Origin of the sequence: Aggregatilinea sp., from assembly GCF_036822615.1 — a bacterium.
Taxonomy (GTDB): domain Bacteria; phylum Chloroflexota; class Anaerolineae; order Aggregatilineales; family Aggregatilineaceae; genus Aggregatilinea.
The window spans coordinates 1-57,671 of sequence record NZ_DAISHJ010000015.1 but is presented as its reverse complement, the minus strand read 5'-3'; the positions used below and the strand labels follow the sequence as shown (position 1 = coordinate 57,671).

The following is a 57,671-nucleotide window of genomic DNA, read 5'->3' as shown; positions in this document are numbered from 1 at the left end:
ATGCAGCGCATGTTGGGCAACAGCCTGTTCGTCGCCATCGCGGGCGCGGGCGGGCAGGTGCTGGTGTCTGCAATGGCGGCGTACGCCTTCGCGCGGATCGAGTGGCGTGGGCGCGAGATCGTCTTTCTGCTCTATCTGGGCACGATGATGGTCCCCAGCCAGGTGACGCTGATCCCGCTGTTCATCCTCATCCGGCAGTTGGGATGGGTGAACAGCTACCAGGGCCTGATCCTGCCCGGCCTGTTCAGCGCGTTCGGCACGTTTTTGCTGCGGCAGGCGTTCCTGAGCCTGCCCCGCGACCTGGAAGAAGCCGCCTTCATTGACGGCGCGAACCACCTCACCATTTTCTGGCGCATCATCCTGCCGCTCACGCGCCCCGCGTTGGCGACGCTGGCGGTGTTGAGCTTCATGCAGTACTGGAACGCGTATCTCTGGCCCCTGTTCGTGGCGCGTCAGGAAATCTTCATGACGCTGCCGGTCGGGCTGGCAAAGTTACAAGGAGGTCCCAGGGCACTGACGCAGTGGAACGTCGTCATGGCAGGCGCCGTCGTGACCGTGCTGCCGATCTTGATCGCCTATCTGTTCGCGCAGAAGTGGTTCGTCCGCAGCGTGACGCTGAGCGGCATCAAGGGCTGATCCGGTCGCGCCCGTCCCGTAAGGTACAGCACGTCTCAAGAGTTCGCAGCATGTCAAACAAATTAGAAAACAGGAGAAATGCAATGCTTCGTAAAGGTTTAGTGACTCTGCTCGTCGTGGTGATGCTGGCCGCGCTCGTGCCCGCGTCCGCACTGGCGCAGGATTCGGTAACCATCCGCTACTATAACTTCTCGTCCGACCCGGATCACGTCGAAGATCTGCAAACGATCATCGACGCGTTCGAGGCCGAAAACCCGAACATCACCATCGAAGTGTCCAGCGCGCCGTTCGCGGATTACTTCACCCTGCTGGAAGCCGATCTGGTCGGCGGCGACGCGCCGGACGTGTTCGAGCTGAACTTCGAGAACTTCGTCAGCTACGCGGCCAACGACGTGCTGTTGGACCTGTCGCCCTACGTCAGCACCGACGCGCCGTACTATCCCCGCGCTCTGGAAGCCTTCCAGGTCGATGGCGCGCAGTACGCCCTGCCCGAGTCGTTCTCGACCGTGCTGTTGTTCTACAACAAGGACCTGTTCGACCAGGCCGGGATCGACTATCCGACCGCCGAATGGACCTGGGACGACGCCATGGCCGCCGCGCAGTCTATCCGCGCGCTGGGCGACGACGTGTGGGGCATCTACTCCCCGATCCAGTTCTGGGAATTCTACAAGAAGGCCGCCCAGAACAACTGCGCGTTCTTCAACGCGGACATGACCGAATCGACCATCAACTCGCCGGAATGCGTCACGGCGCTGGAGACGATGGTCAGCTTCGTGAACGAAGACGTCATGCCGGACCAGACCGAACTGGCGGGTGTCGCCAACGAAGAGCTGTTCCTGCAGGGCAAGCTGGGCATGGACGTGATCGGCATCTGGCAGTTCGCCGCCTTCGCGGACGCGCCCTTCGCGTGGGACATCCAGCTTGAGCCGGGCGCGGCGCAGAAGGCGCATCACTTCTTCGCCAACGGCGTGGCCGTCTCCGCCGACAGCGAGCACCCCGAAGAAGCCGCCGCCTGGGCGCAGTTCCTGACCTCCAGCGAGATCGCTGCGACCGTCCGCATCGATGCGGGGTGGGAACTGCCCGCCATCGACGCGCCGGAATACGTCGCAGCCTACCTTGAGCAGACTCCGCCCGATAACCGCGAAGCCGTCTTCCAGGCCCTCGAAAGCCCGGTAACGCCGCCCGTCATCGAGCGCCAGACCGAAATGCAGGACGATCTCAATCAGCTTCTGACCGCTGCCGAAATGGGCGAGCTTGATCCGCAGAGCGCCCTCGACATGGCGAAGGAACAGATCGACGGTCTGCTTCAGTAATCTCCCGTAACCGATGCGGCGGCGGGGCGCGTGCCCTGCCGCCGCCCGCCTGCCTCCACTAATCCCGTGACGAAACCATGAACCTCATTCAATCCAGCATCGAGATCATCCGCGCGGGGCAGGCCCCCAGCGGCGCATACGTCGCCTCTCCCACGTTTTCGCAGTACGGCTACGCCTGGCTGCGCGACGGCGCATGGGTCGCCTATGGCATGGACTGCGCCGGGCTGCACGACTCCAGCCGCGCCTTTTACGTCTGGGCCGGGCGCACGCTGGTCAAGCACGAAGATCGCCTGAACGCCCTGCTCGATAAGCTCGCGCAAGGCGAAACGCCCGACGAGACCGACTATCTGCCGACGCGCTTCACGCTCGACGGCGATCTGGGCATGGACTTCTGGTGGGATTTCCAGCTCGACGGCTACGGCACGTGGCTGTGGGGGCTGGCCGAGCATGTCAAGCTGACGGGCGACACGGCGCTGTGGGACGCATCGGTCCCCGCGATCCGGCTGACGGTGCGCTACCTAGCCGCGCTGTGGAGCAGCCCCAACTACGACTGCTGGGAAGAAGCCCGCGACCAGATCCACACCAGCACCCTGGCCGCGATCTACGGCGGTCTGATCGCCGTGCGCGCTGTGGACTCCGCACTCGTGCCGGACGGCCTGCTGGAGCAGATCCGCACCTACACGCTGGAACACTGCCTCGCACCGGAAGGCTATTTACAGAAGACGCACGAGAATCCCGCCGTGGACGCCAGCCTGCTGTGGACCGCCGTGCCCTACGGGCTGGTAGACGCCCGCGACCCGATCTTCGCGCGCACGCTGGCGAAAATCGAGCGCGATCTGCTGGTGCCCGGCGGCGGCGTGTACCGCTATGCGGCGGACACGTACTACGGTGGCGGCGAGTGGATTCTGCTGACGGCGTGGCTGGCGTGGATGTACGTCGAGCTGGGCCGGATCGACGAGGCGCGCGGCCTGATGCGCTGGATCGAGGCGCAGGCGAATGAGGCGGGCGAGCTGCCGGAACAGGTAGCCGATCACATGCGCGACGCAAGTTATTACCCCGAGTGGGAAGCGAAGTGGGGATCACCCGCCAGCCCGCTGTTATGGTCCCACGCGATGGTTCTGGTCGTTCATTCACTTTTGGATAAACACACATGATCGAGATCTTTCATCTCCCCTCCGGCCAGGAACATCCCTACGAACAGGGGCCGGAAGAACGAGTCCCGCGCCAGCCGCTGGCCGGGGAAGCCTTTACCGTGGGCATCGTGACGCGCCCGCCCGGCGCGGTCGAAGGGCTGCAGGTGTTCGCCTGCGTGGACGACGACCCGGCGCAGCCTATCGACGCTGTGAAACAACCGCACTGGCAGCAGGAACGCGAAGAAGGCGCGGGCGCGGAATTTTTGGAGCGCATGGTGCGCGTCGAGCAGGACGTATGGCAGGCGGCGCTGACCGCGCCCGCCCAGGGCCACACGCTGACGTATTGGGCCGAGGCCGCCGGAGCCAGCACACCGCGCTTTGCGCTGGTCGGCGAGGCGTGGACTGCCGATCCCGATCCTGTGCTGGCGCTCCAGCAGATCGAAGACGGCGCGATCACGGTGCGGGCCGCGCGGGGCGGTGACACCCGGCAAACACCCGACGATCCGCGCCTGCCCCGGCTGCTCGGCGTCGAGTGGCTGACGGACGGGCAGCGCGCGCGCCGCGTGCGCCTGAGCTTCGCCGCCGCGACGGACGAGGGCTTTTACGGCCTGGGCGAACGCTTCAACGCGCTCGATCAGCGCGGCGAGGTGCTCGACGTGCGCTGCTACGAGCAGTACAAAAGCCAGGGCAAGCGCACCTATATGCCGATCCCGTTCCTGCTGTCCTCGGCAGGGTACGGCGTCTACGTGCAAAGCAGCCGCTGGATGCAGTTCGATCTGGCCGCGTCCGCGCCGGACTGCTGGACGGTGGAAGCCGACCTGGGCACAGACGAAAGGCTCGACCTAACGTGGTACACGGGCGACGATCCGGTCGCCATCACGGGACAGTTCGCCCGCGCGACCGGCCCCGCCGCGCTGCCGCCGCTATGGACGTTCGGGCTGTGGATGAGCGGCAACGAGTGGAATACACAGGCGCGCGTGATGGACGTGGCACAGGAATCGCTGGCGCATGACATCCAGCCGAGCGTGCTGGTGATTGAGGCGTGGAGCGACGAGACCACGTTTTACATCTGGAACGACGCACAGTACGAGGCCATCCCCGGCGACCGGGCGTTCCGCTACGAGGACTTCACCTTCCCGGCGGAAGGGAAATGGCCGGATCCAAAAGCGATGACCGACTGGCTGCACGCGCACGGCATCCGGCTGGTGCTGTGGCAGATCCCGGTGATCAAAGCGCCGGAAGGCCCGCACGCGCAGCACGATGCCGATCGCGCGCACTTCGAGGCGTCCGGCTTCGGCGTGCGCGAACCGGATGGCAGCCTGTACCGCGTCAAGCCGTTCTGGTTCCGCAACGGCTACCTGTGGGACCCGACCAATGCCGCCGCGAACGAGTGGTGGCTGAACAAACGCGCCTACCTGCTGGAAGACATGGGCGTGGACGGCTTCAAGACCGACGGCGGCGAGCATTTGTGGGGCGAATCGGTGATCTTCTCGGACGGGCGCAGCGGCGCGGAAGTCTGGAACGAATACCCGCAGCGCTACATCGAGGCGTACTACAACTTCACCATCAAAAAACGCGGCGGCGACGCGCTGACCTTCAGCCGCGCCGGGTTCACCGGGTCGCAGCGCAGCCCAACGCACTGGGCCGGGGACGAAAACTCGACCTGGGACGCCTACCGCCACTCGATCCTGGCGGGGCTGTCGGCGGGAATCTCCGGCATCCCGTTCTGGGGCTGGGATCTCGGCGGCTTCAGCGGCGAACCGCCCGGCGCGGAGCTGTATCTGCGCGGCGCGGCGATGGCCGCCTTCTGCCCGATCATGCAGTACCATTCGGAGTTCAACCAGCACCGCGCCCCGCGCGACCGCACGCCGTGGAACATCCAGACGCTCAGCGGCAACGAGCGCGTGATCCCGGCCTTCCGGTTCTTCGTCAATGCGCGGCACAACCTGATGCCGTACATCTGGCAGGAAGCGCAGCACGCCGCCGCAACCGGCGAGCCGATGATGCGCGCGCTGGCGCTCACCGAGCGAGATGCGTCGCCCTACGCGTACTTCTTCGGGCGCGACCTGCTGGTGTTCCCGGTCACGGAGCCGGGCGCGGAGACGTTACGCGTCACGCTGCCCGCCGGGGACTGGTTCGACCTGTGGACCGGCAAACGGGCTGCGGGCGGGCGGGCGTTCGACGTCCCTGCGCCACTGGAACGCATCCCGGTCTACGTGCGCGCCGGGGCGGAGATCCCGGTGCGGCTGGGGCCGTCGGGCGTGCTGGGCGAGCGCGTCGATCTTTCCGCCGAGCCGACGGGGGCGCTGCGCTTCGGCTAACCTCTTAAGAGTAGTCCCGCGCCGGATGAGTCACACGGGATCATCCGGCGCATCCCCTCCACCAAAGGACCTAGTCAAAAATCCTCCAATCGGCGGACGCCGCCGCGTCGACGCGCGCCTACAATGGCGGGTAGATTGGCGTATTGTCACCTTAACACTCTACCCAAACAGGACAAATCTCATGTTCAAGTTCGTACGCCGCACCACGTTTGCCGCCGTGTTTCTGGCGCTGCTGGTCGCTACCGCCGCGTTCGCACAAGGGCCGCTGCAAGAGGAAACTCTGGGCGATCCGGTCGGCGGCGGCATGATGGTCATTTACAACGATCTCGCCGTCGCGCCGGACGGGACGCCCGTCGTCGCGTATTCGGACGGCGGCAGCATTTACGTCGAGCAGTGGGACGGATCCGCGTGGGTGCGCCTGGGCGACGCCGCCGCGCCTGCCGACGCGATGTTCTCGCGCCTCGCGGTGGGCGAGGATGGCGCAGTCGTGATCACCTACCTGACCACCAGCGACGACGGCAGCACCGCGCTGTTGAACGCCGCCCAGTGGGACGGCACGGCCTGGACGCCGCTCGGGGACGCGATCAACCTGTACGCCAGCGGCACGTTCAATTACGACGAGAGCCTGATCGTCATGGCAGACGGCCCGGTCGTCGCGTGGCGCGAAGCCAGCGAGTTCATGCAGCCGGATCAGTTGTACGTGCGCCAGTGGGACGGATCCGCGTGGCAGCCGCTCGGCACGGACGCGGGTCTGAACGTCGATCCGGCGGCGGACGCGGGCGTTTCGACGCTGGCCGCCCTACCGAACGGCAGGATCGCGCTGGCCTGGGACGAAGGCGGCATGACCCACGTGCGGCTGTGGGATGGCTCCGCGTGGACCGATCTGCCGGATGCACCCGCCCCCATGAGCGACACCAGCCTGCTGCGCCTGACGGCGACCGCTGAGGGTGATCTCGTGCTGCTGCGCGCGGGGTACGACCTGCCAGAAGCGTTCAAGCTGGCGGCGGACGTGGACGGCGACGCATGGATGCCGATGGACGGCCTCGACGCACTGCCGGGGCTGGCGGACGCGGGCTACGTGGACGACGCGGCCCTGGCAGTCGATGAAAACGGCGACCCGCTGCTGGCATGGTCCAACGGCGGCAGCGGCGCGGCGGGATATGCGCGCTGGACCGGATCGGCGTGGGAGCCGGTGGGCGACGCGATCAGTTTCACGCCGCTGCCGGTGAGCTTCATCGCTTCGGTCGCGCTGACACCGGACGGCGCGCTGGACGTGGCCCGGCTGAACGAAATGTTCGGGCTTCAGGTGACACAGTACACGCCGCAGAGCTAGCCTCGTTCCTGGGCGGCGTGACCGTACGCCTCCCGGCACCCCCACTGCCGGGAGGCTTTTTTGTCTCGATCCGGCGGTGGGCAGTTCGCACATTGTCAGGGGTCCGGTTCGCCCGTTATACTGGTGCGCGGCAGCACCGGAGCGCTGCCTTCGCTTTCGCCCCCAACAAGGACCGGCTGCTGTGGCTACACCCGCTGCGTTTATCTTCGACATGGACGGCGTCCTGGTGGACACCATCGACCTGCACTACCGCGCCTGGAAGCAGGTGGCGGACGCCGCCGGAATGCCCTTCACGCCCGAAGACATGGATCGTATGCGCGGCCACCACCGCCGCGACTACTTGCGCTACATCGTGCAAGAGCGGGAGCTTTCGGCGGACGAGGTGCGGCACTATTTTGCCGTGAAAGATGCCGCGCTGGACGACGACCTAAACCACATGAGCACGGCGGATATTCTGCCGGGCGTGGTGGCGCTGCTCGACGAAGCGCAGGCCGCCGGGATCCGGCTGGCGGTGGCGTCGTCCAGCACGAAGGCCGAGATGATTCTGCGCAGCACCGGCCTCTACGAGCGCTTCGGCGCGGTGGCGGACGGCTACACCGTCGCGCGGCTCAAGCCCGCGCCCGATATTTTCGTGTGGGCGGCGGGCGCGCTGCATACCCCGCTGGAAGGCGCGGTCGTGTTCGAAGACAGCGCCGCCGGGGTCGAAGCGGCGCAGGTGGGCGGCATGTTCGCGGTGGGCCTCGGATCGCCCGATCTCGTCGGCGCGGCGGACCTCGTGCTACCGGATCTGTCCGGCGCAACGCTGGATGTCATCGTGCAGGCGTTCGCCGCGCGGTGACGGTCGGTCGCGGGAATGTGAGCGGGAAACACAAAAACCGGGCCATCCGGTTCTCGTAGAAACCCCACCCCCGACCCTAGAAAAGACAAACGCGACCTCACCCCGGCCCCTCTCCAATCTGGGTTGGAGAGGGGAGACAAGCAACGCGTAATGGGGTTTTGTAGGAAAACAAAAACGCCCCGGCGAGTACATCACCGGGGCGTTTGAATTCACCTGGAAAGCCGCTGGGTCAGGCTAACGGGGGATGATCAGGGTCTGGCCGGCGTAAATCACATACGGCGGCTGGATGTTGTTGGCCTGCGCCAACTGCCACCAGATCAACCCGTAGCGCGCGGCGATGGACACCAGATAGTCGCCCTGCTGCACGACGTAGGTCGTGCCGGTCGTGGGCGGCGGGGTCGTGCCCACACCGGGGATCACCAACGTCTGGCCCGCATACACCCAGGACGTCGCCGCGATGTTGTTGGCCTGCGCCAGCGCGGCCTGACTTACACCGAAGCGCTGCGCGATGCTGTAGAGCGTATCGCCCCACTGCACAACGTAGGTCTGGGACACAGGAACCGGGGTCGGGATCGGCGGGATCGGCGTCGGGCCGGTCGTGCCACCGCTCATCACGGGCAAAATCGTGAACGGCACGTTCGCCCAGAAGGCGTTCACCGGGGCCCAGCCCAGAAAAGCCTGCCCGGAGCCAACCAGCAGCCAGGTCGTCGCGCCGTCGCGCCCCACCAGACAGACGACGTTGCCCCGCTGAAGCGTGCCGACGGTCTGCGTATTCCAGGCCGGACCCGCATGCAAAATGAGCATGTCCTCCATGACGATCTGAATCGGGCAGGAGGGTGTGCCCTGCGCCTGGGCCCGCGGCAGTGATGGAACAGCGATTGCGCTCACCAACGTCGCCATAACGAGCAGGGCGGCGATCCATGTTCGAGTCCTGGTAGTTCGATCTATCCTCATTTTCCCCTCCCGCATGAACGGGTTTTACAACGGCTCACTGTAATCTTAACTTGATTTATACAGCAATCTAGTGTCAGCGGCAAGTGGCGCTCGGGTGCCTATCACCACACGGCAGCCCTCCGCAACGGGAACGCCGGGCGGTGAGTACCCGATCGGGCGCGAACCCGTTAAACTCACGCTGCGTATAACCTGATAGGAAAGGGCCGCGCAAACCTACAAAGTGGGCAGGGAATGGCGACGATACTTTTAGTTGACGACGAGACGAATCTGGCCGACGTGATCCGCCGCGAGCTGCAAGCCGCCGGGCATACCGTGCACCATGCCGCTGATGGCGAAGCGGCGCTGGCGCTGCACGACGCGCTGCACCCCGACGTCATGATCCTCGACTGGATGCTGCCGCGTCTGGACGGGCTGGGCGTGCTGCGCCAGATCCGCCAGCACGCCGCGACACCGGTCCTGATGCTGACCGCGCGCAGCGAAGAGATCGACCGCGTGATGGGCCTGGAAGTCGGCGCTGACGACTATCTGACCAAACCGTTCAGCATGCGCGAGCTGCTGGCCCGCGTGCACGCCATGCTGCGCCGCGTGGAATTGATCCAGCAAACGCTCCAGGCGGATCGCAGCACGAGCACCGCCCTGTTGATCCGGGGGCCGCTGGTGCTGGACGCGGAAGCCCACCGCGCCGACCTGGACGGCGAACTGCTCGACCTCAGCCCCACCGAGTTCGCGCTGCTGCACCTGCTGCTGCGCAACCCGGGGCGGGCTTTCAGCCGCGCGTACCTGCTCGACACCGTATGGGGCGAGGATTACATCAGCGGCGACCGTTCCGTCGATAATGCCGTGCTGCGCCTGCGCAAAAAGCTGGGGCCAGTCGGTGAGGAGATCGAAACCGTATGGGGCGTTGGCTACCGGCTGCGCGCCGGATAATCGCGCGGCTGTCCTTCGGCAACTGGACGCTGCGGGTCTCCCTGCCGCGCGCCCTGATCGAGGCGCTGGCGCTCAGCACCGCGATGATGGCGATCCTGCTGCTGACCACCACGCATTTTTCCCTCTCGGACCGGCAAAACGGGCTGTTCATCGTGATGCTGACCGGCATCTCGTGGTACGCCATCCGCCTGCGGCGCGCGCAGGGGCGCTGGTGGCGGCAGATTCTCTTCGAGCTGATCGGAGGGCTGGCCGTCAGTCTGGGCATGGGCGTGCTGATTCTGGAGATTGGCAACCTGCTGATCCAGTCCGTCCTGAAAACCCTCGACGATGCGGGACTGGTCGCCATCGTCCGGGCGACAATGGTTCTGGTTCTGGCGCTGATCACCAACAACCGCGATGCCACCTACGATGCGCTGGCCCCGGAAACGTATTCCGCGGTGATCATTTCCGGGGTCATTGCCCACATCACCGCGCGCACCTTGATACGGATCTGGCTGTTCTGGGGCCGCCTGCGCCGCCGCCACCTGCTGTGGTCGCTGACCCATTCGCACGTACTGCTGGTCGTCTTACCCACGGCAGCTTTTTCGATCGTGCTTATCACCAGCGAATGGTCCAGGCTTTCCACCAGCAACACCGAGGGCGAGTCCCTCGTGTCGCTGGTCCTCAACCTCGTCCCGCTCATCCTCGTTTACGGCGTGCTGCTCGGCCTGCTGCTGGTGCTGGTGGTGCCGCCATCGATCTTTCTGGCATACCTCGCGGCGCGGCGCACCACCCGCCGCTTGAAGGTGCTCATGGGCGGCGCGGCGGCGCTTAGCGCGGGCGACACGAGCATCCGCATCCCGGTGCAGGGCGAGGACGAGGTCGCTGCGCTGCAAAGCAACTTCAACACGATGGCTGAAGACCTGGACCACACCATGCACGCGCTGCAATCGGAGCGGGACGCGGTGGCGCGGCTGCTGCGCAACCGGCGCGAGCTGGTCGCCAGCGTCTCGCACGAGCTGCGCACCCCGGTCGCCACGCTGCGCGGCACACTGGAGCCGCTGCTGGATCGGGCCGGGGATGACATCCCCGCCGATGTGCGGCGCGATCTGGCGGTGATCGATCACGAAACGGCCCGCTTGCAGCACCTGATCGATGACCTGTTTGCGCTTTCGCGGGCAGAACTGGGCCAGCTCGAGCTGCACCCCAAGACGGTCGATGCGAGCGCCGTCATCCGCCGGACCGTCGAGATGGCGGCTCCGCTGCTCTGGAAAACGACCAAAGTCGAGCTGATCGCGGATCTGCCGGATCACCTGCCTCCGATCCTGGCCGACGAAACTCGCCTGGAGCAGATCTTTCATAACCTGCTGCGCAACGGCGCACGCCATACGCCGCCGGGCGGCATCGTGGCCGTGTCGGCGGTAGCGGATGGGGACTGCATCATCGTGCAGGTAAAGGATACCGGCGAGGGCATCGGGCCTGCGGACCTGCCGCACATCTGGGAACGCTTCTACCGGGGCGATACCGCCCGCCTGCGCGACGGCAGCGGCGCGGGGCTGGGGTTGGCGCTGGTCAAGGAGCTGGCGGAAGCGATGAGCGGCACGGTCGAGGCGGAGAGCGTGCTCGGCCAGGGCAGCACGTTCACGGTACGGCTGCCGAAGGCGGCGGCGAAGTAACCGGAACGCGATAAATCACTGCACGCTCTCCGTTACCTTCTTCATTTTCCTGCGACAAAGTTGCGACATCTTCACCATCGTCGTGCGACAGGCAGCGTTTAGCATGGAACTGTCGTCCGGGCGCGTCCAGACTGCTGCGGCATGCCCCGGACCCATTTCAGCCTAAGGAGTACACTGCCATGCCAAACGCTACCCCTTCAACGTCCTACGCTGTCGAAGCGCGCGATTTACACCGCGCTTTGCCGCTGGGCGGCGAACGGATTGAGATTCTGAACGGCGTCTCGTTCGCCATCGCGCACGGCGAATGGATCGCCCTGACCGGGCCGTCGGGTTCCGGTAAATCGACGCTGCTGGGCGTCCTGGCCGGGATCGACACAGTAGATGGCGGTGCGGTCTGCATCGACGGCGTGGACATCACCACCATGAGCGAGCGCAATCTGGCCCGCTTCCGCAACGAGAAGATCGGCATCGTCTTCCAGTCGTTCAACCTGATCCCGACGCTCACCGCGCGCGAAAACGTCGAAGTGCCGCTGTACGTCAGCGACCGCGCGGGCAGCATCGCGCAGCGCGCCAAAGAAATGCTGGACCTCGTGGGTTTGAGCGACCGCATGAATCACCGCCCGCACCAGCTTTCCGGCGGGCAGCAGCAGCGCGTCGCCATCGCGCGCGCGCTCGTCACCCACCCCACGATCCTGCTGGCCGACGAGCCGACCGGTAATCTCGACACCAAGACCGGCACGCAGGTGCTGGAGCTGTTCGCCGGGCTGCGGCGCGACCTGGGCGTGACGGTCATCGTCGCCACGCATGACGGGCAGGTCGCTGCGCGCGCCGACCGCCTGCTGTATCTGGTGGACGGGCGCTTGCAGCAGCCGGGCAACGGCCACGTCACGGAACCGCTGCGCGAACCGGTCCGCATGCACGGAGGCCGCTAATGGGCATCGCGTTTTACCTGACCTATGCCGTGCGCTCGCTGCGGCGCAGCGGGCAGCGCACCCTGCTGGCGATCCTTGCCGTCGCGTTCGGCGTGATGTCGCTCGTGGCGATGCAGATTTTGACCAGCAACATCTTCACCATCATCATCCGCGATCCGCGCGTGGACCTGGGCGGCGACCTGGAAGTCTATCAGGACTCAGCGCTCACCGACGTTGACATCGCCCAGCTCGACACGCTGCGCGAATCGGGCCGCATCAGCGATTACACCCTGTCTTCGGTTACGTACGAGCTGGTGCTCAAGACCGGTACCGAGACGACCTTCGTGGGATCGGCGTTCGGCGTCGAGCCGGACAAGTACCCCATGGTCGGCTCGCTGAAGCTCAGCGCGCCGGAGAATGCCACGCTGTCCGAGGCGCTCTCGCGCCCGCGCACGATTGCGATCACCATCGATCTCGCGGAAAGGCTGAATCTGCACGCCGGGGATATCGTGCTGGTCACCAACACGATGGGCGGCACGCCCCAGCGGATGACGATCGGCGGCATCATCAGCGCCACGCCCGATCACATGGGTGGGCGCGTGTTTTACACGCTGGAAACGGCCAGCCTGCTGGCGAACAATGCCCGTATCGTGACCGGCGCGTCGCTGCTGGTTCCGGACGATCCTGACGGGCTGACGGCGGAGCTGAGAAACGCCGGGTGGGGCGTCACCACGCCGGACGATATCCGCGTCGATCAGAAGTCCGTGCGCGACGTCTTCAACTTCATGCTGAAGGGCGCGGGCATGTTGGGCCTGCTGGTGGGCGGCATCGGCGTCGCCAACACGATGCAGGTGCTGCTCGCCCGCCGCACGACGGAGATCGCCATCCTCAAGACGATGGGCTACCGCCCGCGCCACCTGATGCTGCTGTTTGGCCTCGAAACGCTCCTCATCGGGCTGGTTGGCAGCGTGATCGGCGTGATCGCGGCGATCGGCTTCTCGATTCCGCTCACCAACGCGATCGAGAACACCGGATCGGTGCTGCTGGGCTGGGCGGTCGATGTTCCGCTGCTGTTGAGCGGCATCTTGACCGGCACGGCGACCGCGTTGATCTTCGGCGTTTATGCCATCATGCGCGCCAGCGGCGTGCGGCCTTCGCTGCTGCTGCGCCAGATGCCCGCCTTCTCTACGTGGAAGCGCCGCCTGCAAGCCGTGGGCGTCTATGCGTTGCTGGCGCTGCCGTTTGGCGTGCTGAGCACGCTGATCATGGGATCAGTCATCCAGGGCGCGGGTGTGGTGCTGGTGGCGCTGGCGGGACTGATCGTGTTGGGGCTGGTGCTGGGCGGCGCGCTGTTCATCTCCGTGCGCCTGCCTGCCCCGCGCATCTGGCTGCTGACGCTGGCGCGTAACAACCTCAAGCGCCAGGGCGGACGCCTGCTCTTTGCGTTGATCGCGCTGTTCGTGGGCGTGTTTGCCATCGGCTTTTCAGCCGGTACGATCCTCAGCGCGCGCGAGGAATTCGACGTGCGGCAGGGATCGCTGGAAGGCGAAAATCTGGTCGTCTTCAGCGATGCGGCGCAAGAAGCGGATCTGCGCGGCGAGATCGAAGGCCAGAAGGGCGTCAAAAGCTGGTTCACGGTCTATCAGGCAGAACTCACGTCGATCCAGGCGCAAACCGGCGATACGTGGCGGACGCTCGACGTGCCGCGCGTAGAGGGGCGCACTGACATCGCCAGCGAGCCGGGCCTGTCCGTGAGCGGCGAGCCGTGGGGCACGCGCGCAGACGCGATCTACCTGCCGCACACCTATGAGTATCAGGATCTGCCCACCGGCACACTGATCCAGGTCACGGGCACGTCCGGCACGCAGGTCAATCTGGTGCTGGCCGGACTCTACGACTATGAGAGCAACATGATCTCGCACGGGCACTCGGCGCTGGTCTCGCAGGACGCGGCAAAAACGCTCGGCGGCAGCGCGGTCAGCCTGATCACGGTTGCGGAACTCGATACGAGCCGCCTGACGGCGTTCGGGGATCACCTGCAAGAAGCGCTGCCCGACGCGATGGTCATCACCGCCGCGGACATCCGCGCCGTGATCCAGCAGATGCTCACCAACCTGTTCGTCTTCGCTATCACCGTCGCCGGGCTGGCGCTGGTCGCAGGGGCGATCCTCATCGCCAACTCGGTCGGCCTCTCGATGATCGAGCGGCGGCGCGAGATCGGCGTGTTCAAGGCGGTCGGGTACAGCAGCAACCACGTGCTGCGCGCCTTCCTGTTGGAACACACCCTGCTGGGCGTGCTCGCCAGCGGACTCGGCATGCTCGCGGTAGAAATTGCCGCCCGCATTCTGGATGGAGCGGAAGGCGTCGATATTTCGCTCGATCCGCTGCCCGCGCTGGCGATCATGGGCATCGCCACCGGCATCGCCGTCGCCAGCGCGCTGGCGGTCGCGTGGCGGCCCACACGGGTGCGCCCGCTGGTCGTCCTGCGCGACGAATAAGCGCGAAGACCATCACCCCCCGAATTACATGACTCAGCGGCCAGGCAGTCCCCCACCTGGCCGCTGTATTGCCGCCTCTTGCCCCGATCGCAGATCCTACTTCGAGGCGTCGCTCGACGCCGTGACCGCGGGCGCGGAGGAAACGCGCGGCTGCGCTTTGGGCACACCGCCCGGCCACCACGTCCAGCGCCCGAACAGCGCCGCCAGCGCCGGATCGAGGACCGTGCGCACGACGAACGTATCCACCAGCACACCGAACGCCACCGCGAACCCGATCTCGGCCAGGAACTTGATCTCGCCCGCCATCAGGCCGCCGAACGTGCCCGCCAGGATCATGCCCGCCGAGGTGATGATCGCGCCGGTCGTGGCGACCGCGACGTGCACACCCTCGTGAATGCCGTGGTTGCCCACTTCCTCCTTGATGCGCCCGAACAGAAAGATGCTGTAGTCGATGCCGAGCGCCACCAGGAAGACGAACATCATGAAGGGCACGAAAAACGACAGCTTGGGCGTGTCGAAGAACACATCGAACACGAGGCTCGTGACGCCCAACGTAAACGTGTAGCTGAGCACGACCGTACAGATCAGATAGAGCGGCGCGACGGCGCTGCGCAGCATGATCAGCAGCACGATGAAGATGCCGACCAGGACGAATCCGAAAGCCTGAACGAGATCGCGCTGGATGGTGTCGCGGATGTCCGCAATCACGACCGCCGTACCGCTGACGCCCGTCGGTCCATCACTTTCATAGCGGTCCAGCACGTCACGGATTCTGCCGATGGTCTCGAACGAGCGCTCCGTGCCCGGCTCGTCTGCCAGCGTCACGGACATCTGGAAGGCGCGGCCATCGCGCGCCAGATAGGCCGCCGCCACCTGCCCGAACTGCTCGAACAGCGGGCCGCCCTCGCTGAGCAGCATGGTCGGGTTATCGAGCGCCCCCAACCGCGCTGCCAGGGACGCCGCCGCCGCGTTCATCTCATCCTGGCTGGCCGCGATCGAGTCCGCGCCGCCGCCCAGAACCGTCTGCAGCTGCGCCAAGTCGGGATCGTCCGCGACGTCGGGGAAGTGCGCCGCCAGCCGGTCCAGGTAATCGAGCGTCCCCGCGATCGTGCCGTCGATCTGCTGCACGTCGCCGCTTTGCAGCGCCTGTCCCACCATGCCCAGCGCGATCTGAAGCTGCGTATCGACGCGCAGCACGTTCTGGTACTGGTCGCTGTGCAGGCCGAGCGGATTGTTCAGGCTGAACACGTCATCCACGCCGTCGATCTGCGCCAGATCGTGCGAGAGATTCACCATCTGGGCCGCCATCGCCTCGGGCGAGCGATCCGCCGCCACGACGGTCAGCGGGTAAAGCAGGCCGCCGCCAAAGTTGTCTTCGAGCAGGTGATAGCCCTGCACAGATTCGAGATCGTCCGGGTAATCCTCCATGAACTCGTACGTCACGTCGCGCGTCAGACCGTAGAGGCCAAGGGGGACCATGATCGCCACGATCACGAGGATGGTCACCAGCGAGTGCGAACTCACCTGCCGCGAGGTGAAATCGTACCAGCGCCCGTGGGCACGGTGCTGCGCCTTGTTCGGCCAGAAGGCGCGCTCGCCCAGCAGCGAGAGCAGGGCAGGTGTCAGCGTCAGCCCTGCCAGCAGCCCCACCACGACGCCGACGGCAAGCATCGGGCCGGTGTTGGCGAACACGCTCATCTCGGAAAACGCCATCGCCGTGAACCCGACGACGATCGTCGCGGCGCTGCTGGAAATCGTCTCTCCGACCCGGTACACTGTATCTTTTGTAGCGGCAGTGACGTCGTGCGTCTCGGCCATTTCCTCGCGGAAGCGGCTGATCAGGAACAGGCAGTAATCCGTGCCCGCGCCGTACATCACCACGATCAGAAACACGCTCATCTGGCTGATGATGGTGATCGCCCCCGCGTCACCGAGGAAGCCGAGCAGCCCTGTCGCCACCAGCAGCGCCAGCGTCACGGTGAACAACGGGATCAACGGGCTGACAGGCGAGCGGTAGATCGCCAGCAGGAAGATGATGATCAACGCGACGGTGATTATCAACGTCTGGTCGAGCGTCTCAAACGTTACCTCGTCGCTCTCGACGTTGATTTTCGCCTGACCGGTATGGTACACGGCGACCCCGTCCCGAGGCGGATTGGCATCGATCCAGTCATCGACGGATTTCACGGTATCGATGGTGGCCTTGTCCGCGTCGGAGGTGGTCAGCCCGAACAGGATCAGGGCATAACGCGCGTCGTCCGACACCAGCCGCGCGGCGATCGCCGGATCGAGCGTGGGCGAACTCGCATCGAGGACGTTATCCGGCGCGGCATCGCTGTTCAGCCAGGCCGTCAGCGTATCCATATACTGCCAGGCCGGGGTCCCGGCGGCGATCCCGTTGGCCGCGCCGCTGTCTACGAGGATGATGCCGCTGCTGGGCGAAAAGTTTTCGGGGAAGGCTTCCTGGTATAGCTGCTCCGCCTGCGCGAAAGGCGCATTATCGGGCAGAAAATCGCGCTGATCGGACGTGCCCACGTCCTCCAAACTAGGTGCGACAACCGACAAAGTCACAGCCAACGCGATCCAGGTCAGGATGATCGGAACGCGATATTGAGTTGCAATGCGGCCAAGGATTCGGAACATGACCACCTCCTGAGATGCAAAAACACAGGCGCTGTGCTATTATGAGTATATGCTCATTTTTTGAGCATCAACTCATTTTATGGCGGTTACGATATGAAAGTCAACCCCCTAAAAATTAGGGGCGTGTCGTTGAAATTACTTTTTAGCAGTACCTAAATAGTATTTTAAAACACACAAAAACACAAGCCATCTGGGAGGTTGCGCTCATGGATTCGAAATCGCTCACGCGCCAGGAACGGCGCGCGGCTAAACGTAAAGCGGAAATTCTGGAAGCCGCGGCGAAAGTCTTCGCGGAAAAAGGGTTTCATCGTGCAACGACGAAAGAGATCGCCGAGGCGGCGGACGTGGCCGAAGGCACGATCTACAACTACTTCGAGAGCAAGGACGATCTGCTGTTGAGCCTGATCGACCGGCTAGCCGATCTGCGGGGGCGGCTAGAACTCTATGACCGGATGCTGGACGTCGATGCACGGCAGGCGTTTGTCACCCTGATCAGCCAGCGATTCTCGATCCTTCAGGAACAGCAGGCGTTTTTGCACGCCGTCTTACCGGAGATCCTCAGCACGCCCGATCTGCGCGAGCGGTATCGCCAGCAGATCATGATCCCGGCCATGCGCGACCTGGAAGAACACTTCCAACTGCGCGCAGAACGCGGACAGATCGACGTGGCCAATGTGCCGATCCTGGTGAGTTTGCTGGGCGCGCTAGGGTTGGGGCTGGAAGTCATGGCGCTGCTGGGCGACGAAAACATCCAAACGTTGTGGGCCAATCCCGACCGGCTTACGGAAGAGATCGCAAAGCTGATCTTCAGCGGACTCCTACCGCTGCCGGACCGTCGCGGGCAGGAATCGGGCTAGCGCGTTAGCACTTGCAGCCCCCCTTCCCCCACGCAGCCCTGTTGCGCGGGAACCCCGGGAAATAACGCGCGGTGCAAGCCCCGCCCCTACGGATCTCCAGATAACGAGTGAGGCGGGAACCTGTTTTCTCGCTCTAAAAGCGCATAACACGCTTTGGCGTTCGATTCCACTTGCCCCCTTACCTACAAACTTACAATATAGGGCGAAATGATTAAACTCCTAACAATTCATTTCGACATATTTATTTCCGTTTTATTTTAAAACCATTTTCCTCTGATAAACTGGCATTATCATACGAAAGATCTCGGTTGAAAGACGGACCTCTGTACGAGCTGCACTTTCCTTACAACATACGCCGAGCGCCATCATCCGCTTTATTGGGATAGCACCTTTCTTTGTCGCCCGTTCCTTCGTTAAGGCGTAGTGCCGAAAGTGTCAGGCGCATGACCCAACCGAACCGCCTTCAGAACACCCAGGGGCAAACCACCGCAAGCAACCAAACGCGCATTCTCATCATCGCCGTTGACGTCGCAGAGCGCGCACGCCTGTTAGAGCATCTCCAAAAGCTGGAAGGTTCAACCCTGCACGTCGATGCCGCCGACTCTATCCGCGCGGCGCGAACGCTGACGGCGGGAAAGCCAGTCGCCGCCGTCATACTCTCTCTGGACATCCTGACGGAAGCGGTACGCACGGTGATCGTTCAAACGCGGCTCACCTGGCCGGATGCCGCACTGGTCGTGCTGAGCGCCACAAACGACGAAGCCGCCGGACTGCTGGCGATCGCACTGGGCGCGGACGAAGTGCTTTCCAGGCAGGACGTCACCTTCGCCAAGCTGCGTCATGCGCTGGTGACCAGCATGGCCCGCTGCCGCTACCATGCCGCGCGGACGGATCTTCTCGCGGCCCACGCCCTGCCCACGCCAACCGCCTCGGGGGAATCCGCGCCAACCGACCTGACACTGGAGCCGCCCGCGATCCCCTTACACGAAACCGGTCTGTTCGCCCCGGTACAGGTGGAAGCATCCCCGGAAACCCACACGCCCGCACCGGACAGCGCCGACGATATGGGCGCACCGGCGGTCCAACCGGCGCAAAACACACCGGCTGGCGCAATTGATTACCACCAGATTATCGAATCCTCGCCGGACGTCATTTTCCGCGCGCGGATCGACAGCGACATCCACATCGAATACGTAAACTCCGCCGTCACCACGCTCACCGGGTTCACGCCTGAGGAGTGGATCGAAAACCCGCACCTGCTCTTTCAGCGCACACTGCCGGACGATCGCATCAAGATCACGGCGGCCATCCTGAGCGGGGACGCCACGGCGTTCGACTCGTTCCGCGTGCAACGCAAAGACGGGGCGATCATCTGGATGACACAGCGCCTGCGCATCCTCACCGAGCCCGGCGTGTCGCCCGTGCTGCTCGAAGGCACGCTGCGCGACAACACCGAACACATCCTTGCAAAAGAACAGGAGCAGGAACAGCGCGTGCTGGCGGAAGCCCTGCGCGACGCAAACGTGCTGCTGTCCAGCACGTTCGACCTGGACATCATCTTCGACCGGCTGCTGGCTAACGTGCAGCGGGTGGTGCCCCTCGACTCGGCCAACATCATGCTGATCGAGGGCGGGATCGCGCGCGTCGTGCGCAGCATCCAGCGCAACGAAGACAGCTCCACCGACACGCTGGCGGGCATCTCCTTCGAGATCGACCAGCTTCCCCATATGTATAAGGCCATCACCACCCGCCAGACCCAGTACATCGGGGATACTCGAACCGATCCCGGATGGGTGCTCCGGCCCAACCTCGATTGGATCCGGTCGCACATGATCGTCCCGATCTGCGCCGGGGAAGACGTAATCGGGCTGCTGAACGTGGACAGCGCCACGCCGGGCATTTTCGACAGCGTGCACGCCGAGCGTTTGCAGGCGTTCGCCGATCAGGTTGCCATCGCGGCCAGAAATGCGACTCTCTATAACGCCGAGCGTGAGGGGCACCTTCTGGTTGAAGCGCTGCGCGAGATTGCGACAAAGCTCAACAGCACGCTCGATTTGAACGAAGTGCTACACTCCATCCTGGAACTGCTGGAAAAGATCACGCCCTACGACACGGCCAACATCATGCTGCTTGAAGGCGATCACGCCAGGATCGTTCATGGACGCGGCTACGCCCCCGAAATTCATTCCAGACTCTCTGATGTGTCACTGGCTGTGACAGGGAAAACGACCCTGGCCGAGATGATGCGCACGAGCACACCAATGCTCATCGCGGACACCACCGAGATACCGGAATGGGAAGATGTGCCGGTCGAGTTCAGCCGCGTGCGCTCGTACCTGAGCACGCCGATCCAGGTCAACGGCGAAACGCTCGGGTTCATCAACCTGGACGGCTATACGCCCAACTTTTTCAACGAACGACAGATCGAGCCGCTGCAGATCTTCGCTGAAGAAGCGGCGACCGCCATCCATAACGCCCAGTTGTATACCGCCGAACGCGAAGGTCGCGCCCTGGTCGAAGCGCTGCGGCAGGTTGCCGCGACGCTCAACAGCACGCTCGATCTCGACGACGTGATGCACAAGATCCTCGAATCCGTGGAAAGCGTCGTGCCTTCCGACGCGGCCAACATCATGCTCATCGAGGACGGCTACGTACAAATCGCGTACTGGCACGGCTATACGGCAGATATCGTGGACGCGTTCAACCACCTGCGCCTGCCTGTTTATGGCACAGGCAACCTGGAGCAGATGGCCCAAACACACCGGCCCATGATCATCCCCGACACCATGCATTCGGAGATCTGGAAGACGCTGCCGGGCATTCTGTACCCGATCCGATCCTACGCCAGCGCCCCGATCCAGATCGGCGAGCAGGTCATCGGCTTCATCAATCTCGACAGCTTCCAACCGAATTTCTACACCCAGAAGCACAGCGAGCGGCTGCAAGTGTTTGCCGACGAGGCGGCCCTTGCCATCCAGAACGCGCAGCTTTTCGCCCAGGTGAGCCTGCACGCCGAAGAACTGGAATCGCGCGTGCAGCGGCGCACGCTGGATTTGCATCGTAAAAAAGAGGAAATGGAGGCGATCCTCAACAGCAGCAGCGATGCGATCCTGCTCGTTTCGCCCGCCGGATTCGTGCGTCACAACAATACGGCGGCGCTGCGGTTCCTGAGCCGCCTTTCCGGCCCGAACATCCCCATCACCGACCTGATTGCGCCCAGCCAACGCGGCGTCCTGTCCGAAGCGCTAAAGGCGGTTATTGAAGGCAGAGTGCCCGGGCGGCTTGAAATCGATATGGTCGTGAGCGAAGGCTCGACCTGCCAGGCGGACCTCGCGCTGTCCCCGATCATCGATCTTGACGGCAGCGTCTCGCGGGTCGTGTGCAGCTTCCGCGACATCAGTTTGCGCAAGCAGATGGAAGCGCACCTGCACCAGACCCTTCAGCGCGAAACGGAACTCAACGAGGCGATGTCGCGGCTGGTGACGGTCTCGTCCCACGAGCTGCGGACATCGCTGTCGCTCATGCAAACATCGGCGGACCTGCTGCTGCGATATGGGGACCGGCTGTCGCCGGAAGAAAAACTCGAAGAAATCGAGCAGATGCAAAACGGCATCAAGCGCATGACGCATCTCGTGGGCGACGTGCTCACGTTCCACCAGTTCAGCAACACCGAACAAAAGATCGCCGCAAACCGCTACGACCTGATCGACATCACCCAGAGCGTGATCGCAGCGGTCAACCATACGCTCGATGTACCCCGGCACATTGAGCTTTCGAGCACGCACGCGCCGCTGTCGATGTGCAGCGACGAACGGCTGGTGCAGCAGATCATCAGGAGCCTGCTGACTAACGCCGATAAGTTCTCTCCGGCCAATACTCCCATCACGATAGCTTTGAGTGCCAGCGACCACGACGTCACGATCGAGATCCGCGACGAGGGCATCGGCATCCCGCTGGAGGAGCAGAACCTCGTCTGGGAAGTCTTCTACCGCGCCAGCAATGCCGTCTCCTATGAGGGAACCGGGGTGGGGCTGACCGTCGTCAAAAAGCTGGTGACCTTGCTCGACGGCTCGATCGAGCTAACAAGCGAGAACGGGAGCGGAACGACCGTAACGGTGGCGCTGCCGCGCATCGCCAATCCCAACTGCGACTGAGGCCACACCCGGTAGCGCATACGAATACATCAACTCGGACAACCGGAAGCTCGTCTCAACGCCCATCTCAGGGCGCTGTCAGGGGCGTTCCCGGTTTCTTGACATCCCCCCTAATTCAGCCTATCATGAATTTGATGTGTAACATTGTGAGCGTTCACATGCGACGGCAGACCGGCTAATGGAACACATTACTTGCCAGCGCGCGTTACACCATCACACGGAAATATTCTTCATGTTTAATTATAGAGGAGCAGAAAAATGTCCACCCTGAACCGGCGCAGTTTTCTTAAGAACAGCCTCGTTTTAAGCTCTGGATTTGCCCTCGCAAACTATCTTCCCTTCATCGAATATCGTCGCGCACATGCCCAGGATCAGCCGCTGAAGGCTGCTATGTCCAGCGCAGGCCTGGCCGGGACGTGGAATGCTCAGGGTGAAGAAGCGGCGCGGTGGATGGCCGGGCTGCTCGGTGTCGAGATCACCTGGTTCGACGGTGAGTTCGACCCCCAGGCGCAGCGCGCCAAGTTCGACCAGCTCGTGACACAGGAATGGGACTTCGTGGCCGTCCAGCCGGGCGCGATTGGCACGTTGATCGAGCCGATCCAGACCCTGACGGAGTCGGGCGTGCCGGTCATCGACATGGACACGCTGATCGCTCCGCTCCAGGACCTGCAGGACCTGGGCGTGCTGGCCTTCATCGCCCCCGATAACGTGTTCATGGCGGAATCGGTCGTCCAGCGCCTGATCGACAAGATGGAAGGCGCGGGCAAGATCGCGCACATCGGCGGCCAGCCGGGCCACACCGGCGCGCAGGCACGCGGCCAGGGCTTCTTCAATCTCGTGAACAAGTACCCCGATATCGAAGTCGTGGACGATCAGCCTGCCGACTGGGACGTCACCCGCGCGGCAGACCTGACCGAATCGGTCCTCAACCGTCACCCCGATCTGAAGGCGATCTTCGCGGACAACGACGACATGGCGCTGGCCGCACGGCAGATCGTTGAGAACGCGGGCCTGGGCGACCAGGTGCTCGTCGGTGGCGTGGACGCCATGCCGCCCGCGGTGGAAGCCGTGCGCGATGGCCGCCTGGTGGCGACCGCTCGCAACTCGGCCAACCGCATCCACAGTTGGGCAGTCCTGGCGGGCGCGTGGGCAGCCACCGTCGGCCTGGATCAGGCCAAGGCGGAAATGCCGTTCTACATTCTGGCGGACGGTCCGGCGATCTTCGCGGACATCGACTCGAACCCCGATCTGGCGGACGAGCCGTGGAAGCTGCGTAACTACGGCCTGAGCGCCACAGACGGTATTCTGTGGGCTGAGACCCAGTACCTGTTCTAAGTTTAAGCGAACGCGAGGCGGTGGTCAGCCTGGCCGCCGCCTCCTTTTTTTAAGCGTACCCGGGCATTATTTCATCCGAATGGATTTTGGCCGCCGCCTACGGGCATAGATACGACACCCACTTCAGCCGCCCCCAAGCACGCTTCGTAACGAAGTCACCGCAATCACCTTCAGAGTGGGACGGCACAAGTGGCAGCGGGATTCGGTCCCGGATTCCAGTTGTACCGTTAGCGCCATCGATCCTAGTTGGTGTTTATTTATATAAAGAGTTGAAAGAGTGGTGCAGTGAGCGAAACACCTATTCTTGAACTCAAAAATATCTCCAAAAACTTCCGCACCATCCAGGCCCTCGATCATGTCGATTTCGACCTGCGGGAAGGCGAAGTGCACGCCCTGGTCGGCGAAAACGGCGCGGGCAAAAGCACTCTGATGCGCATCCTCGCGGGCATCTACACCGACTATGAGGGAACCTATACCCTCGACGGCAAGGAGATCCACCTCCACACGCCGGGGGCGGCGCTCGAACACGGGATCGGCATGATTCACCAGGAGCTGAGCACGATTCCGCCGCTGTCTGTGGCGGAAAACCTGTTCCTGGGCCGCCAGCCGGTCACCCGTCTGGGCGCAATTGACTGGGGAAAAATGCGCCGCGTCGCGCAGGAACAGCTTCATACGCTGGGCTTCGACCTCGACCCCTCGCTGCCGCTGGAACTGTACTCGCTGGGCACACAGCAGGTCGTGGAAGTGCTGCGTACGATCATGTCTGGCGCGCGCGTGCTGATCATGGACGAACCGACCTCGGCGCTGTCGCCTGCCGAAGTCGAGCAGTTGATGGGGCTGGTCGATACGCTGCGCCAGCAGAAACGCAGCATCATTTACATCTCGCACTTCCTCGAAGAAGTGCTGCGCGTCGCGGACCGGATTACCGTGCTGCGCAACGGCAGTAAGATCGCCACGCTGGAACGCAAAGACGCCTCGATGGACAAGCTGATCTCGCTGATCCTGGGGCGCGAGGTCGGGCAGATTCTGCATACGCCCGACAGCATCAGCCAGCCGACGGAACACCTGCTCCAAGTGCAGGATCTGAACGCTGACGTGTTCACCAACATCGACCTGTCGGTGGGCAAGGGCGAAATCGTGGGCCTCTACGGGGCCATCGGCGCGGGCCACTTCGACCTGGCGCGCGCGCTGTTCGGGCTGTACAAGTTCGACAGCGGCACGATCACACTGGCAGGCAAACCATTCCCACGCAATCACTCGGCACGCTACGCGATCCGCAATGGGCTGGCTTATGCGACGGAATCCCGGCGCAAGAGCCTGCTGCTGGAGCCGATCTATCGCAACGTCACCATGCCGCACCTGGAGCGCATCGGGCGGGTGATCCCGCAGCGGAGGCAGGAGCTTGCCGCCGCCGTGCCCGCGCTCAAAAAGGTGAACGTACAGCCGCCCGATCCGGTCAACCCGGTTGGCAAACTGAGCGGCGGCAACCAGCAAAAAGTCGCCATCGCGCGCTGGCTGCCCTTCCCGCCCAAAGTGTTCATTATGAGCGAGCCGACACGCGGGATGGACGTTGGGGCAAAAAGCGAAGTGATGTCCATTCTGCGCCAGTTCCGCGACGAAGGGTATGGGGTGCTGGTCGTCTCGTCGGAGCCGGAAACGATCCTGGCGGTCACGGATCGGGTCGTCGTGATGTCGCACGGAAAAATCGTCGCGCGGATGGAAAACCGCAACCTGGATAAAGATACTTTGATGAGGTTACTATGAACACTGCAACCAGTCCGACAAAAGTCTCACTGCTGGATCGCTTAAAGGCGTTTTCAGGATCGTCCGTATGGATGCGGCGTTTTACGGCGCTGGCCCAGGTCTGGACGCTGATCGCGCTGTTTGTGTTTTTCGGCCTCGCGTCCGACAGCTTCATGCGTGCGGTCAATCTGCGCAACATTCTGATCCAGGTGTCTACGCTGGGCGTGTTCGCCAGCGGCATGACATTCGTGCTGCTTTTGGGTGAAATCGACCTGAGCATCGCGGCGCTCGCGGCGCTGTCCGCCATGATCTCGGCGCATCTGTTCGCCAACCTGGACTACCAGGAGCCGATCCCGATGCTGGCCGGAGTGGGCGCGGCCACCATCGCCGGACTGATCAGCGGCCTCACCAGCGCGCGGTTCCGCATTCCGACGTTTATGACCACACTCGCCATGCAGTTGATCGCATCCGGGCTGGTGACGTACATCAGCAAGGGCCGCGTGATCACCAGCGTGTCCGAGTGGTCGGCGTACCTGGGCAGCCACCGCATCGGCGGCAAGGACGGCCTGCCGGTGATCGTGCTGGTAGCGCTGGCGTGTCTCGCGGTCGGGTATTTCATCCTGAGGTATACACGCTTCGGGCGCTACGTCTACATGACTGGCGCCAGCAAACCCGCGGCGCGGCTGGCCGGGGTAAACACCTCGATGGTGCTGGTCGTGGTGATGACCATTTCCGGCTTCTTCGCGGGACTGGCGGGCATCGTGAGCATGGGCCGTCTGCACAGCGCCCAACCGGACGCGACCGAGAGCTTCCTGATGGACACCATCGGCGGCGTCGTCCTGGGCGGTACGTCACTGATGGGCGGGCGCGGCGGCATGCTGCAAACGCTGATCGGCCTGCTGATTTACGGCACGCTGCGCAACGGCCTGGACAACATCCCCAGCATCGACATTTACCTCAAAGAGTTCATCACCGGGGCGGTGCTGCTGGGCGCGCTGATGGTCAACACGGTCTTCGCGGGCCGCGCCGAGCGCGATAAGACGATCTAAAGCATACTTACTGACGTGGGGGCGCCTCCAACCGCCCCCACGATCACGGGATGGGCCACTTATTGTTTTGACCCGCGACCTCGCCGCGTTGATCGGAGGGGTCGCCCTATCGTTTAAGGAGCTGTTGTAAGGTGATGAACGACGAGATTTCACCGAATTACCACCCGTTTGATTCCGCCACAATCCTCGACTACGTCAAGCAGCGGCCCGAACTGAGCACCGTCTTCCGCGCGGACGACGAGCTGATCGCCGACGAAGTGGGCGATGGCAACCTGAACCTCGTGTTCAAGGTGTGGGCCAAAGCCGATCCTGAGCGCACGGTCATCATCAAGCAGGCGCTGCCCTATCTGCGGCTGGTGGGCGGCGACTGGCCGCTGCCCGTGGACCGCGCGCGCATCGAAGCGGAAGCGCTCAAGGTCGAGTACGACCTCGTGCCGGAGCATACGCCGAAAGTGTACTTCTACGACGCCGAGATGTACCTCTTCGCCATGCAAAATCTGAATCACCACGTCATCATGCGCAAGGGACTGAGCGAGGGCATCAAGTACCCGCACTTCGCGGAGCACATCGGGCTGTTCCTGGCGAAGACGCTCGGCATGACCTCCGATCTGGTGCTGGATTACCGCACCAAGAAGGAAATGGTCAAACGCTTCATCAACCCCGAGCTGTGCAAGATCACAGAAGACCTCGTCTTCACCGAGCCGTACCGCAAGACTGAGCGCAACGCCTATCACGCCGAACTCGAACCGCAGGTGCTCGCGCTGCAAGCGGACGAGGCGCTGCGCGTCGAAGTGGCGAAGATGAAAGAGAAGTTCATGACGCAGGCGCAGGCGCTGGTGCACGGTGACCTGCACACCGGCTCGATCATGATCAACCAGCAGGAAACGTATGTGATCGATCCCGAATTCGCCTTCTACGGGCCGATGGGCTTCGACCTGGGCGCGGTGATCGGCAACCTGCTGCTGAACTACGCCGCGCACGAGGTCCGCACGCCGGATCCCGACGCCCGCGCCGACTTCCGCGCCTACCTGACCGGCACGATCATCGACCTGTGGCACGTGTTCACGCGCGAATTCCAGCGCCACGTGTGGGATCAGGTCGATCCGATCAACATGCCGCAGGGCTACCAGGAAGACTATATGCTGCGGCTGCTGCACGACGCCGCCGGGCTGGGCGCATGCAAGATGATGCGCCGCGTGATCGGACTGGCGGGCGTGGCGGACATTCGCGGCATCGAGGACGTGCACGACCGCACGGTGGCGGCCAGCCTCGCACTGAACATCGGGCAGGCGCTGATCTTCGAGCGCGAAAGCCTGCGCACCATCGAGGACCTCGTGGAAGTGGCGACGGCGTGCGAGCCGGTCGTCCCCTGGCCCGCAGCAAAGGCGTAATAACCGCATGAACGTACACGGCAAGCATTACCGCACGATCTGGCTCAAAGAAGACGACCCGCGCGTGGTGCAGATCATCGACCAGTCGATCCTGCCGTTCAAGTTCGAAGTCCTCGACCTGACCACGGTCGATGAAGTGGCGCATGCCATCAAAGCCATGATCGTGCGCGGCGCGGGCCTGATCGGCGCGACGGCGGGCTATGGCATGTACATCGCGGCGCTCAATGCCCCGCGCGACAGCCGCGAGGCGTTCCTGGTCTCGCTGCGCGCGGCGGGCGAACAGCTCAAGGCCACGCGGCCCACGGCGATCAACCTCGCGTGGGCTGTAGAGCGCACGCTGGCCGCCGTCGAAGGCGTACAGGGCATCGAAGCGATGATCGACATCGCGCAGCAAACGGCGACCGCCATCGCGGACGAGGACGCCGACTACTGCCGCCGCATCGGGGAGCACGGCGTCAGCCTGATCGAAGAGATCAGCAAGCGCAAGGGCGGCAAGCCGGTCAACGTGCTGACGCACTGCAACGCGGGCTGGCTGGCCTTCGTGGACTATGGCACGGCGACCGCGCCGATCTATGCGGCGCACGACAAGGGCATCCCGGTGCACGTGTGGGTAGACGAAACGCGCCCGCGCAACCAGGGCGCGCGCCTGACGGCATGGGAACTGGGGCAGCACGGCGTGCCGTTCGACATCATCGCGGACAACGTCGGCGGCCACCTGATGCAGCACGGGCTGGTCGATCTGGTCATCACCGGCACGGATCGCACGACCTATACGGGCGACGTGGCTAACAAGATCGGCACGTATCTCAAGGCCCTGGCCGCGAACGACAACGGCGTGCCGTTTTACGTCGCGCTGCCGTCCTCGACCTTCGACTGGGAAACGCGCGACGGCGTGCACGGCACCCCGATCGAGGAGCGCGACGCGACCGAGGTGATCTACATGGACGGCGTACACGACGGCGAGGTCGTCACGGTGCGCATCACGCCGGAAGGGGCCACGGCCAAAAACTACGGCTTCGACGTGACGCCCGCGCGGCTCGTGACGGGCCTGATCACCGAGCGCGGCATCTGCGCGGCGACTGAAGAGGGCGTGTTCGGGCTGTACCCAGAAAAGCGGAAATAGGGCCATTTTGCGGATGGCGCGACGCGGGTTTGTCTTTGAACGCGGACATCTAAAGGCAAAAAGGGTGGGTTTGAAACCCGCACCTACAGAATCCGCTGTTTGCGATATTCGCGTTGTTCATAGAGTCGCTGTTGTAGGGGCAGGTTTGTAACCTGCCCTGCCTCTTCTTCTTCCCAAAAGGGGGCTACTCATGACCAGCACCCAACGTATCCTCGTCACCGGCGCGACGGGCAAGGTCGGGCAAACGGCCATCCGCCGCCTGCTGGACGATCCGGCCTACGAGCGCTTCACCGTGCGCGCCCTGTGCCATAACCGCACGCTGCCCGCAGAGGACCGCCTCGAAGTCGTGCGCGGCTCCATCGCGGATCGCGCCGTGGTCGATCTCGCCATGCAGGACGTGACGCACGTGCTGCACCTCGCCACGAGCAAGGAAACGCCCGACACGATTATGGACGTGGCGATCAAGGGGCTGTTCTGGCTGCTGGAAGCGGCCCGCACCAGCCCGAGCTTCGAGCAGTTCATCCTGATCGGCGGCGACGCGGCGGTGGGCCACTTCGTCTACGCGCATCCCGGCCCGGTCACGGAGGCGCAGCCGCACACGCCCTATCCCGGCTGTTACGCGCTGTCGAAGGTGCTCGAAGAGGTCATGCTGGAGCAGTATTACACGCAGGTCGACCTTAACGGCTGCTGCCTGCGCGCGCCGTGGATCATGGAAAAAGACGACTTCAAATACCAACTGTCGTTCGGGGAAGACGTGTTCGGCGGTCCGCGCTGGTGCGACCTCGTCGGGCCGGAGCGCGCCGCCGAGTACGTGCGCACCGGCACGATCCCCGTCATGCTCGATCCCGATGGGCAGCCCGTGCTGCGCAACTTCGTGCACGTCGAGGATCTGGTCAACGCGATCCTGATCGCCATCGACCATCCCGCCGCGCGCCAGCAGACGTTCAACATCTGCATGGACGAGCCGGTCAACTACCGCGCCGTGGCGGACTACCTCGCGCAGACGCGGGACGTGCCCTCGGTGGATATCGTCACGCCCTATCATTCCAACTGGCTCGATAACACGAAGGCCAAATTTCTGCTCGGCTGGCGGCCCGTTTACGACCTGCCGCGCCTGATCGACGCCGCGTGGGACTATCAGCGCGCGCCGGACGATCCGCGCGTGATCTGGTATCCCGGTTAATCCCCTCGTTCGATACATTCACGGGCCGGAACACACAACAGTGCTCCGGCCCGATTTGATTCTGCGGCAGGCTTCCAGCTCATTCCGGCACGGTGGTTCAAAACCGGTTGAATGGTATTGACATTCGGATCGAATCTGTTGTATTCTGATTTCGGGATCGCTCCCGGGAACGATCCCGAAAATTGATTAGCCCGTTTCCCGGTGTTCTGGTTGCAACTAGCTTTTGTGAGAATTTAGACATGACCCTTGATCTCGAAGATATCGCCCGGCTGGCCGGGGTGTCCCGTTCCACCGTCTCGCGCGTGCTCAACAACCGTCCGGATGTCAAAGAAAGCACCCGGCAGCGCGTGCTCAAGATCATCGAGCAGCACAACTACCACCCCAACAACCTCGCCCGCGCACTGGTCACGCAGCGCACCCGCATCCTGAGCCTGGTCATCCCGCAACCCATCGTGGACGTCTTCACCGAGCCGTACAACCCGATCGTGATCCAGGGTGTGACGGTGGAGGCCAGCCAGTCCGATTACGCGGTCATGCTGTGGATGGGGTCCAGCACCGAGGAAGAACAGCGCTTCTGCGACCGCATCTTGAGCAACGACCAGTTCGACGGGCTGATCATGATCTCGTCCCTGGCCGACGACCCGATCGTCAAGCGGCTGGCGCAGGCGCATTTCCCGTTCCTGCTGCTCGGCCCGCCCCCGGTGGAAGGCATCAACTTCATCAACACCGACAACTTCGGCGGCGCGCGTGAAGCCGTGCTGCATCTGATCGACCTCGACTGGCAGCGCATCGGCATGATCACCGGCCCTGAGACGCTGCTGGCCGCGCGCGATCGTCTGGCGGGCTACTACGACGCGATGCAGGCCGCTGGCCGCCTCATCGATCCGGCGCTGGTGGTGGAGGGCGGCTACGGTGAAGCGGCGGGGTATCAGGCTATGCTCACCCTGATCGACCGTGGCGCTGACGCGGTATTCGTCTCCAGCGACGTGATGGCGCTGGGCGCGCTGCGCGCCGCGCAGGACAGCGGGCGGCGCGTGCCGGACGATCTCGGCATCGTCGGCTTCGACGACATCCCCTCGGCGGCGACTTCCAGCCCGGCGCTGACCACCGTGCACCAGCCGATTCAAGACCTGGGCGGCGTCGCCACCCGTACCCTGATCAACATCCTCGATGGCAGCCTGGAAGAACCTCACCAGGAAATTCTGCCCACTGAGCTTATCGTTCGTGAAACCTGTGGTGCTTCAAGGAAAGGAAGTCAGCACTAGCGGTTAAAAAGTGACGTACGTCTCACCTTTCACGGAACTAGATTAATGGCTACGACAACTATAGGAGAACACTGCATGAAAACCTTCCGCTCCATTGTCATTTTGCTCGTCGTGCTCGCGCTGGGCGCTGCCGCCCTGCCCGCGATGGGCCAGTCCGACAGTCCGATCACGCTGCCCGACCAGATCGCCGAAGGGCGCGACGTGACCATCGGCGTGACGGCCTGCATCGGCGACGATCAGACCGACGTGCGCGCGCAGTGGGACGAGCAGATCGCCCGCTTCGAGGCGCTCTATCCCAACGTCACGGTTGAAACCCTGATCTACTGCTTCGGCGCGGAAAGCTTCCCCGCGCTGGTCGCCGGTGGCGAACTGCCGACGCTGTTCGGCGTGCCGCTGACCGAACCGGGCAAGCTGATCAGCCAGGGCATCGTGCAAGACCTGACGCCCTACTTCGAGCAGTACGGCCTGACCGACATCTTCAGCCCGTCCGTCCTGGGCGTCGTGAGCGACGCGGACGGCAACATCTACGGCATCCCGAACAGCGCCTACGCGCAGGGCATCGCCTACAACGTCCAGTGGCTGCAGGACGCCGGTTACGATCACGCGCCGCAGACCTGGGCCGAGCTGGCCGAAATGGCCGACGCGCTGGCCGATCAGGACAACCTGAAGGCCGGGTTCGCCATGAATATGTCCGGTGGCGGCGGCGGCTGGCACTTCACCAACATCGCCTACGGCTTCGGCGCTGACATCATCGTCCAGAACGAAGACGGCACCTACACCGCGACCTTCGGCGAAGGCCCGGCGGTGGACGCGATGCAGTTCGTGTATGACCTGCGCTGGACGTACGACGTGCTGCCTTACGACCTGAGCATCAACCCCATCCTGGAACTGGTTGCCGACAACACCGCGATGGCGATGAACCCCGGCGACGGCCTGGGCTGGGTCAACCTGAACATGCCCGAAGTCGACCTGAGCAAGTACGCCTACGCACCCGTTCCGGCGGGCCCCGACGGTGTGCGCCGCTCGCTGACCGGTGGTGAAGCGTACTTCATCAACGCGACCGCCGACGCCGACCAGACCGAAGCCGCCATCGTGTTCCACCTGTGGCGCAAGTTCAGCAGCGACGAACTGGCCGCCGAGCGCGCGATCTTCAACTCGACCCAGGCGGGCCAGGGCGCGCCCGTGCTCAACCTGTACGTGGGCGACTTCGCCGCACAGGTTGCCGCGATTGACGCGGACTTCGTCACCATGCCGGTCGAGAACTACGCCGCGTTCAACGACGCGATCGCCGCTGGCGAAGTCGAACTGGTCCCCGAGCCGATTGTGGCCGCCCAGGACTTCTACACCGCCATCAGCGAAGTGCTGACGACCGTGCTGACCGACGAAAACGCCGACGTGCCGCAGCTCATGGCCGATGCCGCCGCGTCCTTCCAGACCGGTATCCTCGACCAGCTCGCGCCCGCCGAGTAATCGCTCGACCAATCTCGTACGACTTCAATGCTGGTGTGGGGCGGTGTCCGGCTGGGCGCCGCCCCCACCATCCCAACCGACTCAATGAACAACCGTCTTAGTTTTCAGTGGTCGGCGGCCCACGGCGGGACCGCTCCGGCGGGAACTGCCTGCCTTCTGCCGCCAACCGCTCAGGCTTGCAAGGTGAGGATCTCGCGGTGAATGTTGCGCTGAATTCCAAAAATGCCACCGCTGCGCGGCGATTCCGGTTCCGTATTGGCGAGGATCAAGTCACGGCCTACCTGTTTCTGTTCCCGGCGCTGATCCTCTTCGCCCTGTTCGCGTGGTATCCCATCGCCAGCAGCGTGATCCTCAGCTTCCAAAACGTGGGCCTGCACGAGCTGCACCAGGGCGGCGCGGAGTGGATCGGGCTGCGCAACTACGAGCGCATGGTGGCCGATCCCGTGTTTAAGGCCGCGTGGCGCAACAGCTTCGAGTTCGCCGGGCTGAGCGTGATGATCGGCTTTTTCATCCCGATCCTGGTGGCGATTCTGGTCAACGAGATGCGGTTGGCGAAAGGCTTCTTCCGGCTGGTGTATTTTCTGCCCAACGTGATCCCGGGCGTGATCGCGCTGCTGGTCTGGCAGCAGATTTACCGCGTGCCGAACGGCTTCTTGAACACGCTGCTGATGGAGCTGGGCTTTCACTTCCAGCGCTGGATTCAAGACCCCGCACAGGTCAAGCCGTCGATGATCGCGGTCATGACGTGGGGCGGCTTTGGCTCGACGATGCTGCTGTACCTCGCCGCGCTGCAAGACGTGCCCACCGAGCTGTACGAAGCCGCCGAGATCGACGGGGCCAGCCCGGTGGACCGCATCCGCAGCATCACGCTGCCGCACCTCAAGCCCACCATGCTCACGCTGCTCATTTTGCAGATCATCGGCGTGGCGCAGGTCTTCATGGAGCCGTTCGTGCTGAAAAATTACCCCGGCCAGAGCGCCACGACGCCCGTCCTGACGCTCTACCGCAAAGCGTTCCTGAACTCCGAGTTCGGGCTGGCGTCGGCATGGAGCGTGCTGTTGATCGTGCTGCTGGCCGCGTTCTCCGCCATATACCTGCGCATTTCGCGGGTCATCGAAAGTGAGGCCTAGGCATGGCGCAGGTATCGCATAAACAAATGCGCCGCGCGCAGTCGTGGACCGGCGCGATCGTGGCCCTGCTGGCCGTCGCGGCACTGGCATGGTTCACCAACGTGCTGGCCGGATTCCTGGGGCGAGACGCCGCCGCCGGATTTGTGGCGCTGATGGGCTTCGTCTTCCTCACCTTCCCGCTGCCGCAGATCGTGCGCCGGGCCGTGTACGGCATGATCGGGCTGGCGCTGGCCGCACTGGTTTACGAAGTGTTGGGCGTGCCCGAACTGGTGCTCGGCGCGGCGCTGGCCGCCATCTTCGGCGTGCTGGATAAAACAAACGTGTGGGGTCCGCAGCGGACCGCGCTTCATCTCGCCGCGCTGGGGCTGATCTTCGCCCTGGGGTACGTCCTGGTGGGCGTACAGGCCGGGCTGCTGTTCGCCAGCATCGTGGCGCTGTTCTTCGCGGCGGCATTCAAACTGCCGGAGCGCATGGCGGAAGGCGTCTACGGTGCGCTGGGCGTGATCGTCGTCGCGGACGTGCTGTCGATCATCGGGCTGGAGATCGGCGTACCCGCGCTGGTGCTGCTGGCGCTGCTGCTGCTCTACCAACCGGATACCTCGACATGGACCGGGCGCATCATTTACGTCGCGGTGTTCGCGGCGCTGTTCGGGCTGGGGATCTGGCAGTTCGGCCCGGCGACGGGGCTGCTGCTGGGCGCGGCGACGAATATCGTGCTGATCTCCACGCCGTCGGAACACTCCGACCCGCGCCGCTCGCTGCTGTCGTGGGAGCGCGGCGTCTTTTCGCGGCTGGAGCTGCAAGCGTGGCAGGGCCGCCTGATGTACCGCCTGATCATGATCACGCTGCTGGTGCTGGCCGTGACGGTCGCCTTCCCCTTCGCCTACGCGTTCACCGCCGGACTGAAGGAAAGCAACGCGATCTACACGTCCGGGCTGAAGCTGTGGCCCAGCGAACCGCTGTGGGAAACCTATCAGGCCGCGTGGGAACGCTTCGACGTGCTGCGGCTGTTCAAAAACACGGTCGTGATCGTCGTTACCGGCATGATCTTCCAGATCGGCGTTTCGACGCTGGCCGCGTACAGCCTGTCGCGCCTGAAGCCGAAGGGCGGGCGTTACATCATGCTGGGCTTCCTGGTCACGCTGATGATTCCCAGCATCGCCTATATGGTCCCGCTGTACGTCACCGTGGCGCGCCTGCCGATCTTCCACGTCAGCCTGCTCGGCTCGTATTGGGGCATCTGGCTGCCGGGCAGCGTGAACGCGTTCCAGATCTTCGTGTTGAAGAATTTCTTCGACGCGCTGCCAAGCGAGCTGTTCGACGCGGCCAAAGTGGACGGCGCGAACGCGCTGCAAATTCTGCGCCACATCGCGCTGCCGCTGTCGCGCCCGATCCTGATCGTGCTGTCGATCCTGACCTTCGTGGGGATGTGGAAAGACTTCCTGTGGCCGTACCTGATCCTGCTGACCGAGCGCCAGCTTCAGCCGATCTCGGTCTACTTGTTCGAGGTCACGACCACGTCTACGATTCCGCTCAACGAGCAGATGGCGGGCTATTTCCTGGCAATGGTCCCGCCGCTGGTGATCGCCATTCTGCTCCAGCGTTATATGCGCCAGGGCCTATCGATGGGGGCCGTCAAAGGGTAACCTGAATGTCCGACCAATCATCACTCTCTCGCTCTGACGCTCGTTCCAATCGCCCGATCGTGCACCTGATGTGCCAGGCCCACCTCGATCCCGTGTGGATGTGGACCTGGGACGAAGGCATGCGCGAAGCGATCTCCACCTTCCACACCGCCGCCGTGCTGTTGGAAGACTTCCCGGAGTTCGTGTTCAATCACAACGAAAGCCTGCTCTATGAGTGGGTCGAAGAATACGATCCGCCGCTGTTCGAGCGCATCAAACAGCTCGTGCAGGCGGGCCGCTGGAACATCTGCGGCGGGTGGTATCTCCAGCCGGACTGCAACCTGCCGGGCGGCGAGACGCTCGCCCGCGTGATCCTGGAAGGCCGCCGCTACTTCGACGAGAAGTTCGGCGTGCGCCCGCCCGTGGCGTATAACTTCGACACGTTCGGGCATCCCAACGGGCTGCCGCAGTTGATGCGCCAGAGCGGATTCGCGCTGTACGTCCACTGCCGCCCGACCGCCTCGCAGATGGATCTGCCCGCCTCGCTCTACCGCTGGCGCGGCGCGGACGGCTCCGAGATCCTCGCGCTGCGGCCCGACGCGGGCTGGTACTGCACGCCGGGCGTCGGCATCGCGCAGACGCAGGCGCGGCAGGGCATCGAGATCGCGCGCAAGACGGGCCAGGACGTGCTCGTGCCGTGGGGATTGGGCGATCACGGCGGCGGACCCACCCGGCGCGATCTGGAAGCCTTCCGAGAGCTGTTCGCGGAGTTTGAAGACAGCGACATCGAGATCCGCCACAGCACGCCCGAAGCGTTCCTGAACCGGATGCAGCCGTACACCGAAGAACTGCCGGTCGTCGAGGGTGAGCTTCAGCGTACGCTGACTGGCTGTTATACCTCCGTCGCGCCGATCAAGCGCGAGATGCGCGCCAGCGAAGCGATGCTGGCTTCCGCCGAGCGTTGGGCCGCGATCGATTGGTGGCGCACGGGCGCGACGTATCCCGCCGAGGATCTGCGCGCGGCGTGGAAGCGCGTGCTGCTGAACACCTTCCACGATACGCTGTGCGGCTCGCTGCTGGAAGACGCCGTACCGGGCGTGATGGAGATGTTCGGCTACGCGCGGCACGTCGCGAGGCGGATCACGCTCAAGGGCCAGCACGCCATGCTGCCCAACGTGACGCCGCAGCCGAATACGATCCCGGTTTACGTGCTGAACCCGCACGGCGCGGCGATGAAATCCGCCGTGGGGCTGAACTTCCTCAGCGACTACTTCCCGCCTGCCGAGCGCAAAACCTTCGCGCTGTACGACGATACGGGCGCGCAGATCGCGCACCAGGAGATCGGCGGATCGACCGTCTTGCAGCAGGGCACGTGGCAGCCGTTCGTGGGCTTCGTGGCGGACGTGTCGCCGCTGGCCGCGCGCCGCTACGAAGTGCGCTTCGAGGGCACGCCCGCCCTCAGCGCCGGGCTGCTGGACGCCAGCGAGGATCTGGCCGGGATCACCGTCGAGACGGAGACGTGGATCGCGCGCTTCAACCGCGATACGGCAGCGCTGGCCTCGCTGGTCCACAAAGCGACCGGACACGAAGCGCTGCAAGGCCCGGTGCGTTTGTTCGCCAATCACGACGTGGCACATGCCTGGGGCGGCGAAAATCGCCCGACCTATAACGCGCCGTTCGCGCCGTTCGCCGCGCTGTCGCCGGAAGAAGTGGGCGACTTCGCGGGCGTGGAAGGGGAAACCGGCCCGGCGCTGCGCATCATCGCCCAGGGGCCGGTGTCCGTCACGGTCGAGGGGCTGGTGGGCTGGCAGCACTCGCGCGCCTCGATCCGCGTCACGCTCTACGCGGACCTGCCGCAGATCGACTTCGACGTGCGGCTGTATATGCAGGCGCGGCGCAAGATGATCAAGCTGCAAATACCGTTCGACCTGCCCGGCACGCGCGCGATCTGCGAAGTGCCGTACGGCAGCGCCGAACGCGCCACCGATGCGACCGAGTGGCCCTACAGCCGCTGGCTGCGCCTCGAATCGCCCGCACTGACGGTCGGCGTGGCGAACAACGGGCAGAACGGCTTCGACGTTTCCGACGCGGGCGTGCTGAACCTCAGCCTGAGCCGGGGCGCGACGCACTGCAGTTGGGAAGGCGATCCCGGCGGTCCGGCCATCGACACTGGCAAGCCGTACACGTACATGGACCAGGGCCAGATCGACACGCGCTTCCGCCTGATCGCGGACGGATCGGCGGAGACGCTGGCGGCGGCGCTGATTCCGGCGGCGCTGGAACTGAACCAGCCGCTGGAACGCTTCTACACCTTCTACCCGCCAACACTGCCCGCGACGGCGCCCGCGCAGCCGGTCCCGTTCCTGGCGGTCGAACCGGCGACGGTTGCGATCGGCGCGCTGAAGAAGGCGGAGACGGAAGAAGCGTTGATCGTGCGGTTAGCGGAATCCACCGGGCAGCATGTGACGGCGCGCGTCAGCCTGGACGGTGGCCCAGTGCAGGAAATCGCCTTCGGCCCGCACGAGATCAAGAACTTCAAGATCGCGCGCCACAACGGAGACGTGCAATGGAAGCCGTGCAATCTGATCGAAGAATAGCGCCCGACGTGGTCGAGTCCCTGTGGCTCGACCACCCCACGCCGGATTTCGATGAGTTCCGCCGCGTGATGACCGGCGAGCAAACACCGCGCCGCGTGCATCTGGCCGAAGCCAGCATGGACGGTGAGATCATGCAGGCCATCACCGAAAGCGCGGGCGAAACGTGGCAAAGCCTGGGCGGGGGGTTCGAAATGACCCCGCCCGAACCCTACTACGCGCAGGTCGTGCGAGTGTACTACCACCTGGGCTACGACTGCGCGCCGGTCTGGGCGACGTGGCCGGGCCACCCCTCGCCGCACCACCGCGTCACCGACAATACGGCGGAAATGGCCGCTGACGACCGGCACTGGGTCGAGGAGGGCTTCGGGCTGATCCGGTCGTGGAAGGACTTCGAGGCGTTCCCGTGGGACGCGCTGCAGCCCGATCCGCGCCCGGTCGAGTACGCGGCGAAGCACCTGCCGCCCGGCATGAAGCTGACGGTCAATACCACGTTCTTCGAGCACGTCTTCGAAAACCTGCTCGGCTTCGAGGGGCTGGCATACATGCTCTACGACGAGCCGGAACTGGTACGCGCCGTGTTCCAGCGCTGGGGCGAAAAGGTGCTGAGCTACTATCAGGCCGTGATCGGGCACGAGGCGGTCGGCGCGATCTTCCACGCCGACGACATGGGCTTCAAAACCTCGACGCTCATCGCCGCCAGCACCCTGCGCGAGCTGGTGCTGCCGTGGCACAAGCGCTACGCGGCACTGGCACACGAGCACGGCAAGCTGTTTTTCATCCACAGTTGCGGCAACCTGTTCAAAAGTGGTGTCATCGACGACCTGATCGATGACGTGCGCATCGACGCTTACCACTCGTTCCAGGACCTGATCCTACCCGTGGCGGACTTCAAGGCGCGCTACGGGCGCCGCGTTGGGACATTGGGCGGCGTGGACATGGACAAGCTGGTCACCCTGCCGGAAGACGCGCTGCGGCCTTATCTGCGCGGCATCCTCGATGCGTGCGTGCCCGGCGGGCGTTTTGCGATGGGCACGGGCAATACCGTCGCCAACTACATCCCGGTGGAGCATTTTGCCGTATTGATCGACGAGTGCCGCCGCTGGGCGCCCCACACGAACCGGTAAACAGGGTAAAATAATGAGGCCCGGTCCTCTACCGCAGTATACAAACAATTTTCGGAGGGGCGCGGCACAGCGACCCCTTTATTTTTCTTGAAGGACGGAGAGTCTTATATGTCCGAAGTACAGCTTGCGGGCAAGCGGCTCTGGGTCGGAGACACCTCGCGGGCGCTCATCAGCGGCGAGATGCACTACTGGCGTCTCAGTCCGACCGCATGGGGAAGCTGTCTCCGCCGGATGCGTAAGCTCGGCCTCGATATCGTCAGCACGTATGTCCCGTGGGAAGTCCACGAACAGTGCCGGGGAGACTTCGATTTCAACGGCATGCCGGACGCCCGGCGCAACGTAGCCCGCTTTTTGGAGCTGGCCGCCCGCATGAACTTCTGGGTGATCGTGCGGCCCGGCCCCTATATTTACGCGGAGTGGGCCAACCAGGGCGTGCCCGACCGCGTGACGGGCCTGCACCGGTTGCATCCCAAGTTCCTCGCAGCGGCGGAAGTGTGGCTGGCCGCTGTGGCGGAATTCATGCAGCCGTACCTCGCCACCAACGGCGGGCCGGTCGTGCTGTGGCAGGCGGACAACGAGCCGGATGCATGGCCGCGCTTCTACGAGGATCAGTTGGGGCTGGCCGATAAACCGGGTGTCTTCCACGACTTTCTGCGCGACCACTACGAGGGCGACATCGAACGCCTGAACGCCGCGTGGGAAAGCGCCCTGCCCGACTTCGACGCGGCGCGCGCGGTGCGGCGTCCCCTGCTGACGCAGCACGGGTATATCAACCGCTACCTCGACACGCGCCGCTTCCTGTACGACTACACCACGCGGATCGGGCAGTGGACGGCGGACACGGTGCGCGGGTTGGGCATCGACGTGCCGCTGACGATCAACACGTACCCGTGGCAGGGCATGCAGAACTGGCGCGCGCTCGAAGCGACGGGCGACCTTGCCGGGCCGGACTACTATGCGGTCAACGAGTTCCGGCGCGATACGTGGGAGCACCAGGAATTTATGCACCTGATGCGCTACACCCGCACCTATTCCGCGCTGCCGTTCAGCCCGGAATTTCAGGCGGGGATCTGGCACGGCGCGCACTACCACCACGGGGCGCTGACGCCACGCCACCACCGCTTCATGGCGCTGTCCGCGATGATGGCCGGGATCGCGGGCTGGAACTGGTACATGATCGTGAACCGCGACAACTGGATGATGGCCCCCATCAACGAATGGGGCCACACGCGGCCCGAACTGTTCGACACCATGCAGGACATCGTGGCGCTGTACCGCGAGATCGATCCGCCCACGCTGGAAAAACTGACCGACACGTCCATTGCGTTCGATATCCTGGATCGCTCGTCGGAGATCGGCGGGTTCAACGATGGCGTACTGAGCGCCGTCTACCATGCCGGGGTCGATTACGAGTGTTACGACCTGGCGACCGGGACCATCGCCAAACCGCTGATGTTCTATTCCGGCGGGGAGTGGCTGTCGGCAGAGGCGCAGTCGCGGCTGCTGGATTACGTCGAAGACGGCGGGCATCTGGTGTTCTTCCAGAAGCTGCCGGTGATGGACGAGACGCTCAAGCCGCTGAACAGACTCAACCTGTGCCAGCCGGACGGCGTGCTGGACGGCGGCGACGTGATCCTGCGGCTGGGGCGCGAGTCGGCCAGCGTGAACACGGGGCCGATCTTCCACTACGCCAGCGTGCCGGGGCAGGCGATCCGCGTGACACGCCGCCGCGCGCCGGACGAGCACGCCGACGAAAGCGCGATCCACTTCAAGCTGATGGGCGGCGCGACGTACACCGTGGGCTACCAGGAACGGCGCGGCCAGGGCACGATCACCGTGCTGGGCCTCGCGCCCGATCCGGCGGTGGTGCTGGCCGTGCACCGCTGGCTGGGCGTGCCGGTTTACGCCTACGCACGCTCGCCGGAAATCAGCACGGCGATCTTCCGCCGGGGCGACACGTTCATCGTGTTCGCCATCAACAACGGCGACACCGATCAGGACGCGCAGATCCAGCTTCATCCCCCGCTGTTCGAGTGGGGCAGTTATCATCTGCGCGAACTGGATGGGGATCTGCTGGGCACCTGCACGCTGCGGCAGACGGGGGCGTTCGTCGTGCGCGTGCACGGCAAAGACGGCAGCGTGATCGAGATCGTGCCCGCCGCGCGGTCGGGGATTTAGTCCCTGGCACGCGCGCCTGCGGATCATGATGTCTGGCAAAAAACGGTTCGTTACCATGAAAACCGCACTTTCATCAAGGAGCACTCGATGTCGTTCAGCGGCTTGAACATGAGCTTAGGCAACTTATCGCGCCTGTCCAATGCGGAGACGCGCTCGATCAGCCCGGAAAACTTCACCGGGGCGCACGGTCAGGGCGGCATGGCGACCGAAGGCACAGGCTCCGGCCCGGCGCGCGAGCTGGGCCAGGGCTGGAAGATCTCGCCCTCGATTCACCTCGCGGCGCACGAAACCGTGACGCTGGCCGAGATCGAAGGGCCGGGCGCGATCCAGCACATCTGGCTGACCGTCGCGCCGCAGTGGTGGCGCAAGCTGGTGATCCGCTTCTACTGGGACGGCGAGGAAACGCCCTCGGTCGAAGTGCCGCTGGGCGACTTCTTCTGCAACGGGTGGAGCGTGCGCTGCAACGTGACCTCGCTGGCGGTGGCGGTCAACCCGGCGGGCGGCTTCAACTGCTACTGGGAAATGCCCTTCCGCCGCAGCGCGCGGATCACGCTCGAAAACCTCGCGCCGGAAGACGTGCTCGGCTTCTACTACCAGATCACCTATACGCTGACGGACGTGCCGGACGATGCGGCCTACTTCCACGCGCAGTGGCGGCGCAGCAATCCGCTGCCGTACAAGGACGTACATACCCTGCTGGACGGCGTGCAGGGCCAGGGCCACTATGTCGGCACGTATCTCGCGTGGGGCGTGAACAACAATAACTGGTGGGGCGAGGGCGAAATCAAGTTTTACATGGACGGTGACCGCGAGTTCCCGACCATCTGCGGCACGGGAACCGAAGACTACTTCGGCGGCGCGTGGAACTTCGAGCACCCGGCGGGGCAGTACGGCGCGTTCAGCTCGCCCTATTCCGGCTTGCCGCAGGTGATCACACCCGACGGGCTGTATCAGGCGCAGCAGCGCTTCGGCATGTACCGCTGGCACATCATGGACCCGATCCGCTTCCGGCAGGATCTGCGAGTGACGATCCAGGCGCTCGGCTGGCGGTCGGAGGGGCGCTTTCTGCCGCTGCAAGACGACATCGCCTCGACCGCGTTCTGGTATCAGGCCGAGCCGCACGCGCCATTCCCCGCGCTGCCGGAGCGCAATTTCCTCGAAGTGATCTAGCGCATCGGGACGAAAAAGGGGCAGTTCGTGAACTGCCCCTACAAAACTCCGTTTGGGCCAGAGAGGCTTCTGCTACAGCTCGACCGCCTCGCCCATCACCGTGAGCGTGCCGGTGACGCAGCCGCTGGCCGCATAACCCGGCTGCCCGCCGCCCACCGCGATCTCGAACGCGCCCGGCTCGATGGCCCGGCTGCCATCCTCGCGCACGAGCGAGAGCTGGCGCGGTTCCAGCGTGAACACGATCACCTTTTCCTCGCCCGGCTCAAAGTGCACGCGCGTGAAGCCTTCGAGGTGGTGGCGCGGCGCCAGCACGGACGTTTCCACGTCACGCACGTACAACTGCACGACTTCATCCCCGGCGCGCTCGCCCAGGTTTTTGACCGTCACCGACACGGTTACCGGCTCCAGCGCGGCCATCATGGACGGCTCGACGCGCAGATCGCAGTACTCGAAGCGCGTGTAGCTCAGGCCGTGACCGAACGGAAACAGCGGCGCACCCTCAAAGTAGCGATAGGTGCGGCCCTGCATGGTGTAGTCGTCGAACGGCGGCAGGTCGGCGGTGGCGGCGTAGAAGGTCACCGGCAGACGCCCGGCGGGGTTGTAGTCGCCAAACAGCACATCCGCGATGGCCGTGCCACCTTCCTCGCCGGAATACCACGCTTCGAGAATGGCCGGGACGTGTGCCGCCGCCCAACTGATCGCCAGCGCGCTGCCGTTGAGCAGCACTAGCACCACGGGCGTGCCCGTCGCGTGGACCGCTTCGAGCAGCGCCTGCTGCACTTCGGGCAGTTCGATCGACGTGCGGTCGCCCGTGCTGATCTCCCCCGCGCCGACACCTTCTTCCTGGCCCTCCTCGCCCTCGATCCGCTGCGACAGGCCCAGCACCATCACGGCCAGATCCGCGTCCTGCGCGATCTTCACCGCCGCGTCGAAACCGTCACGCGCAGGGCGGCGGATGTCGCAGCCGGGCGCGTAGGTCACTTCGACGCCCTCGCCCACCTTGCGCCGGATGCCTTCCAGCGGCGTGACGCTGGCCGACGGCGTGCCGTGATAGTTGCCGAGCAGCACCTGGGCGTCGTCCGCATTCGGGCCGATCACCGCAATCGAGCGCAGATCGCGCGCCAGCGGCAGGACGCCGTCGTTCTTCAGCAGCACCATCGATTCGCGAGCGGTTTCCAGCGCCAGGGCGCGGTGCTCGGCGCAGTCGACGACCGAATAGGGGATCTGGGCGTAGGGCACGCGCTCCGGCGGATCGAACATGCCCAGTTGGAAGCGCGCCGTGAACAGCCGCTTGACCGAGCGGTCGATGTCCGCCTCGTCGAGCAGGCCCTGTTCCACGGCGGCGACCAGCGCTTCATACGCGCAGCCGCAGCACAGGTCGCAGCCCGCCTTCACCGCCAGCGCCGCGCCTTCTTCCGCCGTTTCCGTGACCTTGTGATGCTCGTAGATATCCTCGATCGCGCCGCAGTCGGACACGACGTACCCGTCAAAGCCCCACTGCCCGCGCAGGATCTCGCCCAGCAGCAGGTCGCTGGCGCAGGCCGGTTCGCCCCGGAAGCGGTTGTACGCGCCCATGATCGACACGGCGCGCCCTTCGCGGATCGCCGCCTCAAAGTGCGGCAGGTAGGTGTCCCACAGGTCGCGCTCGGTAGCCTGCGCGTCGAAGTGATGGCGGTCGGCTTCCGGGCCGCTGTGCACCGCGTAATGCTTCGGCGTGGCGACCAGCTTCAAGTAGCGCGGATCGTCGCCTTGCAGCGCCTGCACGTAGATCACGCCGTAGCGCGCGGTCAGGTACGGATCTTCGCCAAAGGTTTCCTGCCCGCGCCCCCAGCGCGGATCGCGGAAGATGTTGATGTTGGGCGTCCAGAAGGTCAGCCCGGTGTACCAGTCGTAAATGCCCTGCCGCGCGAAGTCATGATGCTTGGCGCGCGCCTCGTCGGAAATGGCGTTCCCGGCGCGGCGCAGCAGGTCGGTGTTCCACATGCTGCCCAGCCCGATGCCCTGGGGGAAGACGGTGCTCAGGCCCGCGCGGGCCACGCCGTGCAGACACTCGTTCCACCAGTTGTATTCGGGGATGCCCAGGCGCTCGATCGCGGGCGCGCCGTGCAGCATCTGCGACACTTTTTCGGTCAGCGTCATGCGGCTGACGAGATCGTCAACGCGCTCGGAAATGGGCAGGTCGGGGTTGAGATACAAGGGATCGTGTTCGGAGCCAGACGCGGCGTTTTGTGCCATCACAAATAAGGTCCCTTCGCCTAAATCAAGCATCATATAGTAACCGGAAGATGCCCCTCAAACGGACCGTCCGGCGCAGGGGTAATTGTACCGTGCGCGCCGCGTTTCCGCGCCTGATTCACGGGGCAGTTTCGACGCTATCCGGCGGCATTTGCCGCGCCGCCGATCCCGGGATCGGTGGGCTGCTGCCAAAAACAAAACAGGCCCGCCTGTGCGAGCCTGTACCGCCTCCGTTCAACCCTTCTACCACACCTTCTGCCACAGGTGATCGATGTGGTATTCGGTGAAGCCCAGCGACTCGTACAGCCGGTTCGCGGGGACCATATCGCCCGTGCCGACGATGGCGTGCGTCGCGCCGAGCGCCTTCAGCCGCCGCAGCCCTTCGGCCATGACCGCTTGCCCCAGCCGCTTCTGGCGGTAGGCGTCCACCGTGCCCACCGGCTCGAAGATGCCCTGGCGGTTCACCGGATCCCAGGTGATGCCGCAGAACGCTGCGCAGTTACCGTCCGGCGCGACGGCCATCAGGTGCAGATCGCAGCGATACGAGGGCGAAAGCGTCTCGAACACGCGGTAGTTGGTGGTGGTCGTCTTCGCACGCGGGAATACCGCGTCCAGCGCCTTGACCAGCCGCGCGCGATCCTCGTCGTCGTTGGGGCGCTGCGCGCGGACCGTGTAGCCGTCGGGGATGGCGATGTCGGGGATCGGCTCCTCCAGCGAGCGGCGGCGGCTGTAGCCGTAATCGTCGCGCCGTTCGTACCCGCGCCGCCGCAGCGCTTCGTGGCGCACGGTGTCGTACTCGAACACATCGTAGTACAGGCGCTGGCGGCCATCATCCAGCGTGATCGCCAGATGCTGCTCGGACCAGGCGATCATCGCGTCTTCCTGCTCCGGCGTTTGCCAGCCGGGACGCACCTCGTGGAACGCGATCCCGTCGCCCTCGGGATGCGCGACGCCGATCAGCGTACCGTCCACCGTCTCCCACAGGCGCACGCGCTGCGCCCAGGGATGGTCGCCGCGCGCTTCGTCGTCCGCATAGTGATAGAAGCGCCAACCCTCCCAGCGCCGGATCTCCCAGTTGTGATCCCAGTAGTCGTGCCGGAACGCCTCCATCAGAAAGTCACGCACGCGCATAAAGTCCGTGTCGTCGCGCGGCGCGCGGGCGATGAGTTGGTCGGGGGTGGAAATGGTCATGATCTGCTCCTCAAGTGAATGCTGCACTGCCAAACCGAGAAAGGGGGATCGAACCGGCGCGTGGAATCGGGCTGCGAAGCAGATCGGGACAAAAAAGGGGATACGAGCAGGTGCGCCCGTATCCCCTCAGGATGCAGTGTCAGCGACATGGCTTGACCGGCAGGCGCAGCACGACAAGGTCCGGCCCGTTCGCGCGGGCAAAATCGACTTGCCGTGATCAAAAGCCTGCTACAGAACCATTCGCGTGTGCCTCCTTCAGAACGTGCATTCAGTGTATAGTACGCGCGGCGCAGGGACAACGTTGCGCACCGGCTGAAAATTCCCTATCAGGCCGGTTTACGCCCCGTGATGCGGGCGCTGTACACGCGCAGATCGCCGGATGGGCGAACCGGCTCGCCGCCAACGCCCTCGGTTTTGTCCACCGCCTGCACGTCCACAAAACCGACTTCGCGCATCAGATCCAGATAGGCGTTCACGTCAATCGCGCCCGCCACGCATGCCGACCACGACAGCACGTCGAACGGCAGGCCGTCCGGCCCCGCGCCCTCGGTCACGACGTCGCTGATCGACACGCGACCGCCCGGCTTGAGCACGCGGAACGACTCCGCAAACACGGCGCGCTTGTCCGGCGAGAGGTTGATCACGCAGTTGGACGTCACTACGTCGATGGTGGCGTCGTCCACGGGCAGCGCCTCGATCTGACCCCGGCGGAACTCGACGTTGGTCACGCCCATGCGCGCTTTGGCCGCGTTGGCCTTGTCGAGCATATCGGGCGTCATGTCCACGCCAATGACGTGGCCGCTCTCGCCCACCTGCCGCGCCGCCAGGAAGCAGTCGATGCCGCCGCCGCTGCCCAGGTCCAGCACGGCTTCGCCCAGCTTCAGGCCCGCGATGGTCACGGGATCGCCGCAGCCAAGCGACAGCCCGGTGACGTCGGCGGGCAGGTTTTCCAGCAGCGCGTCGTCATAGAGCGCGGGCGCGCAGCACGACGCGCCGCTGGACGAATCGCCGCAGCACGAGGCCGCCGTCACGACCGCCAGATCGGGATCGCTGCGCCGGGCGATGGCCCCGTAATGGTCGCGTACGGCGCTGTGAATGTCGTCCGCTGAGGGCGCTTCACCGCCGGGCTTGCGCCCCACGGCCAGGAAGACGCTGACGTCCGCGCGCTGCGTGCCGCAGGACGAATCCGCGCAGCACGATTCTTCGGTGTTCAGCACCTGCGCGCGCTCCAGCCCCGCTGCTTCCAGCCACGCGCGCACGTCGGCGCGCTTGAAGCCCATCCAGCGATCGTGCTGCTCCGTGCGCAAAAACTCGAATGTGTGCTCGTCCAGGTCGGTGATCGCCAGCACGCCGCCCGGCTTGAGGATGCGCGCCATCTCCGCGATCGCGGCGGCGGGGTGCTCGACGTGGTGCAGCAGCATGTTAGCGAACACGGCATCGACCGAGGCGTTATCAACCGGCAGCGCCTCCGCCTCGCCCGCGCGGCAGTCGATCGACTCGACCTCCGCAAACCGCTGCCGCATCTCGGCCAGCATCGCGTCGGACTGGTCCACCGCGATCACGCGCACGCCGCGCGCCACCAGCCCGGCGGTGATGAATCCGCTGCCCGCGCCGATATCCGCCGCGACCTGCCCCTGCCGGATGCCCGCCGCGCTGAGCGCCTTGTCGCGGATCGCTTCGGAAAAGAAGCTCTGCCGCATCGATTCCCACTGCCCGGCTACCTCGTCAAAATAGGGCTTGCTGGACGCTGGTGATGTCATGATGTGCTCCTTAGGACTGATGACATATCGACGAATGTCGATACTTCAGGGCAAAAAAAGAGGCTAACGATGTGCGGGCGGATTCTGAATGTCGTCGGGCCGGATCACCTGCGACGCGTAGTCGGGCGCAAACGCGTTGACCAGTACCCCGCAGCAGACCGTGAGCTGTTCCTGGTCGAGCGTGTAAAAACGATTCCGCCCTTCCTGGCGCACCAGGACCAGCCCGGCTTCTTCGAGCTTCTTCAGATGGTGGCTGACGGTCGGCTGGTTGACCTTGCCGTCCATCTTGTCCACCAGATCGCCCACGCTCAACCAGACGCAGCAGAGATGCGTCATGATCTCCTGCCGCGTTTCGTCGGCGAGCGCCTTGGCAAACAGTACCGGGTCTGTGTTCATAGTTTTCATTCTATCGACATTTGTCGATATGTCAAGCAGTTGGGGGAAGTTCCGAAGCATGTACAACCTGTCATGCCGATTCAGTGACAAGTGACGCTGCTGTCCGATGGGTGTGAGAGCTAGACTATATTCAGTTTTTTGAATGCAAAGGAGCAACCATGACCGCCAGCTATGACGAAGGTGCGGCTCTCTTCCGTGCCATGGGGCATCCGGTCCGCCTGCAAATTCTGAACATGCTGCGCGGCGGCGAGGTGTGCGTGTGCCACATGGAAGCCGCATTCGGCAAGCGGCAGGCGTACATCTCGCAGCAGTTGATGGTTCTGCGCGAAGCCGGGCTGATCGCGGCGCGCAAGGACGGGCTGAAGGTTTTTTACCGGCTGGCCGATCCGCGCGTCGATGTCCTGGTCGAGATGGCGCTGGGCTTGCAGCACGTAGGGGAGCCGGAAACGCTGGACAACTGCGCCTGCCCGCACTGTGCCACGGCGCGCATGGAAATCGCCTGAGCATTCCACACATGGGCACATTCACTCACAGGAGAACAGGTCAATGTTGACGGTCAAAGTTTTGGGATCGGGCTGCCCGAACTGCAAGAAGCTGGAAGCCGAAACCCGTAAGGCGCTCGATGCGGCCCAGCCGGGCATCGCGTACGAGCTGGTGAAGGTCACCGACTACGCCGACATCGCCGCGTACGGCGTCGTCAGCACGCCCGCGCTGGTCATGAACGAGCAGGTCGTGTCCAGCGGGCGCATCCCCTCCGGCGATCAGATCGTGCGTTGGGCGATGGAGCAGCAGGCCAACTAGGGCTGCCGCGCGGGGATCCCGGATAAGCAAAAAGCAGGGCGGGGTTGATGCGGTTTAATAAATGAATCCGGTCATCACCGCGACCTCACCCCCGGCCCCTCTCTCCAGTCTGGGCTGGAGAGGGGAGACAGGCAGTCGACGGGAGCCTGTAGGGGCGGGTTAGAAACCCGCCCTGGTTGTGTCCGGATTCAAAAGTTAAAGAGCATGATACCCGCCCCTACGGATCGTGGGGTAACGAGTGAGGCGGGAACCCATTTTCCCGCTCGGCAAGTGCAAAACAGGTTCCAGAGCAGCACCCTTTTACCGTTATTCAGCAAAGGAAGTCAATACGATGTCGTTCAAATCGCAGCGGATCGCGCTGTCAAACCGGATCGGAACCGGGGACCGGCAGAGTTTCGGGCTGCTGGCGGCTGCCGCGCTGGTGTGGTGGATCGCCTATAACAGCCTGCAAACCATCGCGGATACCCTCTCCTACGATCTACTCGGTCTCGGGCCGGAGACGCGCCTCGGCAGCGCCGTCAACTTTTTCCTTTATGACGTGCCCAAGATCCTGCTGCTGCTGTCCGGCATGATCTTCCTGATCACCGTGCTGCGCACCTTCGTCACGCCGGAACAGACCCGGCGCTGGCTGGGCGGACGGCGCGAAGGCGTCGGCAACGTGCTGGCTTCCCTGCTGGGCATCATCACGCCGTTTTGCTCGTGTTCCGCCGTGCCGCTGTTCATCGGCTTCGTGGAATCGGGCATTCCGCTGGGCGTCACCTTTTCGTTCCTGGTCACCGCGCCGATGGTCAACGAGGTGGCGCTGGTGATGCTGTTCGGCATGTTCGGCTGGAAGATCGCCGGGCTGTATATGGCGTCGGGCGTAACGCTCGCCATCCTGTCGGGGATCCTGATCGGGCGGCTGCATCTGGAACAGCACGTCGAGCCGTTCGTGTACCAGGTGAAGGTCAAGAACAACGCCCAAAATCAGCTCGAAGCCCGGCTCACCTGGACCGAGCGCTTCAGCCAGGCGCTGCAAAGCACGCGCGACATCGTGGGCAAGGTGTGGCCGTACGTCATCGGCGGCATCGCCGTGGGCGCTGGCATTCACGGCTACGTGCCGGACGACTTCATGGTGGACATCATGGGCAAGGACGCGTGGTGGTCCGTGCCCGCCGCCGTGATCCTGGGCGTGCCGATGTATTCCAACGCGGCAGGCGTAATCCCGATCGTCAGCGTGCTGCTGGACAAAGGCGCCACGCTCGGCACGGTGCTGGCGTTCATGATGGCCGTGGTCGCGCTCAGCCTGCCGGAGATGATCATCCTGCGCCGCGTGCTGCGTCCGCGCCTGATCGCCACCTACATCGCCGTGCTGACGGTCGGCATCATCGTCACCGGCTACCTGTTCAATCTCGTGATTTGATGCATCGAAACGGCGCAGGCGCACGTCAAATTTTCTTAAATTGACAGGTGTCGATATTGCTGGTAAGCTGCGATAAGATTCTCACGTTTAGAGGGGTTTTCATGCCCACCACGCCGCTTACTTTATCCGATCCGCACCCTGCCAGCGCCGCACGCCGCACGTCGTGCTCGAGCCGCGACACGACGCTGCACCTCACCGCCGACGAGGCGGATCGGTTCGCGGCGCTGTCCAAGACGTTGGGACATCCGGTGCGCGTGCAGATCGTGGACCTGCTCAGCCGCTACGGGGGCGACGTGTGCGTGTGCGACATCGAACGGCACTTCGACCTGACGCAGCCCACCATCTCGCACCATCTGAAGGTGCTGCGCGAGGCGGGGCTGATCGACGCGGAACAGCGCGGCCTGTGGATCTATTACCAGCTCCGGCCCGGCACCCTCGATGGACTGCGCGACTGGCTGGATCATCTGAAATAACGGGAAGAAGCGCACTGCGGTGCGCTTTTTTTGCGGCAATTATATAGAAGAACGTCTATTTATCTCGTTCTGGAAGCTGGCAGGAGACATCAGGAGACACCATGACACACCCACGCCAAGTCCTGTTCCTGTGCACCGGCAACTCGTGCCGCTCGCAGATGGCCGAGGCCATCGTCAACACCCGGCGCGGCGAGCAGTGGCATGCCGTCAGCGCAGGCACGCAGCCCGCCGAGCACGTGCATCCGCTGGCCCTGCGCGCGCTGGCCGAGATCGGCATCACCCACCCGGACGCCGTGCCCAAGTCTGCCGAGGCGTTCCGCGACGCGCCGTTGGATATGGTGATCACCGTCTGCGACGACGCGGCGGAAAACTGCCCAATCTGGCTGGGACAGGGCAAAAAGCTGCACGTCAGCTTTCCCGATCCGGCCAAAGCGACCGGCACAGACGAGGAAATCATGGCCGTTTTTCGCGCCGTGCGGGAAGACATCGAACGGCGCGTGCTGACCGTGCTCGACACGTTATAGACCTTTCAACCGTGTGATCAACAGGAGATAAGTTCGATGAGTGTCCAGGCCCAATCTTCCCCTGCCGGGCAAACCGGCGCTATCTTCCAACGGTTATCTTTCCTCGACCGGTTCCTGCCGCTCTGGATCTTCCTGGCAATGGCGGCAGGGGTCGCCCTGGGCGCCATCTTCCCCGGCATCCAGGACACGTTCGATTCGCTGCGCATCGATACCGTGTCGTTCCCTATCGCCATCGGCCTGCTGTGGATGATGTATCCCGTGCTCGCCAAAGTGAAGTACGAAGAATTGGGCAACCTGCGCGGGCAGGGGCGACTGTTCGGCCTGTCGATCCTGCAAAACTGGATCATCGGCCCGGCGCTGATGACCGCGCTGGCGTGGATCTTCCTGTCGGACTATCCCGAATATCGCACCGGGCTGATCATCGTCGGGCTGGCGCGCTGCATCGCCATGGTGCTGATCTGGAATATGCTGGCGGGCGGTAACAACGAAGACTGCGCCGTGCTGGTCGCGCTGAACTCCGTGTTCCAGATCATCATGTACAGCCCGCTGGCGTACTTCTATCTGACCATCGTGCCCAAGGCGCTGGGCGCGGATACGGCGGAAGTCGGCGTGACGATGGGCGACATCGCCCGCAGCGTGATGATCTTCCTCGGCGTGCCGCTGCTGGCGGGCATCATCACCCGCTTTGCCCTCATCCGGCGGCGGGGCGCTGCGTGGTACGATGGCGAGTTCGCGCCCAAGCTGGGACGCACCGCGATCATCGGGCTGCTGTTCACGATCGTGGTCATGTTCAGCATGCAGGGCGAAAAAATCGTGGATAAGCCGTTGGACGTGCTGCGCATCGCCGTCCCGCTGCTGGTCTACTTCGTGCTGATGTTCGCGCTGAGCTTCTATATGTCGCGGCGCGCGGGTTTCCATTACGACGAATCCGCGACGCTGTCCTTCACCGCCGCCAGCAATAACTTCGAGCTGGCGATCGCCGTGGCGGTGGCCGCGTTTGGCATCACGTCCCAGGAGGCGCTGGCGACGGTTGTCGGCCCGCTGATCGAGGTTCCGGCGCTGATCGGGCTGGTGTACGTCGCGCTGTGGATCGGGCAGCGGTACTTCCGGGGCGATCCGACCGCGCCCGCACGCAAAGCTGCCGCCGCGGGCGACTGACCGCCGGGCAGCCCGTAATACGGCGGCAATCTTTTGCTTGGCACGCCTCCCGGCGTGCGGTACAGTTCTGCGCAGATGCGCTCAGTTTTTGAGTTCGGAATCGTAGAACTGCAAGGGCGGGTCGCAGATCCGTGGGCATTAAGCTGACGGAGCAAGACGATTTCCCTGGCGTCAAAACAAAGCGTCAGTGGTGGAACCGTAGGGGTAGAGCTTGCTCTACCCGTTTTTTCTCTTAACGGGCGATGCAAGCATCGCCCCTACGAAAAACACGACAGTCAATTTTGCGCTTGAAGGGGCCTAAAATGTGTATAGTCCCTACAAGACCCCATTGGCTGAGAATCTGGGGTAAGGTTTCTACGAGAACCGGAGTCATTCGTTGAACCGCAGCAATGTGCAGAATGTGCCCCCAAGGAGCGTGCCAGGATGGTCTTTCAGCTTCAGGAACCGTATGCGCCGCGCCCGATCCGCCTGCTCGATCCGTGGGCGTATGCCGGATGGCGCTTGAAAGTCTACGGCATCGCGTATGGGCGGGCGCTGCCGCGCCCCGAACTGGTGGAGGCAGCGCAAGCGGTGGCGGCACAGCGGCTCCCACAGCCCGCCGTCACCGGCGACCGTTACGGCGTGGGCTTCCTGGGCGTGCACGACGGGCGCGGCGCAGCATTCGTGTTCGTGGACTGGTGGCAGAGCGAAAACGAGCTGCACCATCACGTCTACGTCGCACCGACCGAGCAGCCCACCGCGCTGGAATACGTCACGCCGTCGGGCCTGAGTGCCTGCGTGTGGGATCTGGCTGTGATCTGCTTCGAGCGGCAGGCGTGGCTGGAAACGGTGCTGGCGAACCCCGCCGGGCCGGACCTGGACGCTTACCTGGCGCGCTGCCTGGATGCGGACGTGTAGCGAGCGCCACCGAGCAGCAAAAAGCCCGACGATGAGCCGGGCTTTGGAAGTTCCGTGATGGGGCGAAGCATTACTCGCCGGTGCGCGTCGCGTTCATCTCGTGCGGTTGCGCCAGCAGCCCGGATATCATCAGCGCCACCCCGATCCAGGTGGCGTATATTGCCACGCTGAGCGCGGGCGCAAGCCCGATCAAGATCAGCGCCGCGCCTCCCAACACCGACACACCCGCCAGCGCATACAACCGCCGCAGCTTCAGCCAGTCGCCAAAGAACATCATGACCATGCCAAAGCCAACCGCCAGGGCCAGCACGAGGGCCTGCGCGGGCTGCAGCACGACAAAGTTAGACACCAACGTCAGGGCGGCCACGGTTCCCGGCAGCATATTCCCCGAACGGCGCGGCTCGCTGGCAGTGCGGATCGCAGGTGGATTGACCGTCCGAATGGCATCCATTGGTTTGCTTCCTTGTCCCGTTCGTCATCTATAGGTTCTTCGGTTTGCGGCATTCCCCCTGTTATGCCCGATGCCCGTTTTCACAAGCATCACACCGATCTTAAGCCGCCAGAACGCAGATGTCAACTAGATATTAATAACAAAATAAAAAGGTGCTCCGCCTGGAAGCACCTTACAAACCTTACACTTTTTAGAAATATACGCCCAAACGGCCCTATCCGCCAACCTTCATCCGCACGCGCGGACGCCCGTCCATGTCCGGCAGGCGCAGGCTGCCCGGCGGCGCGTGCAGCGATCGGTGCTCGCCGGGCGGCAGCACGGCCACGATGTCGCGGTAGGGCAGCGGATACCCACCCTCGACGACCGGTGCGGCCAGCGTGACGGCCTCCGGCGTGCTGTCCACCGCCAGCTTGACACGCGTCACCGCGCCGCGCTGGTAGCCGAAGCTCACGCCATCGTCCTCGACCAGCGTAAACTCACCGTGACCGCCCTCCGGCGCGGGGAACACCAGCGCCTCACGTTGATCGTCCGGCTCCGCGCCGACGTGTTTCATCGCTTTGCCGAGCGGCACGATCCCGCCCGCGCGCACGAACAGCGGGATGCGGTCCAGCGGCGTTTCGACCTCGATCTCTTCCCCGCCCGCGTGCCACGTGCCGCTGTAAAAGTCGCACCACGAGCCGCCCGGCGGCAGGTAGACGCGCCGCCTCCGCGCGCCCGGCTCCATCACCGGCGCGACCAGCAGCGACGGCCCCAGCAGGAAGTCGAACGACTCCGCCCGGCAGCGCGCATCGTGCGGGAAGGCGTACACCAGCGGGCGCATGATCGGGTGGCCGGTCTGCGCCGCCTCATAAAACAGGCTGTAGAGGTAGGGGATCAGCCGGTAGCGGAAGCGCATCGCCTCGCGCACCAGCGGCAGGGCGTCGGGGTGCATCCACGGCTCGTTGACCGTGCCGTCCTCGTTCCACGAGTGGATCGTGAAGCGCGGGTAAAAGATGCCGCACTGCACCCAGCGCGCAAACAGTTCCGCGTCCGGCTTCGGCCCGGCGAAGCCGCCCACGTCGTGCCCGGTGTTGACCAGCCCCGACAGACCCGCGCCGAGGCCCATCGGCAGGTTGTGGCGCAGCGTCGCCCAGGACGTGCGGTTGTCGCCGGTCCACGTCTGCGCGTAGCGCTGAATGCCGGGACAGCCGGAGCGCGTCAGCAGCAGTGGGCGACGGTCCGGCGCGTGCTCGCGGATGGCGTTGTACGACGCGTGGCCCATCAGCAGCGTCAGCAACGGGCGGGCGTCCTGGGCGCGCAGCGGATCGCCAAACCCGGCGCAGCGCGCGTCGTCGTCGGGAAGCTGAAACTCGTTGTTGTCGTTCCAGGCCGCGTCGATGCCCACATCCAGCAGGGCATCCTTGACCCGCGCCTGCCACCACTCGTAGCCTGCCGCGCTGGTGAAATCGAAATAGGAGCCTTCCGCCGATTCGTACAGTCCCCCGCTCCAAAACAGGCTGATCTCCGGCGTATCCGCGTCCGCCGCCTTCACGAAGCCGTCCGCCGCCGCGACCTCGCCGTAACGCGGGTGCGATTTCAGCAGCCAGGGCTTGATGTTCGCCGCCAGATGGATGCCCGCCGCGTGAAAACGCGCCGCCATGCCCGGCGGATCGGGGATGCGGTCGCGATTCCAGGTGAAGACGTTGCGCCGCCCCAACGCGTCGGTGGTGTAGCCGGACGAGAGATGGAACAGGTCGCAGGGGATGTCGTGCTGCGCGCAGAGGTCCACGAACTCGCCCAGGCGCACCTGCGCGTCCGGCGCTTCGGTGTAGCTCATAGTCGAGCCGAGGTAGCCCAGCGACCAGCGCGGCGGCAGGGCGGGCCGCCCGGTCAGCGCGGTGAATTTTTCGCATACGGCCTCGATGGTGGGGCCGTAAATCAGCGTGTAGTCCAGGTCGCCGCTTTGCGCTTCGTAGGTGCGGTAGGCGGCGCCACGCAGCGCGTCCACCTCTTTGCCCAGGTCGAAGACGCCCGGCGCGAAGTTGTCGTAAAACAGCCCGTAGGCCAGATCGAGATCGGCGGCGTAGGTGATGTAAAACGGCCAGTGCTTGTAGAGCGGATCGGTCGTCGCCGCGTCGTAGCCGTAGGCATCGACCGCTTCCAGGCGCAAGCGCATCCCGGCCTTGTCCAGCGGCCCGGCCACCTCGCCAAAGCCGTAATAGTGCTCGTCCGTGCGGCGCGCCAGCGCGTGCGAGACCATCGTGCCGCGCGCGTCGTAGACGTACGCCCGCGCCGTGTCCGCCGCGAAGGATCGCCCCTGCGCATCGGCCCACGTCAGGCGGAAATCGCCCAGAGACACGGTGAGATCGAGCAGATCCGTGCGCAAATGCAGCGCGCCCGCCCCTTCCCTCACCTCGAACGGCGGCAGCGGGAAATGGCTCACATCTTCGCGCAAGCGCCCTTCGCGCGGCACGTCGCCATCCGGGCCGACGACCGTCCAGGTGCGATCCTGGCGCGGCGTGCCATCGGGCCAGTGCTGCACACGGATCAGGCCGTGATCGAGCACGGTGATCCGCAGGCGTTCGCCGCGCTGTCCTGCGAATTCCAGCGTCGGCGCGCCGGACTCCACCAGCCGTACGTCACGCGGCCAGATGCGTTTCATACGCCGCTCAGCCTTTCAGCCCGGTGGTCGCAATGCCGGACGTGATGAAGCGCTGCAAAAACGCGAACACGATCGTGATCGGGAGCAGCGTCAGCACGGTCATCGCCAGCACGTAATGCCACTGCGTCTGCAAATCGCCCTGGAACGAGGCCAGCCCCACCTGAAGCGTGAACAACTCCTGCCGCGTCAGCACAATCAGCGGCCAGAGGAAGTCGTTCCAGCGCCACATCACCGAAAAGATGGTCAGCACGGCCAGCGCGGGACGCGCCAGCGGCAGCACGATCTGCCAGTAGATGCGCCACTCGGTCGCGCCGTCGATGCGCGCAGATTCGAGCAGCTCGTCGGGGATGGTCAGCATGTACTGGCGCAGCAAAAAGACGCCGGTCGGGGTCGCCGCGCCGGGGATGATCACGCCCCACAGCGTGTTGTTCATGTTCAGCTCGGTGATCACCAGGAACACCGGGACCAGGATCACGGAGATCGGGATCATCAGCGTGGCGATGATCAGCACGAAGATCGCCTGCCGCCCCTTGAACCGGTACTTGCTCAACGCGAACGCCGCCATGCTGTTGATGATCAGTGTGATCAGCGTGGCGACCACCGTCACCACGACGCTGTTGCGCAGGTAAGTCAAAAAGTCGAAGCGCTCCAGCGGATCGGTGTAGTTCTCCCACGCGAGCGCGAATTTTTCGACCGGGGTGCGGTCGTCGATGTTGACCTTGATCACCTCGTCCTGCGTGGGCTTGCCCGGCGTGGCGAGCGGCTGGTTCGGGTCGATCATCTGCGCCTCGATGCCCACGCGCCGTACCTGCGCCAGCGTGCGCGTCTCGCCGTCGATCGTCACCTCGAACAGCGGCAGCGGCTCGTCGAAGCCTTCTACCGCGACTGTTTCCTGTTCGTAGGGCAGGAAGCGCGGCGGGAATTCCACCAGCTGCGCCTGCGACTTAAACGACGACATCACCACCCACAGCACCGGGCCAAACATCAGCAGCACGCCCGCCAGCAAGTACAGGTAGGTGAGGATGTCGGTGATATCCATGCGGCCCCCGCCGCGCTTGCGGATCAGAAAATTGCGCATCATCTGCATCGCTTCGTTCTCCGTATTGCATCGATCGCGTAGGCGGCGAGTCTGACCTCACCCCCGGCCCCCTTTCAAGGGTAGGTTTTTTATGGAAGCCTTAGAATG

At 64.2% G+C, this 57,671-nt stretch carries 42 protein-coding genes (1 of these 42 running past the window's edge); 33 read left to right on the top strand and 9 right to left on the bottom strand.

Annotation, left to right across the window (positions count from 1 at the left end; translation table 11 throughout):
* The 6 genes from V7116_RS07315 to V7116_RS07290 all read left to right on the top strand — a co-directional run.
* Nucleotides 1-636, top strand: the 3' portion of a protein-coding gene (locus V7116_RS07315; RefSeq protein ID WP_324391242.1) for a carbohydrate ABC transporter permease. The gene continues 249 nt to the left of window position 1, outside the view; only the last 636 of its 885 coding nucleotides appear in the window; its start codon lies beyond the left edge, outside the window; it ends in the stop codon at nucleotides 634-636.
* A gap of 83 nt (nucleotides 637-719) precedes the next feature.
* Entirely contained in the window at nucleotides 720-1,949 is a 1,230-nt protein-coding gene (locus V7116_RS07310) for an ABC transporter substrate-binding protein (protein WP_324391241.1), read from the top strand.
* 77 nt (nucleotides 1,950-2,026) lie between these two features.
* Nucleotides 2,027-3,103, top strand: coding sequence for a glycoside hydrolase family 15 protein (locus V7116_RS07305; protein WP_324391240.1), 1,077 nt, complete (start codon nucleotides 2,027-2,029; stop codon nucleotides 3,101-3,103).
* Nucleotides 3,100-5,403, top strand: coding sequence for a glycoside hydrolase family 31 protein (locus V7116_RS07300; RefSeq protein WP_324391239.1), 2,304 nt, complete (start codon nucleotides 3,100-3,102; stop codon nucleotides 5,401-5,403). Before V7116_RS07305 ends, V7116_RS07300 begins: the two co-directional genes overlap by 4 nt.
* A gap of 181 nt (nucleotides 5,404-5,584) precedes the next feature.
* On the top strand, nucleotides 5,585-6,736 hold the full coding sequence (locus tag V7116_RS07295) for a hypothetical protein (RefSeq protein ID WP_324391238.1): 1,152 nt from the start codon (nucleotides 5,585-5,587) through the stop codon (nucleotides 6,734-6,736).
* 181 nt (nucleotides 6,737-6,917) lie between these two features.
* Nucleotides 6,918-7,574: a beta-phosphoglucomutase family hydrolase gene (locus V7116_RS07290; protein ID WP_324391237.1), complete on the top strand. Its 657-nt coding sequence runs from the start codon at nucleotides 6,918-6,920 to the stop codon at nucleotides 7,572-7,574.
* A gap of 234 nt (nucleotides 7,575-7,808) precedes the next feature.
* Here the strand turns inward: V7116_RS07290 and V7116_RS07285 are convergent, their stop codons facing one another.
* Nucleotides 7,809-8,378, bottom strand: coding sequence for a LysM peptidoglycan-binding domain-containing protein (locus V7116_RS07285; protein ID WP_324391236.1), 570 nt, complete (start codon nucleotides 8,376-8,378; stop codon nucleotides 7,809-7,811).
* Nucleotides 8,379-8,759: 381 nt separating this feature from the next.
* Between V7116_RS07285 and V7116_RS07280 the strand changes: the two genes are divergently transcribed.
* The 4 genes from V7116_RS07280 (at nucleotide 8,760) to V7116_RS07265 (ending at nucleotide 14,519) form a co-directional block, all read left to right on the top strand.
* On the top strand, nucleotides 8,760-9,455 hold the full coding sequence (locus V7116_RS07280) for a response regulator transcription factor (protein WP_324391235.1): 696 nt from the start codon (nucleotides 8,760-8,762) through the stop codon (nucleotides 9,453-9,455).
* Nucleotides 9,422-11,110: a sensor histidine kinase gene (locus V7116_RS07275; protein WP_324391234.1), complete on the top strand. Its 1,689-nt coding sequence runs from the start codon at nucleotides 9,422-9,424 to the stop codon at nucleotides 11,108-11,110. Before V7116_RS07280 ends, V7116_RS07275 begins: the two co-directional genes overlap by 34 nt.
* A 179-nt stretch (nucleotides 11,111-11,289) precedes the next feature.
* Nucleotides 11,290-12,042, top strand: coding sequence for an ABC transporter ATP-binding protein (locus V7116_RS07270; protein WP_324391233.1), 753 nt, complete (start codon nucleotides 11,290-11,292; stop codon nucleotides 12,040-12,042).
* Complete coding sequence (locus V7116_RS07265; protein ID WP_324391232.1) at nucleotides 12,042-14,519, top strand: ABC transporter permease; 2,478 nt, start codon at nucleotides 12,042-12,044, stop codon at nucleotides 14,517-14,519. Before V7116_RS07270 ends, V7116_RS07265 begins: the two co-directional genes overlap by 1 nt.
* Nucleotides 14,520-14,615: 96 nt before the next feature.
* Here V7116_RS07265 and V7116_RS07260 read toward each other — a convergent pair whose 3' ends face one another.
* Nucleotides 14,616-17,162 carry an MMPL family transporter gene (locus tag V7116_RS07260; protein ID WP_324391231.1) on the bottom strand — a complete coding sequence of 849 codons (2,547 nt, stop codon included), beginning with the start codon at nucleotides 17,160-17,162 and terminating at the stop codon, nucleotides 14,616-14,618.
* 206 nt (nucleotides 17,163-17,368) lie between these two features.
* Between V7116_RS07260 and V7116_RS07255 the strand changes: the two genes are divergently transcribed.
* The 16 genes from V7116_RS07255 (at nucleotide 17,369) to V7116_RS07180 (ending at nucleotide 42,556) form a co-directional block, all read left to right on the top strand.
* Nucleotides 17,369-18,019 carry a TetR/AcrR family transcriptional regulator gene (locus V7116_RS07255; protein WP_324391230.1) on the top strand — a complete coding sequence of 217 codons (651 nt, stop codon included), beginning with the start codon at nucleotides 17,369-17,371 and terminating at the stop codon, nucleotides 18,017-18,019.
* 443 nt (nucleotides 18,020-18,462) lie between these two features.
* Entirely contained in the window at nucleotides 18,463-22,173 is a 3,711-nt protein-coding gene (locus V7116_RS07250) for a GAF domain-containing protein (protein WP_324391229.1), read from the top strand.
* A gap of 390 nt (nucleotides 22,174-22,563) precedes the next feature.
* Nucleotides 22,564-23,508: a sugar ABC transporter substrate-binding protein gene (locus tag V7116_RS07245; protein WP_324391228.1), complete on the top strand. Its 945-nt coding sequence runs from the start codon at nucleotides 22,564-22,566 to the stop codon at nucleotides 23,506-23,508.
* A gap of 285 nt (nucleotides 23,509-23,793) precedes the next feature.
* Entirely contained in the window at nucleotides 23,794-25,272 is a 1,479-nt protein-coding gene (locus V7116_RS07240; protein ID WP_324391227.1) for a sugar ABC transporter ATP-binding protein, read from the top strand.
* 71 nt (nucleotides 25,273-25,343) lie between these two features.
* Nucleotides 25,344-26,300 carry an ABC transporter permease gene (locus tag V7116_RS07235; protein ID WP_324391226.1) on the top strand — a complete coding sequence of 319 codons (957 nt, stop codon included), beginning with the start codon at nucleotides 25,344-25,346 and terminating at the stop codon, nucleotides 26,298-26,300.
* A gap of 134 nt (nucleotides 26,301-26,434) precedes the next feature.
* A complete protein-coding gene (mtnK, locus tag V7116_RS07230) occupies nucleotides 26,435-27,691 on the top strand; it encodes an S-methyl-5-thioribose kinase (protein WP_324391225.1) in 1,257 nt (418 codons plus the stop codon).
* Nucleotides 27,692-27,698: 7 nt separating this feature from the next.
* Nucleotides 27,699-28,814, top strand: a complete 1,116-nt coding sequence (gene mtnA / locus V7116_RS07225; RefSeq protein WP_324391224.1) for an S-methyl-5-thioribose-1-phosphate isomerase — start codon at nucleotides 27,699-27,701, stop codon at nucleotides 28,812-28,814.
* A 190-nt stretch (nucleotides 28,815-29,004) separates the two neighbouring features.
* Nucleotides 29,005-29,997 carry an NAD-dependent epimerase/dehydratase family protein gene (locus V7116_RS07220; protein WP_324391223.1) on the top strand — a complete coding sequence of 331 codons (993 nt, stop codon included), beginning with the start codon at nucleotides 29,005-29,007 and terminating at the stop codon, nucleotides 29,995-29,997.
* A gap of 239 nt (nucleotides 29,998-30,236) precedes the next feature.
* Entirely contained in the window at nucleotides 30,237-31,262 is a 1,026-nt protein-coding gene (locus V7116_RS07215; protein ID WP_324391222.1) for a LacI family DNA-binding transcriptional regulator, read from the top strand.
* Nucleotides 31,263-31,337: 75 nt separating this feature from the next.
* Nucleotides 31,338-32,732, top strand: coding sequence for an extracellular solute-binding protein (locus V7116_RS07210; protein ID WP_324391221.1), 1,395 nt, complete (start codon nucleotides 31,338-31,340; stop codon nucleotides 32,730-32,732).
* A gap of 197 nt (nucleotides 32,733-32,929) precedes the next feature.
* Complete coding sequence (locus V7116_RS07205; RefSeq protein ID WP_324391220.1) at nucleotides 32,930-33,862, top strand: carbohydrate ABC transporter permease; 933 nt, start codon at nucleotides 32,930-32,932, stop codon at nucleotides 33,860-33,862.
* Between the two features lie 2 nt (nucleotides 33,863-33,864).
* Nucleotides 33,865-35,508, top strand: a complete 1,644-nt coding sequence (locus V7116_RS07200; RefSeq protein ID WP_324391219.1) for a carbohydrate ABC transporter permease — start codon at nucleotides 33,865-33,867, stop codon at nucleotides 35,506-35,508.
* 5 nt (nucleotides 35,509-35,513) lie between these two features.
* A complete protein-coding gene (locus V7116_RS07195; protein WP_324391218.1) occupies nucleotides 35,514-38,084 on the top strand; it encodes a glycoside hydrolase family 38 C-terminal domain-containing protein in 2,571 nt (856 codons plus the stop codon).
* Nucleotides 38,054-39,208 (top strand): uroporphyrinogen decarboxylase family protein, encoded by a 1,155-nt coding sequence (locus V7116_RS07190; protein WP_324391217.1) that lies wholly within the window; start codon nucleotides 38,054-38,056, stop codon nucleotides 39,206-39,208. Before V7116_RS07195 ends, V7116_RS07190 begins: the two co-directional genes overlap by 31 nt.
* A gap of 108 nt (nucleotides 39,209-39,316) precedes the next feature.
* Complete coding sequence (locus V7116_RS07185; protein WP_324391216.1) at nucleotides 39,317-41,386, top strand: beta-galactosidase; 2,070 nt, start codon at nucleotides 39,317-39,319, stop codon at nucleotides 41,384-41,386.
* 87 nt (nucleotides 41,387-41,473) lie between these two features.
* The gene (locus tag V7116_RS07180; RefSeq protein WP_324391215.1) at nucleotides 41,474-42,556 is read left to right on the top strand and encodes a glycoside hydrolase family 172 protein; all 1,083 of its coding nucleotides are present in this window, start codon (nucleotides 41,474-41,476) and stop codon (nucleotides 42,554-42,556) included.
* A gap of 72 nt (nucleotides 42,557-42,628) precedes the next feature.
* Here V7116_RS07180 and V7116_RS07175 read toward each other — a convergent pair whose 3' ends face one another.
* The 4 genes from V7116_RS07175 to V7116_RS07160 all read right to left on the bottom strand — a co-directional run bounded on the left by V7116_RS07175 (nucleotide 42,629) and on the right by V7116_RS07160 (nucleotide 48,138).
* Entirely contained in the window at nucleotides 42,629-44,791 is a 2,163-nt protein-coding gene (locus tag V7116_RS07175; protein ID WP_324391214.1) for a glycoside hydrolase family 3 C-terminal domain-containing protein, read from the bottom strand.
* A 243-nt stretch (nucleotides 44,792-45,034) separates the two neighbouring features.
* Nucleotides 45,035-45,982, bottom strand: coding sequence for a GNAT family N-acetyltransferase (locus tag V7116_RS07170; RefSeq protein WP_324391213.1), 948 nt, complete (start codon nucleotides 45,980-45,982; stop codon nucleotides 45,035-45,037).
* A gap of 326 nt (nucleotides 45,983-46,308) precedes the next feature.
* Nucleotides 46,309-47,742, bottom strand: a complete 1,434-nt coding sequence (gene arsM, locus V7116_RS07165) for a class I SAM-dependent methyltransferase (RefSeq protein ID WP_324391212.1) — start codon at nucleotides 47,740-47,742, stop codon at nucleotides 46,309-46,311.
* Between the two features lie 63 nt (nucleotides 47,743-47,805).
* Nucleotides 47,806-48,138 carry an ArsR/SmtB family transcription factor gene (locus V7116_RS07160; protein ID WP_324391211.1) on the bottom strand — a complete coding sequence of 111 codons (333 nt, stop codon included), beginning with the start codon at nucleotides 48,136-48,138 and terminating at the stop codon, nucleotides 47,806-47,808.
* Between the two features lie 158 nt (nucleotides 48,139-48,296).
* On the opposite strand from V7116_RS07160, the gene V7116_RS07155 reads away from it, so the two are divergent.
* The 7 genes from V7116_RS07155 to V7116_RS07125 all read left to right on the top strand — a co-directional run bounded on the left by V7116_RS07155 (nucleotide 48,297) and on the right by V7116_RS07125 (nucleotide 53,393).
* Nucleotides 48,297-48,641 (top strand): ArsR/SmtB family transcription factor, encoded by a 345-nt coding sequence (locus tag V7116_RS07155; protein WP_324391210.1) that lies wholly within the window; start codon nucleotides 48,297-48,299, stop codon nucleotides 48,639-48,641.
* Nucleotides 48,642-48,684: 43 nt separating this feature from the next.
* Nucleotides 48,685-48,939 (top strand): thioredoxin family protein, encoded by a 255-nt coding sequence (locus tag V7116_RS07150; RefSeq protein ID WP_324391209.1) that lies wholly within the window; start codon nucleotides 48,685-48,687, stop codon nucleotides 48,937-48,939.
* 331 nt (nucleotides 48,940-49,270) lie between these two features.
* The gene (locus V7116_RS07145) at nucleotides 49,271-50,341 is read left to right on the top strand and encodes a permease (protein WP_324391208.1); all 1,071 of its coding nucleotides are present in this window, start codon (nucleotides 49,271-49,273) and stop codon (nucleotides 50,339-50,341) included.
* 101 nt (nucleotides 50,342-50,442) lie between these two features.
* Complete coding sequence (locus V7116_RS07140) at nucleotides 50,443-50,814, top strand: ArsR/SmtB family transcription factor (protein WP_324391207.1); 372 nt, start codon at nucleotides 50,443-50,445, stop codon at nucleotides 50,812-50,814.
* A gap of 101 nt (nucleotides 50,815-50,915) precedes the next feature.
* Nucleotides 50,916-51,338 (top strand): arsenate reductase ArsC, encoded by a 423-nt coding sequence (locus tag V7116_RS07135; protein WP_324391206.1) that lies wholly within the window; start codon nucleotides 50,916-50,918, stop codon nucleotides 51,336-51,338.
* 36 nt (nucleotides 51,339-51,374) lie between these two features.
* Nucleotides 51,375-52,496 (top strand): ACR3 family arsenite efflux transporter, encoded by a 1,122-nt coding sequence (gene arsB / locus V7116_RS07130; RefSeq protein WP_324391205.1) that lies wholly within the window; start codon nucleotides 51,375-51,377, stop codon nucleotides 52,494-52,496.
* A 423-nt stretch (nucleotides 52,497-52,919) separates the two neighbouring features.
* Nucleotides 52,920-53,393, top strand: coding sequence for a hypothetical protein (locus tag V7116_RS07125; RefSeq protein ID WP_324391204.1), 474 nt, complete (start codon nucleotides 52,920-52,922; stop codon nucleotides 53,391-53,393).
* Nucleotides 53,394-53,463: 70 nt separating this feature from the next.
* Here the strand turns inward: V7116_RS07125 and V7116_RS07120 are convergent, their stop codons facing one another.
* From V7116_RS07120 to V7116_RS07110, 3 genes are all read right to left on the bottom strand, one after another.
* Nucleotides 53,464-53,844 carry a hypothetical protein gene (locus V7116_RS07120; RefSeq protein ID WP_324391203.1) on the bottom strand — a complete coding sequence of 127 codons (381 nt, stop codon included), beginning with the start codon at nucleotides 53,842-53,844 and terminating at the stop codon, nucleotides 53,464-53,466.
* A gap of 214 nt (nucleotides 53,845-54,058) precedes the next feature.
* On the bottom strand, nucleotides 54,059-56,485 hold the full coding sequence (locus tag V7116_RS07115; RefSeq protein WP_324391202.1) for a glycoside hydrolase family 31 protein: 2,427 nt from the start codon (nucleotides 56,483-56,485) through the stop codon (nucleotides 54,059-54,061).
* Nucleotides 56,486-56,492: 7 nt separating this feature from the next.
* Nucleotides 56,493-57,572, bottom strand: a complete 1,080-nt coding sequence (locus tag V7116_RS07110) for a carbohydrate ABC transporter permease (protein ID WP_349258464.1) — start codon at nucleotides 57,570-57,572, stop codon at nucleotides 56,493-56,495.
* Nucleotides 57,573-57,671: the final 99 nt, after the last annotated feature.

Bases quoted from the DNA above. Each gene is read 5' to 3' on its own strand.
- V7116_RS07310 (WP_324391241.1), top strand. From the start codon at position 720: ATGCTTCGTAAAGGTTTAGTGACTCTGCTCGTCGTGGTGATGCTGGCC.
- V7116_RS07305 (WP_324391240.1), top strand. From the start codon at position 2,027: ATGAACCTCATTCAATCCAGCATCGAGATCATCCGCGCGGGGCAGGCC.
- V7116_RS07300 (WP_324391239.1), top strand. From the start codon at position 3,100: ATGATCGAGATCTTTCATCTCCCCTCCGGCCAGGAACATCCCTACGAA.
- V7116_RS07295 (WP_324391238.1), top strand. From the start codon at position 5,585: ATGTTCAAGTTCGTACGCCGCACCACGTTTGCCGCCGTGTTTCTGGCG.
- V7116_RS07285 (WP_324391236.1), bottom strand. From the start codon at position 8,378: ATGCTCATTTTGCATGCGGGTCCGGCCTGGAATACGCAGACCGTCGGC.
- V7116_RS07280 (WP_324391235.1), top strand. From the start codon at position 8,760: ATGGCGACGATACTTTTAGTTGACGACGAGACGAATCTGGCCGACGTG.
- V7116_RS07275 (WP_324391234.1), top strand. From the start codon at position 9,422: ATGGGGCGTTGGCTACCGGCTGCGCGCCGGATAATCGCGCGGCTGTCC.
- V7116_RS07270 (WP_324391233.1), top strand. From the start codon at position 11,290: ATGCCAAACGCTACCCCTTCAACGTCCTACGCTGTCGAAGCGCGCGAT.
- V7116_RS07265 (WP_324391232.1), top strand. From the start codon at position 12,042: ATGGGCATCGCGTTTTACCTGACCTATGCCGTGCGCTCGCTGCGGCGC.
- V7116_RS07260 (WP_324391231.1), bottom strand. From the start codon at position 17,162: ATGTTCCGAATCCTTGGCCGCATTGCAACTCAATATCGCGTTCCGATC.
- V7116_RS07255 (WP_324391230.1), top strand. From the start codon at position 17,369: ATGGATTCGAAATCGCTCACGCGCCAGGAACGGCGCGCGGCTAAACGT.
- V7116_RS07250 (WP_324391229.1), top strand. From the start codon at position 18,463: ATGACCCAACCGAACCGCCTTCAGAACACCCAGGGGCAAACCACCGCA.
- V7116_RS07245 (WP_324391228.1), top strand. From the start codon at position 22,564: ATGTCCAGCGCAGGCCTGGCCGGGACGTGGAATGCTCAGGGTGAAGAA.
- V7116_RS07235 (WP_324391226.1), top strand. From the start codon at position 25,344: ATGCGGCGTTTTACGGCGCTGGCCCAGGTCTGGACGCTGATCGCGCTG.
- mtnK (WP_324391225.1), top strand. From the start codon at position 26,435: ATGAACGACGAGATTTCACCGAATTACCACCCGTTTGATTCCGCCACA.
- mtnA (WP_324391224.1), top strand. From the start codon at position 27,699: ATGAACGTACACGGCAAGCATTACCGCACGATCTGGCTCAAAGAAGAC.
- V7116_RS07220 (WP_324391223.1), top strand. From the start codon at position 29,005: ATGACCAGCACCCAACGTATCCTCGTCACCGGCGCGACGGGCAAGGTC.
- V7116_RS07215 (WP_324391222.1), top strand. From the start codon at position 30,237: ATGACCCTTGATCTCGAAGATATCGCCCGGCTGGCCGGGGTGTCCCGT.
- V7116_RS07210 (WP_324391221.1), top strand. From the start codon at position 31,338: ATGAAAACCTTCCGCTCCATTGTCATTTTGCTCGTCGTGCTCGCGCTG.
- V7116_RS07200 (WP_324391219.1), top strand. From the start codon at position 33,865: ATGGCGCAGGTATCGCATAAACAAATGCGCCGCGCGCAGTCGTGGACC.
- V7116_RS07195 (WP_324391218.1), top strand. From the start codon at position 35,514: ATGTCCGACCAATCATCACTCTCTCGCTCTGACGCTCGTTCCAATCGC.
- V7116_RS07190 (WP_324391217.1), top strand. From the start codon at position 38,054: ATGGAAGCCGTGCAATCTGATCGAAGAATAGCGCCCGACGTGGTCGAG.
- V7116_RS07185 (WP_324391216.1), top strand. From the start codon at position 39,317: ATGTCCGAAGTACAGCTTGCGGGCAAGCGGCTCTGGGTCGGAGACACC.
- V7116_RS07180 (WP_324391215.1), top strand. From the start codon at position 41,474: ATGTCGTTCAGCGGCTTGAACATGAGCTTAGGCAACTTATCGCGCCTG.
- V7116_RS07175 (WP_324391214.1), bottom strand. From the start codon at position 44,791: ATGGCACAAAACGCCGCGTCTGGCTCCGAACACGATCCCTTGTATCTC.
- V7116_RS07170 (WP_324391213.1), bottom strand. From the start codon at position 45,982: ATGACCATTTCCACCCCCGACCAACTCATCGCCCGCGCGCCGCGCGAC.
- arsM (WP_324391212.1), bottom strand. From the start codon at position 47,742: ATGACATCACCAGCGTCCAGCAAGCCCTATTTTGACGAGGTAGCCGGG.
- V7116_RS07160 (WP_324391211.1), bottom strand. From the start codon at position 48,138: ATGAACACAGACCCGGTACTGTTTGCCAAGGCGCTCGCCGACGAAACG.
- V7116_RS07155 (WP_324391210.1), top strand. From the start codon at position 48,297: ATGACCGCCAGCTATGACGAAGGTGCGGCTCTCTTCCGTGCCATGGGG.
- V7116_RS07150 (WP_324391209.1), top strand. From the start codon at position 48,685: ATGTTGACGGTCAAAGTTTTGGGATCGGGCTGCCCGAACTGCAAGAAG.
- V7116_RS07145 (WP_324391208.1), top strand. From the start codon at position 49,271: ATGTCGTTCAAATCGCAGCGGATCGCGCTGTCAAACCGGATCGGAACC.
- V7116_RS07140 (WP_324391207.1), top strand. From the start codon at position 50,443: ATGCCCACCACGCCGCTTACTTTATCCGATCCGCACCCTGCCAGCGCC.
- V7116_RS07135 (WP_324391206.1), top strand. From the start codon at position 50,916: ATGACACACCCACGCCAAGTCCTGTTCCTGTGCACCGGCAACTCGTGC.
- arsB (WP_324391205.1), top strand. From the start codon at position 51,375: ATGAGTGTCCAGGCCCAATCTTCCCCTGCCGGGCAAACCGGCGCTATC.
- V7116_RS07125 (WP_324391204.1), top strand. From the start codon at position 52,920: ATGGTCTTTCAGCTTCAGGAACCGTATGCGCCGCGCCCGATCCGCCTG.
- V7116_RS07120 (WP_324391203.1), bottom strand. From the start codon at position 53,844: ATGGATGCCATTCGGACGGTCAATCCACCTGCGATCCGCACTGCCAGC.
- V7116_RS07115 (WP_324391202.1), bottom strand. From the start codon at position 56,485: ATGAAACGCATCTGGCCGCGTGACGTACGGCTGGTGGAGTCCGGCGCG.
- V7116_RS07110 (WP_349258464.1), bottom strand. From the start codon at position 57,572: ATGCAGATGATGCGCAATTTTCTGATCCGCAAGCGCGGCGGGGGCCGC.